Raw genomic sequence first — 57,415 nt, forward strand, 5'->3', positions numbered from 1 at the left:
CCAGCATTGCCTGCGCAATGATAAAGCCATAACCCAGAGCCGTCGGCGCAACCCAGTTGGTAAACAACAGTAAAATACTGTCGATTGCCCAGAGCGCATTGCCTGAAATAATCGCCCAGATAATCGGTCGTTGCAGGTGCTGCCGGGTTGCCAGATAGATGAGTAAGGCGGCAAAGGGCAACAAACTCAGCCCGGCATAACGCAACAATCCAACCGGCACGCCGAGTAATTGATTTAACGAATCGGCAAACAGCAGCATCACCAGTCCGGTTGTCCCGCTGATTGCCGCGTCAGCAAATAAAACTTTCCTTAAAAAATTCGATTGATTTGCAATAGCCATAATCATTCTCTCCTTTCGCTTTTGGTTTTTAAGATTTAGCAGGCGCTGGCAGTTGATCGAAAAATCCGGTGATGGATTGCAACCGGCCATCTTCCGCCAGCACGCCAAAATCCGTTCCTTTGACAATCGGTTCAGCGCCCTCTGCACCTAAAGCCCAGGTAAACCGCAATTGATTATGATGAGTATCCACTTCGCTGGTTCGATTGAATCGGTGCCCCGGAAATTTTTCCTGAACCCCTTGCACCATTGTCTGAATGCCCGCATGCCCTTCACCATTTAAGACCGGGTCAACATAACTGGCGTTTTCATCCCAAATTCGCGCGATGAGGTCATCGCGACGCGCGGCATCCGGCTCATTCCACATGGCGATATAGCCATCAATTAATTCGGTTAAATTATTCATTACACCCTCCGTTTCTTTTTTGACGCTCGGTAAATTTCATCACCTTGCGGTGACGGTGAGCATAGTGACAGGTTTGAGAATTTGAAATCAATTACCTCAGAGGTAAGATTTCAGCTTTCCCGCGTTCGGTTTTCAATTTTTACCGACCATCAGGCAATTTGCTTGGCGATGATTCGATTTGGTCAGTTTTTTCGCGTTATTGGATAGGCGGCTGCTTAGTGGAGCGACCGTTGAGAAGTTTTCAAGACCTAAAATTATAGGACATCAAATAGATATTCTATGTCAGAAAGGATGCTGCTATGACAATGAAACCTGTCCTGCATAGTTTTGCCTATTGTCTCGATTTCCTGCGTGAGCAGGTCGCCGACCTTAACCCGGCTGATATGATTGCCCAACCCAATAACCTACCCAATCACCCGGCATGGGTCATCGGTCATCTCACCTATGCCTGTCAACTGTTGGGCAGCGCCATCGGGCTAACTGAATGGTTGCCGACTGATTGGGGCAAGCGTTTCGGTACGGGCAGTGTGCCGATGGCTGATGCCCGCCTTTATGAAACGAAAGACGAAGCTTTGGCAATCCTTGGTGAAGCCCAGGAAAGAATCCATCACGCAGTCGAGCAAATGGAGGATTCGCAATTGGATGAAGTCTTCCCCGTGGAATCGTATCGCGATGTATTTCCAACTATCCGTCACGCGATAACCCAGGTGCTGGTCGGACACGCCGCCAATCACGTTGGACAACTCACCATCTGGCGTCGGGCGATGGGCTTGCCGGCAATGAAGCGACCATTTGAATAACCGCCCGGCAAGTGGGTGGCTTTTTTGATTTTGCATCGCTTTTAACGGATTTGCGTCTATAGAAAACGAGGTAAGTTTTTTCAATGCTTGCCCTGCACAGTAGTGCAGGGCTTTTTTTATTTTTGCATCGTTTTTTATCCGGTTTACGTCTGGTGGATAACGAGCGGGCTAATCGGTTGTATCGAGTCAGACTCAAATCACACAAAAACACGATTGGAAAGGAACCTCACCCATGAGAAAAGTTATCTCTATTTATGTCATCTTCGCCGTTCTTTGCTCACCGGCTCTTGTCTTAGATAGTAAGAAAACCGGGTATGTTGGCGGCACAATCGCCGGACTCAAGGAAGGCACCGAGGGAAAGAGTTCAGCCCTTGATGAAAACAATTTTGTTTTTGAACACAAAAACGGCAAATTGCTGATTCCTTACAAAGACGTTGAAGAGTTGGAATATGGACAGAAAGCCGGGCGGCGCGTGGCTGTTGCTATCCTGGTTTCACCGTTGGCGATCTTTTCAAAGAAACGAAAACACTATCTAACGATTAGCTACAAGAATGAAGCCGGGAAAGGGCAGGCAGCGGTTTTTGAACTCGGTAAAGATGTGATTCGCACCATGCTTTCAAGTTTAGAGGCGCGAACCGGCAAACAGATTCAGTATCAGGATGAAGAAGCCAAAAAGAGCGCGAAAGGCAATTAAGTTATGAGAATACTGCTGACTTTAATCTGCCTGTCGATGGTGTCCTTTACTGTAGATGATAAGAAGCAGTCAAAGCTATATGAGAAGAAAAGCGACAAGGAGCGGATTTATAGAGTCGATTTTGAACCACTTTGGGCGGCTGCTATTGAAGCCGCAAAAAAACACTTCACGCTTGACCAAATCCGCAAAGAGGAAAGGCTATTCACTTTTAACAGTGGGGCGGGATTCACAACCCCTGGTTTCAATGTCAATGTGGCATTTTCAAAAGACGATGAAGGCGGAATTAGAAAGAAAAGCAAACCATGAATACAAAGTTTTTTTTCTGCCCTGCTTGTGGGAAACAACCTAAACCCGGCTCGGATTAAGTCAATCAGCAGTAACCTGTACTGAGAAACAGGTTGCTCCGAATTATTCAGGAGAGGTTCTTCGGGCAAAGGTCAAAGGCTTATAACTGTTTATGCGCGTATCGCAGGATGCGCTCTGTGGTTTCCCAACTGACACAGGCGTCGGTGATGCTGACACCGTATTGCAGATTCGTAGCCGTTGCCGGTTGATTCCCTGCCCGCAAATAACTTTCAATCATGAGTCCGGTCAATGCCAGATTCCCGGCGGCGCGTTGAGCGATCACGCTACGCGCCACCGCTTCCTGCTGTTCGTGTTGTTTGTTGGCGTTGGCGTGACTGCAATCCACCATCAGCGATGGGTTGAGCTTGTTTTTTTTCAAAGCGGCAACGGCATCGGCGATGCTTTTAGCGTCGTAATTGGTGCGCGCCCGTCCGCCTCTGAGCACTACATGCCCGAATTGATTGCCTTTGGTACGAACCACACCGGTGATACCGCTCTGGTCAATGCCTAAGAAACTATGCGGCGTTTGGGCTGCATGCATGGCATCAATCGCCACTTGCAGGCTGCCGTCGGTTGCATTTTTGAACCCAACCGGCATTGATAGACCGCTTGCCATCTCTCGATGGGTTTGTGATTCGGTGGTGCGCGCGCCAATCGCCACCCAACTGATCAAATCACTGATATATTGCGGAACAATCGGATCGAGAAATTCCGTCGCCGCAGGAACCCCCATTTGCGTGATGTCAAGTAGCAGTCGCCGCGCTTTTTTGAGTCCCGCCTCGATATCGTAAGTGCCATCGAGATGCGGGTCATTAATCAATCCTTTCCAACCAATGGTTGTGCGCGGCTTTTCAAAATAGACGCGCATGACCAGGTAGAGTTTATCGCTCAATTCATTGCGCAGTTTCGCCAGTCTTTCGGCATACTCCAAAGCGCCGCGCTCGTCGTGAATCGAACAGGGTCCGACGACAACCAGCAGGCGCGTGTCCTCATGGCGTAAAATCTGTTGAATGGTGGCGCGGCTTTCGACAACCGTGCGAATGGATGCTTTGGTAATCGGCAACTCCGCTTTTAAGGCTTTGGGAGTGATGAGCCGAACGATTTCGATAACATTGAGGTCTTGAATTGGGAACATAAAAATCTTTCTTATTTTAAAAGCCTGAATTCTAACACAGGCGGCGCTGACTCGGACATTGAGATGGCAGTCTGGAGAGGTAAAGTTGGAAATCGCTATCTGGTTGATGTTTATTGTTACTGGGGTAAGAAAAGTCCGTCGGAGATGAAGCACGAGGTCAGCTTTCGTAACCGGCGCTGGATAATCATGAATATCCACTATTACGAGAATGAAAAAGGCAAGCTTGTGGTCGGGTGATAGGCGAATCTCTGGTTGTGGCTTATATCTGGCTCAACAGGAGGCGTCAGAGAAGCCAAAAAAAGGGTAGGGATAAGAATCTGCTATCCAGTCTCTTATCCCCGGGCAATCAATCAATGGGTTTCGCTTAGTCTATGCCGTCGCTAGAAACTTTGACATACCCCGTGTAGTAGGTTCCGCCTGTGCGGGTATCTATGACTTCCATCGTAACCGGAAATTGTTTCCCTGATATTGCCTGTTGGTCGTCAACCTGGATGTAGACAACGGCGCGTAACTGCAACCGTCCGGTGACTGGCTCACCCGATGCCGGCAGATTCTCACGGATGAAATCAACCGTGCGAAACTGACCGGATGATACCTCGACTTCCCGGCTGCCTGCGATAGCAGCGCCTTGCGCATCATAGAGCTTCACCTGAGCGCGGACGGGTTGGATGTTACTTTCCGAGGCGCTCTGATTGGCAATGCTAAAGCGCAGCGTTTGTCCGGGTATGATCCCCACATAAGTTGTTCCATCAAAGACTCTGACGTTTTGAGCTTCTGCCTTCCAGGTAGAACCGCCGACCACCATTGCGATAACGGCAATCGCTATCAGAAGGTGTTTCCTGATTGGATTTCTTATTTTCATTCTTACTCCTTGCATAAAAAATTTGTCAAAAGTGAGCGTCACTGTCACGCCCGATTGTTTAGGCGATAGTTAGCGGCGAAAACTATCATCGGGGATTATTTTTTTCAGGAAGTAACTTTCTGATATTGCGGGGAGCGATAAAACGCCTGCTAATCGGTGTGAACCTGTACGAGGTCACAATCAGTGGAGGGGTTATCTATGCCAACGGTGTGTCACGCCAAGCCAATCGGCAACCTGCCAGGAACGTTCGTCTAAAATAACCTGCTTTCCGATGATAGTTTTTGTCACCGACTTACGCCTGAACAGATGAGCGCGAATGAGGCGCTCAAATGATAATCAAATATTAGGGAAAGGGAGATGACTATTGTGAACAAGCAAAATCGGAGTGAAGCAAAAAACCCACAGATGAATATTGAAGATTTAACCGTCAACCCGGAAGCCGCCGCCGAGGTGAAAGGTGGAGACCACAAACAGTGGATTAATGTGGAGAGCGTAAGTACGCCTATCCTGCGGCGCAGCTAAAAAGGGTAAAGCCAGGTCATGACCTGGGGCGCAAGATTCAAGGCGCTCAAAGTTTAGACTTAATTTTTTAAGGGAGGAAGATTAAATATGAGTAAAGAAAATACCAACCCACCTGAGAACCAATCGTCCATTGTTATTGAAGATTTGACGCTGAATGAAACTGTGACTGAAACCGTCAAAGGCGGAGATGCCACCATACGAGTCCATTATGATACCGGTTATGGGAATCGCATGACGATTCGAGGATGAGGAGAATGAACCGATGAACCAACCGGAAAATCAAGAAGGGATGAACCGGACAATCGAGGTCGAGGAATTGCCTATCGAAGAGCTAGTGAAACTTGTAGTTAAAGGCGGCAACGGTAGCGTTCAAAAGTTAGGCAGCCGGAGGCTTCTACTCCAGGGCGATGGCACCCACTCATAAAATGAATATTTTAGAAAGGCGGTGAAAAAAACCTGAATAAACAAGAAAACCATAACCCAACGCTTATTGAAGACCTGCCGGTTGACCAATCACAACAAAATGAAGTTAAGGGCGGATGCACCCAAAACGCTAACGGCGGAATATGGAAGACAACCAATTTCATAACGAGAGATACTACCGGATGAACTATTGGCAAATTGTGACCGGTTTGTGACCCAGAAAAGCGATAAGGAAATATTACCTTTGAGGTAATGGAGATGGCTCAAGGTTTATGATAAGTTTCCGGTAATGGCAATGCTACAGACGCAACCGGTGGGCAATCTTTTGCGTGAATGGCGCAAGCGTCGGCGACTCAGTCAACTCGACCTCGCCTGTGAAGCCGATATTTCAACCCGTCATTTGAGTTTTGTCGAAACCGGCCGCTCACAACCGAGCCGCGATATGGTTCTGCACCTCGCCGAACGACTCGATATTCCCTTGCGGGAACGTAATATTTTATTAATCGCAGCAGGTTACGCGCCGGTGTTTTCGGAACGTTCACTGGAAGACCCATTGCTTCATCCGGCGCGCAAAATCATCGATATGGCGCTTGCCGTACACGAACCTTTCCCGGCGCTTGCCATTGACCGCCACTGGACACTCCTGGCTGCCAATCGCGCCATCAAACCGTTTATGAAGGCGAGCGATAAGGCTTTGCTCACCCCGCCCATCAACGTTTTGCGCCTCAGTTTGCACCCTTCAGGGCTTGCCTCGCGCATCGCCAATTTTAGCGAATGGCGCACCCACATTCTCACACGATTGCGCCATCAGATTGATGTGAGCAGTGACCTCGTACTGGTAGATTTATTACATGAACTTTCCGGTTATCCGATAGCGAATTCTGCCGTCGTTGAAAACCTGTCGCTAACGCATGACATTTCGGGAATCGCCATCCCGCTGCAATTCATCACCGATGACGGCGTGCTCTCTTTTCTCAGTACCACCACGGTTTTCGGAACGCCGGTTGAAATTACGCTTTCGGAAATCGCCATCGAATCCTTTTTTCCTGCTGATACCCGAACCGCCGACATCTGTCGCCAATTAGCCGCGCATCAAGATTAGCAAAACTCATTGCCAGGGTTATGATTTTTAATCATCGCCCAATTGGGCTTTAGGTAGGTTGCGTTTGACAATTTACGGCGTCAATCGGTAGATTGAGGGTTACATTAATTCATTCATCAAGGCTTCATAGTAAGCATTGCCTTATTTGACTGGTGTATGCCCGAGGGATAGTCTTTTAATTTAGAAAACCGGGATGAAAAGCTTTAATTAACCGTTGAATTTTTCATAAAAGCTGGCAATCAAACGAAAGGATTTGAGATGGCAACTGAATCAACCGTAAGCGATAGCATTATCACCACAACTGTGAGTGCAGTCGCTAACTGGGGGCGTAAATATTCGCTCTTCCCCATGCCTTTTGGTACAGCCTGTTGCGCGATTGAATATATGTCCGTGGTGTCGTCGCATTATGATGTGGCGCGGTTTGGCGCAGAGGTGGTGCGCTTTTCGCCGAGACAAGCGGATTTATTGATGGTGATGGGCACGATTACCGACAAAATGGGTCCGGTGCTCAAGAAAATCTATGACCAGATGCCCGAACCGAAATGGGTGATTTCGATGGGCGCGTGCGCTACATCAGGCGGCTTCTATCGCGCTTATCATGTCATGCAGGGCATTGATGAAATTATTCCCGTGGATGTTTACATTCCCGGTTGCCCGCCCACTCCCGAAGCCCTGCTCCAAGCCATCGTGATGATTCAAAACATCGTTCAGAAAGAGAAAGAGTTTGGCGTTGACCACAATGCTCGCGCCGAATTGCGCGAAAAGATGCGCAAGGAAGTTACCGTCAGTTCGCCGAAACCTTTGCTGCTTGCCGAACAACAGGCGCGTGAAGCCCTGCGCCTGGTACAAATCACCCGCGAACCTGCGGCTTTGAAAAATCCGATTATTGAAGCCGTCGAAGGCAAATTTAAAGACCAGATACTCGATGTCAATGATTTTCGCGGCGATTTAGCCATCACCCTTCGCCCTGAAAAAATTGTCGAAGTCGCGCGGACATTAAAAGAAGACCCGACCACCAAACTTGATTTGCTGAGCACGGTTTGCGGTGTGGATTATCTGGGCTATCCTGAAAAAAGCCCTGATGAACGCTTCAATGTCGTCTATCACCTCTATTCGATTGACCACGGGCATCGCCTGCGATTGAAAGTGCCGCTTGCCGAAAACCACCCCGAAGTCGATTCGATTTCCTCAGTTTACAAAACCGCGAACTGGCACGAACGCGAAACCTACGATATGTTCGGCATACGCTTTCGCAATCACCCGGATTTGCGAAGGATTTATTGTCACGAAGAGTTCATCGGTCACCCCTTGAGAAAAGACCATGAACCGGGCGCGCGCACCCTGCTTTCCCGCGATTATAAATTGCCGATTGAATATCTGAGCGAATGGGGCGACGACGAAAAGCACGACCGCATCAGTGGCGAACCCAATATCGTCAATATCGGACCGTCGCATCCGGCGACCCACGGAACGCTTCGCATCGTCGCCCGGCTCGATGGCGAAAAGATTGTCGATGCCGATGCGGAAATCGGCTACCTGCATCGCTGTTTCGAGAAGATGTCGGAAACCCATCAATGGAATCAGGTCATTCCCTACACCGACCGTCTGAATTATTGCTCATCATTTTTAAATAACGTCGGTTACGTTCTGGCGGTTGAAAAGCTCCTGGGCATCGAAGTTCCCAAACGTGTGCAATATATTCGCGTCATTTTAGGCGAACTGTCGCGCATCATGGATCACATGGTCTGCGTCGGCACCAATTTGGTTGACCTCGGCGCGATTACCAATTTCTGGTACGCCTTTGAACCCCGCGAGGAGATTTATGATTTGCTGGAAATGACCGCGGGGGTTCGCATGATGGTGAGCTATGTGCGGGTCGGCGGGCTAGCGGCAGAATTGCCGAAAGATTTCGTGCCGCGTTGTCGCGAAGTGCTCAAACGCATTCCGAAATACATTGATGATATTCATAAACTCAATACCTATAGTCGCCTGTTCAAACAGCGTTCAGTCGGCATAACCGCCATCAGCAAGGAAGAGGCGATTGACTGGGGATTCACGGGTCCCTGTCTACGCGCCGCCGGTGTGCCCTATGACATTCGGCAAAATCACCCGTATTCCAGCTATGATGATTTCGATTTCGAGGTGCCCGTAGGCAACAACGGCGATATGTATGATCGTTACCTTGTGCGCATGGAAGAGATGAAACAGAGCCTTCGCATTATCGAGCAGGCTTTAGAGAATTTACCCGAAGGACCCTTTCAAGTGGATGACCGGCGCATCACGCTGCCGCCGAAAAAAGGAGTGTACACCAATATCGAAGACCTGATGAATCACTTCAAACTGGTGATGCATGGCATTCAACCGCCGCCGGGCGAAGTTTATGGATATACTGAGGCAGGCAACGGCGAACTCGGATTTTATGTGGTCTCGGATGGTTCGATGCGACCCTGGCGTCTGGCTGCGCGTGGCCCATGTTTTCCGCTGTTTTCGGCATTTCCGCATTTGATTAAAGGCGGGTTGCTCGCCGATGCGGTGGCGGCGCTTGGCAGTATCAACATCATCGCCGGAGAGTTGGATAAATAGGAAAGGCAAAAGGCAAAAGGCAAAAATATCAAAGTCACTGCCTGAAAACTTTTGCTCAAAATTAAAATTGCAAAAGCAAGTGCGATTGGTTGGAAGTTGAACGCATCAGCGACTTGTTTTTTTAAGAGTTGAATAAATGAGCGAAATACAATTTAGTGAAGATGCCAAACAACGCTACGAACAGATAGTCAAGCGTTACCCGGAAAAACGCGCGGCTTTAATTCCGGTGCTGATTCTCGCGCAAAAAGAGTTCGGCTGGATTTCCGATGCCGTCGCTGAATATGTCGGCTCCTTGATGGGTTACCCGCCATCAGATGTGTTAAGTGTGGCATCATTTTACACCATGCTGCATAAAAAGCCGGTCGGGAAATTCCACCTGGATGTTTGCCGAACCGTGAGTTGCTGGCTGATGGGCGTCTATCCTTGCGTTGATGAACTCAAAAAAATCATCGGCGTTGAGTCCGAAGAAATTACCGAGGACGGCATGTTCAGTTGGGCATTTACCGAATGCCTGGGGTCTTGCGGCACCGCTCCGGCGATGCAGGTGGGTGATCGTTATTTTGAAAACCTCACGCCTGAGCGCATGGGCGAAATCATCGAACAGTTGAAAACCGAAGCCGCCAACGGCAAGAAATAAACGGGTCGAATTTCACAATGAATCAACAAATTTTACCGGCAAATATCAATAAGCCTGAACAAAACCGGCTTGAAAAATATAAAGAGCGCGGCGGTTTGCGGAGTTAGCTGTAAAAAGGAGTGTTGGCGATGTCTTCAGTCGTTACCGATTTAACCCCTGAAGTCCTTGATTGCACCAAAGAGATGGAATGGTTGAAAGCCCATCGTGCTGAATATGCCGGTCAATGGGTTGCTCTGGATGGCGAACACTTGATCGCTCATGGAACGAATTCACAAGCAGTGCGCGAGGCGGCTCGTCGATCAGGAATTCGCTTGCCACTTATTGTGCAAGTCGAGAGCGATGATTTGCCCTTCGGAGGCTGGTAACCATGTCCCATGCGCTGGTTTTCGATTTGCTCTATGAATACGATACAACGACAACCGGCATTACCATTCCGGTTGTCCTCAGTTTCGCGCAAGAGCAAAATAAAACGCTTGCCAATCTCGACACCGGCGCTACCTTTTGCATTTTTAAAAGGGATGAGGGCGAAGCTTTAGGACTGGATATTGAAAAAGGGTATCGGCAAATTATTCGCACGGCTACGGAACCTTTTGTTGCTTACGGGCATTATGTTTCCTTGTTCGCTTTGAACTTGCAACTGGATGTGATGGTTTATTTCGCTGCCCGATACGGGTTGCCGAGAAATGTTTTAGGCAGACGAGGATGGTTAGACCAAATCCGTTTGGGTCTGATTGAATATGAAGGAAAGCTTTATGTCGGCAAGTACGACTAATCGCTACGCCTCTTATTCTGAAAATTGCATAGATAAACATGAATCAACAAATTTTACTGGCAAATATCGATAAGCCTGAACAAAACCGGCTTGAAAAATATAAAGAGCGCGGCGGCTACAGGGCTTTGGAAAAAGCCCTGCAAATGGAACCGCTGGCAATTCAGGAAGAGGTCAAAACCAGCGGGCTTCGCGGACGCGGCGGCGCGGGATTTCCTACGGGAATGAAATGGAGTTTCGTGCCGCGCAATACCGGCAAACCAATCTATCTGCTCTGCAACGCCGACGAAAGCGAACCCGGCACCTTTAAAGACCGCGAGTTGATGATTAAAGACCCGCACCTGTTGATTGAAGGGATGGCGATTGCCTGTTTGGCACTGAGTTGCAATCTCTCTTACATCTACATTCGCGGCGAATATGAATTCGTCGGCAAAGTGGTTCAGGAAGCCCTGGATGAAGCCTACGCCGCAGGCATTCTCGGTCCATCGGTAATGGGCAAAGATGTCGCGCTTGACCTTTATATTCACTATGGACAGGGCGCGTACATCTGCGGCGAAGAGACTTCGTTGATTGAATCTTTGGAAGGTTATCGCGGCTACCCCCGCATCAAGCCGCCATTCCCTGCGGTGAGCGGATTTTTAGCATCGCCAACCGTCGTCAATAACGTCGAGACGCTTGCCGCGCTTCCCTGGATTCTCAACAACGGCGGCGCGACTTATGCGGCGATGGGAACCGAAAAGAGTAAGGGCACGAAACTCTTTTCCGTATCCGGTCACATCAATAAGCCCGGCGTTTATGAAGTCGAACTCGGCTATCCGTTGATGGATTTTATTAATAACGAATGCGGCGGCGTCAGAACCGGACATACACTCAAAGCCGTCATTCCCGGCGGTTCATCGGTTCCGGTCTTACGCGCCGAAGAATGCGAAGGCGTGCTACTCGATTATGAATCGTTGATGAAAGCCGGAACCATGTTGGGGTCAGGCGGCATGATTGTTTTCGATGAAACCGTGAGTATGCCGCGCGCCCTATCGGTGATTGCCGATTTTTATGCGCACGAATCCTGCGGGCAATGCACGCCTTGTCGCGAAGGAACCGGCTGGGCATCAAAAATTCTTCGCAAAATCGTGCGCGGCGAAGGCAAAAAAGCGGACATCAATCTGTTACTAAAAATCACCGATATGATGGAAGGCAAAACCATCTGTCCGCTGGCTGACGCCGATGTGATGCCGATTCGCAGTTTCTTAACCAAGTTTCGCGGCGAATTTGAAGCGATGTGTGCTGATTGAAGGCAAATGAGACAAATCAAAATTCTTATTGAAAAGCATGCAGACGGATATGTAGCGTACTCGCTCGGGCTCAAAGGCATAGTCGTCGGCGAAGGCGACACTTATGAAGAGGCGCTCGCGGATGTTCAGTCAGCGATTCGCTTTCATATTGAATGTTTTGGCGCGGATGCAAGAGAGCCGCGCTGCTGGAATGAAACTTTGGGTGTTAATTAAGCTTTATGGCAAGAATTATTAGAACACCACAAGAGAAGAAGGCGCTGAGTTATGAAAAAGATTGCCGTAATGCATATGGTGAAAACGATAAGGGTTCTCGAAGATCAATTCGACGAAACAAACAAGCGGTCAACCGCTCTAATCGACACACCGTAAATCAAAAAGTGTCGCAGATAGTTGATGCGCCATTATTAGAGGTGCGGGAAGAACTTCAAGATGCCGCACGAAGCAAGCAATTGAAGGTATGGAAAAAATACCCGGATCAACCGCTTGGTGATTATGTACACAACAGAATGGCTAGACGCATCAAGCTTGGTATGGAAAACGAAAAAACTGAAATTAAAATTAGAAAGTAAGAAACTCCAAATTTTTTATTGGATTGATTAACGATGCCAAAGATAACTATTAATGAACAGGAAATTGACGCGAAAGACGGTCAAACGATTATTCAAGCCGCCCACGAACACGGCATAGACATCCCGCATTACTGCTACCATCAGGATTTGCCGATTGACGGCAATTGCCGCATGTGTCTCGTCGAAGTGGAAAAAATGCCCAAGCTCACGCCGTCATGCGCCACCGTTTGTTCGGAAGGCATGAAGGTCACGACCAACAACGAGCGCGTGAAGATGGCGGTGCGCGGCGTTTTGGAATTTTTGCTCATCAATCATCCGGTAGATTGCCCGGTGTGTGATCAGGCGGGCGAGTGTCGCTTGCAGGATTACTATATGGTTTATGGTCTGCACACCAGCGAAATCCCTATGGATATGAAAGTCCATAAACTCAAAGCGGTGGATTTAGGTCAGATGGTCATGCTTGACCAGGAACGCTGCATTTTGTGTTCACGCTGCATACGCTTTTTTGAACATGTGACCGGAACCGGCGAATTGCAATTTTTCGGACGCGGCGACCATACTGTCATTGGCACGCTTGATAACCGCCGGCTTGATAACCCCTATTCGGGCAATGTGGTTGACCTCTGTCCGGTGGGCGCGCTCACCTCGCATGACTTTCGCTTCAAATGCCGCGTCTGGTTTTTGCATAGCACGGACTCTGTGTGTAACGGCTGTTCGACCGGTTGCAACATCCGTATTGACCATCGCGATGGCACCATTTTCCGCACCCTTCCCCGCCGCAATGCTGAGGTCAACAAAAGTTGGCTTTGTGATGAAGGGCGTTTGAGTTTCCATAATCTAAGCGATGGTGAACGCATCGTCCGTCCGAAAATCAAAGGCGAAGACGGTATGCAAGCGCCCGCGCGTTGGGAAGAAGCACTCAGAGCTATCGATATAAATTTGAAGGATTGTAAAGCGGCATTCGGCGCCAATGCGGTTATCGGTTTCGCATCGCCTTCGGCAACCAACGAAGCGTTGTATCTATTCAAAAAATATCTTGGCGAACAGATTGGCACGACCCATTTTGAATTCCGTCTGGATTCGGAAGATAAAAAAGTCACCGAAAAAGAGGACGACATTTTGCGCCACCTCGATAAGCATTCCAATTCGATGGGCGCATTAAAACTCGGACTTGCGAATGAGAGTTTTGGCGGTATTAAAGGGGCGATTGACGCGGCAAAATCCGGTAAGCTTAAAGCCGGGGTGATTGTTTATTTCAAACCGCTGGTTCGTCGCGATAGTGATGTCATCGAAGAAGCGCAGCTTGCCGAATTCATCAAGGCGCTCGCCTATTCGGTGGTCTTCACCACTCACCAGACCGACTGGCTGGCAAACGCCAATGTCGTATTACCGGTCGCGGCGTGGTCGGAAGAGGAAGGAACCTACACCAATTTTCAAGGTCGCGTACAATATGCCGGTAAAGCGATTCGTCCGCAAGGCGATGCCATCGCCTTATGGGAAGCACTTGCAGAGTTATTAAATGTTTCAGGCGACACGCGGGTGTGGATGTCGCCGGATGAAATTTTTACCGCAATCACCGAAACCATTCCGGCATTTGCGGGTATCAATTACCAAGAGATGCGCTGGAATGGCGCGGAAACAAAATAGGATTCAGGATTCAGGATTCAGGGGAAAAGCCCTTCTGAATCCTGAATCCTGAATCCTGAACCCTGAATCCTATGAAAAAAGCTGCAAAAATCATCAAGGTTACGGATTTGGCGGAAAAGGAGTCCTCGTTTGCCAAAGAGGTTCTCGCGCCGCTATCGGGTATGAAACTAACCATCACACGCATGGCAGAAAATCTCACAGGCAAAATTGCGCCAACGATTAATTATCCCGAAGAACGCCGTTCCTATTCAGACCGTTATCGCGGTGCCCATATTTTGACGGCGCGCGAAGACGGGACGCCGCGTTGCGTTGCCTGTTATATGTGCGCGACCGCATGTCCTGCCGATTGCATTTACATCGAAGCCAAAGAGCATCCCAATCCTTTGATTGAAAAGCAGGCGGCGCGTTTTGAAATCGATATGTTGCGTTGTGTATTTTGCGGTTTCTGCGTGGATGCCTGTCCCGAAGAGGCGATTATTATGAGCCGTGAATCGGAAATTTCGGCGTTCACACGCGGCGAAACACTTTGGGATTTGACCAAGTTGATGAAACGACCTGAGCTGCCGGAATTTGGTCTCGGGTATCGCCCGAATGAAAAGCTTGTGGAAAGCCAACTGGCATTTGAACCGAAGGCGAAAAAACCGAAAACCATGGCGGGGCGCGTGACCTTGAAAGAAGATGTTGAGATGATTCCCAACATCACCTTCAATGCCAGCGAACCCCAATGATTTTCGCTGGCATTTTCCTGCTCCATCAGTTATACACTAGCCCGATAAATTCATCGGGAGGAAGACAATGCTGGAAATCATTTTACTGATTGTCTTAACCAGAAAGATCGGCGAAATCTGCGAGAGCAAAGGGCGCAAGGCAACGGGCTATAAAATCCTAACCGTCGTTTTATGGTTTGGTGGAGAAATTGTGGGCGCCATCATCGGCGCAATTTTAGCGGGTGGCGAAGGCGTCATGGTTTATGTTATGGCGCTAATCGGTGCAGCCATCGGCGCAAGTATCGCATTCCTGTTGGCAAAAAATGCCGCTGCGATTGCGAGTCCCGACGTGCCGCCTTATGGTTGATTGCCGCTGATGCGTTGCGACCTGACAATTGGCGTCGGGTGGTCAGGCGAAACCCCAAACCACAGACATTTTGCTATTGACTCTTTCAGTCAAATCAGAGAAATTTCCTTTGGATAAATTCAATAGCAATTCTTCTTTGCTGTTTATATCAAAAACAAGGAGGCGAGATTTTTAGATGACTTATGTTATTGCAGAACCCTGTGTAGGAACCAAAGATACGGCTTGCGTTGATGTTTGCCCTGTTGATTGCATTCATCCGCGCAAAGATGAAGAGACTTATGAAGCGGCAGAACTTCTGTACATCAATCCGGCTGAATGCATTGATTGCGGCGCGTGCGAACCGGCCTGCCCGGTGCAAGCCATCTTCACCGAAGACGACGTTCCTGAGCAGTGGCGGCATTACATTCAAATCAATGCCGATTACTACGCATAGTAATGATAAGGAGTAAAAAGTTTGGCGTTTGTAATCTGTGAACCGTGCATCGGCGCAAAAGAACTGTTTTGTGTTGATGTTTGTCCCGTTGATTGTATTCAGGGAGGCGCAACTGAAGAACAGATGTACATTGACCCGACAACCTGTACAGATTGTGCCGCCTGTGAACCGGCTTGTCCGGTTTCAGCGATTTTCTATGAAGCCGATGTCCCGGGAAAATGGGCGTCCTTCATAAAAAAGAATGCTGACTTTTTCAAAAAATAAAGCCGAGCGCCAATTCGGTTAAATAAAAAAGCCATCACCTGAGCAATCACGTGATGGCTTTTTTATTACGATGATTTTTTCGATTAACGACAGTTCTTCATATTGTGGATGAGGGTTTTTCGCCCTTCTTCAAAACGCACTTCAACTTTATTCGGCAAATAGGTCGCCTCGACCGAACCCAACCCGAATTTGGGATGGCGTATCACATCGCCTATGGCAAAGCCGGTTTCGGTATTATAAGCGCGAACCGGTTTCGCCGGATCAATTGAAAATTCGGTTTCTTTCGATTTTCTTGTGCTGCCGGATTTCGGTGGACGACCAACACGTTTGGTCGGTTCTTTGCCAGCCGGTTCAACCGGTTTGAAATTATGTGTGCTGTTGCACATCGAACAGGTTACTTTGCGAACAATGTCGCCATCCATAGCCGTGACCGTATGGGTGCGTTCCGTTTTACATTTTCCACAATAAGCGTTAATGTCTAATCCAACTCTGGGTTTTCTAAAAAGCATATGTCAAATAATAGCATCTGTAATGCATAACTTCCACTTGCAGCCGAACAATCTTTTTCACTCTTTCCCTTGTCCGAATACTTCGGAAAAAAAGCCTTTCAAACTGCTTCCCAGTCCTGCGGGGACTTCCGCGCCGCGTACCACCAACACTGCACATTCGGCGCGGTTGACGATTTCTCTGGTGATGTTGCCCATAATATAGGTTCTCAGGTTGCCGCCCGTTGGCGATGAACCGGTAACCACCAAATCATAGTCGCCGCGTTTAATCTCTTTCAGGACTTCGCTAATTACTAATCCGTGACGCAACCGCACATCGCTTTCCACACCGATGCCGTTGAGCATCTCTTTTTCTTTTCTGAGGTTCTGCCCCAGATTCAGATTGGAATGCAGGAGCAGATTAATGTCTTCTTCCATTTTAATTAAATCGGAATAGACTTCGGGCGGCTCAGACATTACATGGAAAAGGGTAATCGTCGCTCCCGCGCTGCGCGCAATTTCACCGGAAAAATGCACCGCATTTTCAATATATTTTTCTCCGCCGCTACATAAAAGAATTCGCTTCAATTGGGTTTGTTTACCAATAACGACAAGCACCGGCGGTTCAACCGCCTTGATGATTTTGTAGGCTTTTGCAGACATCAGAAAAGCCCCACGGGTTCCCTTCCGCACCGCGCCAATCACCACCAGGTCGTATTTAGTTTCTTCCGTTCGGTGGATGATTTCTTCAATCGGTTCGCCGGCTTTGATAATCAGTTCGGCGTTGACCTCTTGCGCCTTGAGGTTATGCAACCCTTCGCGTAATGCTTCAAAAACGGTGTCCTCTTCGCTGGGTTTTTCAGTGATGCCTAAAAGTGTGGTTTCTGCGCGACAGGCGCGAGCAATCAAACCGCCAAATTGAATTGCATTATTTGCCTGCTCAGACCCATCGCTACATATCAAAATTTTCATTTAAGTGATTCAAAATTGCGTAAATTAGTTAATCGACCTGCTAATCATCATCAAGGCACTCAAGATCAATCATAAACGAAGCGGTAGGATGATTAAAGCCATTGCTTCGGTCTTAGGAAAAGAATTTTCATTTGCAAACCAACAACCTTCAATCGTTCAAGCATCGGATGATTGGCGAGGGCACCATCTTGTCGCACGCAACGATGACAGATTAGAATAAAACTTGAAAAATAACAGGAGTTAATTTATGCGTTTAAAACTTGTGAGCCTGGTAATCACTATCACCTTCCTTTTCTCTTTAACATTCGCCCAGCAGAACAAATCCACCCCGCAAGCTCCGCAACTTTCTATTGATGAAATCATTCAGCGGTTTGCGGCTTCGGAAACGGAAAATAAAATTGCCCGGAATAATTACACCTTTACGCAGGACTATGATTTGATGACCATCGGTGAAGCCGGGTCAATTACCGGTCGCTACCGTCGGGTTTCCGATATTGTGTTTGACAATAAAAGCAATCGCATCGAAAAAATCACGTATTTCCCGCAATCTACGCTGACTGAAATCAACGTAACTCAAGCAGATATTCAAGACATTGGTGGCGCGCAATCCTTCAGTTTAACGACTGAGGATTTGCCGAAATATCGCATTACTTTTATTGCCAAAGAAAAGCTTGATGAGTTGAACACCTATGTTTTCAACGTCAAACCGAAAGAGTTCCGCAAGGGTGAACGTTATTTCGACGGCAAAATCTGGGTTGATGATATTGATTTACAAATCGTCAAAGTTGCCGGTCAGGCGGTTCCTGAAGATGAAAACAATCAATATCCGCACTTTGAAACCTATCGTGAAAACGTCGATGAAAAATACTGGTTTCCGACCTATGTTTATGCTGATGACACGCTGGAATTCAAACGCTTTTCGGTTCATGTGAGAATGGTTGTGAAATTCACCAACTATAAAAAATTCTCCGGTACGATTCGCGTCCTGGATGACGGGGGTGAAATCCATAATGAAGAAGCAACCGACCCGGCTAAAGATAAAAAGCCTGAAACCACTTCTACCACCACAAAGGATGAAGTGAAAAAAGTTGATGAGAAGAAGGCTGATGAAAAAAAGCCCGACCCGAAAAAACCTGAGGCAACACCGAAAAAACCGTAAATCTATCAGGGCGCTCAAAAAGCCTTTTATGAATTTCACTTCTTGAATTTTGCTTTATACAATATCGGGCGACCACCAGGTCGCCCATTTTTATTTTGGAAAAGTTGAATGAGTGGAAATCAATCCGGCGAAGTATCGAACTTAAACCAACCAGACAACGGTTCATTTCCCGGCAAAATCCGGCGCTTTTTGCCGTGGCTGATCTTCATTCTTTCGTTGCCGCTGTATCTTTTCACGCTGGCGCCAACCGTCACGCTGGTTGACAGCGGCGAATTGATTCTCGCTGCCAAAACCCTCGGCATCGCGCATCCGCCGGGCTTTCCGCTTTACGCTCTACTCGCGCACTTTTTCACCTATCTGCCCGTCGGTAACCTCGCGGTTCGCGTCCATTTCCTGTCCGCCTTATGTGCAGCAACGGCTGCCGCATTAATGAGTCTGCTGGTTTATATCACGCTCAACACTCCGGCAGAGAAACCCGGTTCCAAAAATAAAAATAAATCGGCAAAAAAACCGAAAGCCGCGACACGTTCAACCAAAACCGAAACGCCGGATTCGTCAACCGGGGTTATCGCATCGGCAATCATCGCATCACTGATGTTCGCATTTTCAAGAACCCTGTGGGCATACGCAACCCTTGCAGAAGTCTACACGCTGAATGCCTGTTTAAGTGTGCTGATTATCTTTTTAATGATGCGCTGGCGACGTGAGGTAATCGAAACCCGAAACCGCAAACAACCCCTCACCGGAAAAGATAAATCGCTCTATTTTGCAGCATTCATCTTTGGCATGGCTTTGGGTGTGCATCACGTAACCATCGCTTTGCTTTTACCGGCGCTCGCTCTATTGGTTTTTAAAACCGCAGGCTTCGCTTTTTTTAAGAGCAAGCGGTTGCTCATTGCCGCACTGATCTCGGTTGCGGGACTCAGCATTTACCTTTATCTACCGCTCGCCGCCTCGCGTTCGCCGCTGATGAACTGGGGCGACCCGCGAACCTTTGAAACTTTCTGGTGGCACATCACCGGCAGGCAATATCAGGTCTTTTTCGATTTCTCACCCGCGCGGGTTTCCGAATTTTTCAAACTGTTATGGCGCGAGTTTAATCCGAACGGGTTGCCGCTGGGTGTTGGCTTGGGGCTTAGCGGATTGCTTGCGCTTTTTCGTCGCGACCGGACGCTCTTTTATTTTCTCTTACTCATCATCTCCGCCGATGTGATTTACTGCCTCGGTTATGAGATTGATGAAGACAAGGACGCTTACTACCTGCCCGCGTTTATCGCTTTTACGATTGCCATTGGTTTCGGAGTGCGCTGGTTATTTGAATTTCTGCATTCGCTTTCCGCTTTGCGAATACTTACGCCGCTTCGCCTATCCGTCGCGCTGTTGCTCATTCCACTCGTTACCCTCGCGGGCAATTTCGCTTACAACAATCGTTCGCAATATTTTATTGCTTCGGATTATGTTGATAATGCGCTGCAAACCATTGAGCCAAACGGCTTGCTGCTGACCGAAGACTGGCAACTTTATTCGCCGATGTTATACGCGCTGGAGATTGAAAAACGGCGACCGGATGTTATCTCAATAGACATCAATCAACTGCGACGCTCGTGGTACTTCGATTATTTAAATCAAGTCTATCCCGATTTGATGAACCCTTCGCGCAATGAAGTGAATGAATTTTTGGAAGACCTGCGAAGTTGGGAACGCGACCCTGACCGCTATGCCAAAAACCCGGAATTGACCAGGCGCATCAATGAAAGGTTTTACGCCATGATTCTCGCATTCGTCAGTCGTCACCTCGCCAAGGCTCCGGTTTATGTCACTCTGGAGATTGGCGCTAATCAAGGCGGGGTGAACGCCGAATTGACCAAAGCCTTGAATGAAAAATACAAACTCATTCCGCAAGGACTGTTATTTCGCGTCAATCAGGAGTTGACGCTCCCGGAAAAAGCCCTTTCTCAACTTCAGACTCGTGGGCTTAATGACGGCAGCTTAAAATTTGAAAATGATGATGTCGTAAAAAAGAAAGTGTTTCCGGTGTATGTCGCGATGTTCATTAACAACAGTCGGTACTGGGCTTTCCAAAACCGTCACGACCAAGCCATTGAATGGCTCAAAAAGGCATTGGAACTTGAACCCGACAATCAATTCGCCAAAAACCTTCTCGCCGCCAGTCAAAGCGCCTTGCAAAAACCCACGCAACAGTAAACCAGCGTACAACCCGCAAACCGCATGCTGGTTGATTGGTGATAATCGTTGCATTAAAAATTATCGCAGGCGACATATGCATCAATCACTGCCTGTTCGCCTTCTTTACCGGGTTTGGAATTGCCATGTTCCATTCCCAGCACGCCTGTGAAACCTTTTGAATGAAGATGGCGAAAGATGTTGCGGTAATTAACTTCGCCTGTGGTCGGTTCTTTGCGACCGGGATTATCGCCGACCTGAAAATAAGCCACCTCATCCCACGCCTTGTTGATATTCGGAATGATATTGCCTTCGGTGATTTGCTGGTGATACATATCGAAAAGAATTTTGCACGACGAGCTGCCCACGGCTTTGCAAATCAAATAGGCTTGCGGAATTTTGGTTAAGAATAATCCCGGATGGTCGCGCCAGGGGTTTAAGGGTTCGAGCACCATCACCAATCCCGCCGGTTCGCAAATTTCCGCGCAACGTTTTAAATTATCAATCACAATCGCGGTTTGATAATCCCACTCCATTCCTAAATCAAATCTCCCCGGCACCACTGTACACCATTTGGCATTGACCCGTTTGGCGACCTCGACGGAATCGCGTACATCCTGCAAAAATTTTTCCCGCACTTCCGGTTTATTCGATGCAAAGGTCACATTGTTAAAATCAGCCGTTGCGACAAACACGCCCATAGTCATTCCGAGTCTCGCCATCTCTTTGCCGATGCGCTCCTGCAATTCGACCGAGCGACCTTTCATGCCGTTATCTTCCATCGCCGTAAAACCCTGGTCAGCCATGAATTTCAACTCATCAATCGGGTCTTGCCCTGCATGGTTTTTAAACATCCCGAAATGCGGCGCATATTTCAGCTTAAATTTGCGTTTGGCTTGCGCGGACGGGCGGGCGTCAATCCGTTTGTTGTTTAACAACAGGGCTGCGCCTGAAACGGATGCGATGGATAAAAAATCTCGTCGGTTCATTCAATTCATCTCCTCTACCTGGTTCTGATTTTCAGGAAAAACTTTCATCAGGATTCGCTCAATCAACCATAAATTGAAAGCGATAATTAACAGCGTGCCCAACCAGTATTGCCAGTAAACATTGAAAAATTTTTCGCCGCCGACATACACACCTTCAACATACAGATTCTGCGACATATTGATATTCAATTTTTCAGGCGTAAACCAACGACAATACTGCTGCAACAGGATAAACCCCGAAAAAGCGTGGAGCCAAATATTACCCGTGACGCGAACTTTTGCAAGCGCGATGAAACCGATGATTAGCCCGCCGATGTGCGTGAAAGCCGAAGTTATATCGGTGGTTCCGGCTTGAATGAGCCACCAGACCCAGAGCGGCAAGCCACAAACCAACCAGTACAACGAAGCGCGAATCACGGTTGGCAGAAAAAATAAGATACCAATTGCCAGCGTCAGATTTGAGAAATGGCAGACCCAGAAAATATCCTGCGCTGCGCCCTTTTGTTTTAGTTCAAATAATCGGGCAATAAAAAAGGCGAAGGGTAAAAGCCCCAATATTTGAAACCGGTCAAGAAATTTATGCGCCAACTTTTCTATCAATACTGATTTGTTTTTTTCTTTCAACTTTTTTTCATCATGCGAATCGCCAGCGGAGCCAAAATTACACCCATCACGGCTCCGGTTACAGCTGGAATCGCTTGCCCCAACCACCACCGTTGAATCAACGTTACAAGAATGGCTGCTATCACCGCTACCACCATAAACAGCAGAATTTCTTTAATCGTAATTTTTGATTTTTGAGATTTTCCCATCACTCCCTCGCTAGCCACTGACGTACAGCGACCAGATAGCCGAAAAATAAAATGACCATTAGCAGGTCAATCACAACAACAAACCCCGCCTGATGACTGAGGAATTGCCTGCCATAGACGAGAACCAGCGCAATAAAAATCAATTTGCCGATGCCTGCGACAATCAAAATCAGCGAGCGAACCGGCGGGTTGTACGCGCCATAGATGAGCATCGCGCCAACCAGCGTAATCAACACTCCCCAGTTTCGCACAATGATTTCCGCAAGCGCCCCTTCCAGCGATTCTCCGAAAGTTGAACGCAAAGCTGCCTGCGGCGCGATTGCCGTGTAAAGCATGGCGCAAGTCAGCACCCCACACACCAGCATGACCCATTTCATACGAGCGACAAGCCAATTCATGGTTTCCTCCTGTAAAGCGTTTGCGAATCAGTCTGTTTACTGCTTAGCGGTTGTGGCAATCTTAATTTGCGTTGATTTGCTCGATTAAGTTTTTCTCATTGTGAGGTAATGGTGAAGCGAATCAAAATATCGTCGGCAAATTCGGCTTGCACGATCACCTCATCAGTTGAATAGGTGCGTGAACTGATTTTTACGCCTGCTTCCGTACGGTTGAGAACTTTGGTTGGTGAACCGAGTATGCGTTCAACGTCCCGTCTGGTCATCCCTTTACGAATGCGCACAATGGCTTGATTATCGGCAATCACTTCGCGGCTAGTGGTATTTTGATTTCGCCCGCCGGTCGCCATCGCGCCGAATGATTGCGGCGGAAATTCGACGAACTGTTGCAAGGCTTCAATGATTGATTCGGGCGTCAGCGGCGCTACGGAATTTTTCTCATAACGAATAGTGAATCGCGAACCGGCAACGAGTCTTTCCTGCGCGATACGCGCGCGTTTGAGTTCGGCGGTCTGCTCGGCGCGCGCCTGATTACGCGCATCTTCGCGACGACGGTCGGCTTTTAAATCTTCAAGCTCTTCTTTGAGCCGTTTTTTTCGTTGGGGGTCGGTTTCGGTTTTCAACTCTTTTTCGATATTTTTTTCGCGCTCGGTTTTATTCGCCGATGGCACATAAGTCGAAACATACCCGCTTTGTGAATATCCGCCACCATCAAGTTGAAATTCGATGCGATTGTCTTTGACTTTGATTCGGGTGATGGTTGCCGAATCGCCTTCGCGCAGGGATTTGCCGTAATAGCCGAGGCGTTGCGCGTATTTGCTGGAATCAAGCGATGGATTTCTTTCAGGATAAACATCCACGCCATCATCGGTCGCGGGCATATCCATTTTGACCACGACTTTTTTGCCTTCAAAAAAGCTGCGCAGTTGCTGTTCGCTTTGCGCAAAAGCTGGCGAGCCAATTATCAATGTGAGTAAAATCGTAATATAAAAGTTTTTCATCTTTACAACCGCCAATGGTCGGGAATCCTTATAGGTATTGTTTATTCTGCCTTGCTCTGCTGCTCAGGGGTATTGCCAGCTTCCAGTAATTCAGTGGTTTTTTCAGTAACTGAGGAGAGCAAAATTTGTTGTGGCTCCGAAGACAACTTATTCGTGGTCTCTGCAACCACCTGAGTTATCGCTTGCAACTTTCTTTGTTCGATTATCTTTCTTCGTAAGGAAGCCGAGTAAACCGATAACGAAATTGCCAGCATACCGCCAACCAACATCATCAACGCCAACGAAACCGGTAAAATTGCGTCTTTCTCATACAACGATGCGTAACCCAATGCCCCAAGCATAATAAGCGTAATCAACACACCAAAACTGATTCCCGCTACTTTTGCCCAGCCCTCAATTTTGCGCTGCTTATCAAAAAGAGAGGTATCCAGTTCGGGAAGTTGTTCGGTAAGTACCTGTGAGATTTTCTCCAAATTTAATCCGCAATATCTACAGAAATTTTGCTTATCTGTTGCTTTCGTTCCGCAATTCGGGCAATGCATATAAACCGCCTCTCCCATTTACCGAATCATCGCCAATACAGCCCGACGATAAGCATGGCAAAAATCAAAATGGTAAAAGCCCAGAATAAGGCTTGCTGTAAAAGAATGCGGCTTGATAAATGCCGCGCCTTATCTTTTTTCAGTTTGCGATGCCTGGCAGCAAGCGCCGATTGCGCCATCCACACGCCGAATAAAACCAGACCGATGCCGCCAATTCTCAGCGGCCACAAAAAAAACACCCATTGCGATTCGACTAAAAATAGAAGCGGCAAGCCGATACCCAAACAGGTCGCCGCAAGAATCGCCGAACCCGAAAAACCTTCGTCATCATTTTCAGTTTTAAATGCATCACCGCGCAGCGAGTCGTTCACCTCAAAGGCAAAGGACGAACCGTAAACCACGCTGTTTGATTGTCGGCTTTTATCATAAGCGAGTCGCGTTTCATTATCGCTCAACAAATCGCGGGCTTCATTCAAAACTTTCATCGCCTCTTCGCTGCCGCCCGCATCCGGGTGATGTTTGCGCGCCTGTGTGCGATAAGCCTTTTCTATCTCTTCCGAAGTCGCGGTTTCGTCAATGCCGAGGATGTCATAATAATCTTTTTCGCTATCGAAATTCTGCATAGGCGCGCTCCCGCGCGGCGAATTATAACCGCCACTCTTTAATTCAAAAAGCAAAATGCGTTTGTCGGATTCTTCGTGTTATAGTCAACATTTATGACAGTCATACCCAAGCATGCAGCAGTTATCGTTTTACTCAAAGACCGTCACGACCCCAAAGTGTTCTGGGTCAAACGCAGTGAAATGTTGAGGTTTATGCCCGGATTTCATGCCTTTCCCGGCGGGCAGGTCGATGCCGACGACCTCGAAATTCGCATCGCCAATTGCGATGATCAAGAAGCCGCGTTGATGCGCGTCGCTGCGGTGCGCGAATTTTTTGAAGAGGCAGGCGTCCTGCTGGCGCGCGGCGTAGAAAGCCTTTCGGGCGAACAACTCCGGGCGAAGCGTCTGGCGCTGCATGAAAAAACCAAAACCTTTAAAGAGATTCTCGAAGAAGATGAATTGGAAATCGACGGCGCAAGCTTGATTGACGCAGGGCGCTGGGTAACACCGCCGATGGCACCGCGCCGGTTCGACACCTGTTTTTTCTACACCTGGCTCGAAGACCAACAGGAACCTGAAATCATCGTTGGCGAACTCGCCGAAGGCGAATGGATTCGCCCCCATGAAGCACACGCCATGTGGAAACGCGGCGAAGTGATGTTTGCTTCCCCGATGCTCCATATCATCACTACGCTTGCTGAGCACGGTCACCAACCGGAAACCCTGAATTCGGCTCTGGTAGCCGTTCCTGAGGCACGGCGCGAAACCATACGGCGCATCGAATTCAAACCGGGAATGTTTCTGTTTCCGGTAAAAACCCCGACCATCCCGCCCGCCACGCATACCAATTGTTACATCGTCGGCGGCAATGAGTTGGTGGTCATCGACCCCGCTTCACCCTACGAAGAAGAACAACGCGAACTCGATATTTTAATCGACCAGTTGCTGAGCGAAGGTCGCACCGTACGCGAAATTATCCTGACTCACCATCACCCGGATCACGTCGGTGGCGTTTTGCATTTGAGTCGGCGGTTGAATGTGCCGGTTGCCGCGCACCACCTGACAGCCGAGAGATTGCCGGGACAAATTGAAATTTCGCGCTTCATCGAAGATAACGAGTTGATCGAAATCGAAGGCGATCCGGGCTGGCGGCTGCGCGCTTTGCATACGCCCGGTCACACACGCGGGCATCTCTGTTTTTACGAAGAGAATCTCGGCTATGTCATCACAGGCGATTTGGTGGTCGGCATCGGCACTGTCGTGATTGACCCGCCCGAAGGCAATATGAAGCAATATTTCGATTCCCTGCGGCGCTTGCTTGAACTCCCGAAACTGACTTCGCTTTATGGCGCACACGGTCCGGCAATTGCCAATGCGCGAAATAAAATCGAAGAGTACATCGCGCATCGCACCATGCGCGAAAATAAAATCCTCGAAGCGATGCAAACCGGCGCGGCGACACTGGATGAAATCGTGCCGCTCGCTTATACCGATGTGAAGCCCGAAATGCACCCGCTGGCGCGGCGTTCAACCATCGCCCATCTGGAAAAGCTTGAAGAGGAAGAACGGGTATGGCGTTCTGAGGGTGCAAAATATGTGTTAGCATCAGGACGATAGGAGTTTAAATTATGTCCGTTGAAGTAACGTTGAACTTGCCGGAAAATTTAATTAAGCATGCTAAACGATTTGGCAAAGTCACCAACCAGAATGTCGAAGATGTCCTGGTGGATACCTTGGAAATAATGTGGCCGATGCTCGAAGATATGCCTGATACTGCCTTATACCCGCCTGTATCGTCATTATCGAATGAAGAGGTGCTTAATTTAGCGGATGCTAAGATGAACGAGAAACAGAACGCTCGTTTATCTGAATTACAGTCCAAAGGCAAAACGATTGGTTTAAGTGCTGATGAAAAATATGAATTGGCGGCGCTGCTGCGGATTTACCAGATTGGGCAATTGCGTAAATCCGAAGCTATGGTCGAAGCAGTGAATCGCGGATTAAGAAAGCCTTTGTCAGAATGACCTATATCTCCGAAGCCTCGCGCCAATTTGTATGAACCCGCGCCGGCAATCGTTGTGAATATTGTTTAAGCCATCAAGACTTTGTGATGGGCAGGTTTGAAATTGACCACATCATACCGCTTGCGAAAGGCGGCACAAACGCTGAGGACAATCTTTGCTTATCCTGTGAACTTTGTAATCAAACCAAGTGGATCAATACCGAAGGAATCGACCCGGAGAGTAAACGGCGAGTTTCACTATTCAATCCAAGAAAAGATAAATGGCACAAACATTTTTCCTGGAGTGAAGACGGTTCCGAAATTATCGGTTTAACTGCGAAGGGACGGGCGACAGTAGAAACGCTCTGTCTGAATAATACCCTTGCAGTGACGGTTCGTCGCAATTGGATGAAGGTTGGTTGGCATCCTCCTGATGTTTGAGATGTACAAGGCATGGGCTAGCGAGGCGCTCAACCATCGCCCATCTGGAAAAGCTTGAAGCAGAAGAGCGCGTTCAACGAATCAAGCATCAGTATGTGATGCTTTGATCAAATCTAAAATTGAACTTTTCCTTTCTCGGCGTGTTTATTGATTGAATTCATAGTGAAAGGCAATTTATCGAGCGCGATGATAAGAACTGTTTTATGTTTGGCGCAATTGTTTACTTTATTTTTGAGCCTGCTATTTCCGGCTTTTTCAATCAAAGCCCAATCCCTTCAACCCTCAACTCCACGTCGAGAAATCGCTATCACCATTGATGATTTGCCGGGCGTCCTGGTGCCACCGGTCGATGAGCGCAAAGCCTTGCAACGCTTACAAAAAATGAATAAACAAATGCTTGATGCAATGGTCGCGCATCGCATTCAGGCAACCGGTTTTGTCAATGAACAGAGGTTGCACAAAACCGGCGAGGTTGATGCGCGAATCGACATCCTTCGCAGTTGGCTGGGCAGTGGAATGACGCTTGGCAATCACACCTTCGCACATCTGGATTTCAACAAAATGTCGGAACCGGAATTTGAAGATGAAGTGATTCGCGGCGAAGTCATCACCCGACAATTAATCAAAGAACGCGGGCAACACAATTTTTATATTCGTTTTCCGTTTAATCACGATGGCAATACGAAGGATAAAAAAGATGCGATGAATGCCTTTTTAAAAGCCCGCGGGTATACGCCTGCGCCGTTTACCATTGAACATTCGGATTATCTGTTTAACGAAGTTTATGCGAGAGCAAAACAGAGAGGTGATGAGCAACTCGCTAAGCAGATTCGCGCGGATTATTTGAGTTTCCTGGATACGGCGTTCGCTTACATTGAAAAGCGGTCGCGCGAAGTTCTCGGTTATGAACCCAAGCAGATTTTTCTGATTCACGTCAATCAAATCAATGCCGAATGTTTACCGGAAATGCTTGCGCGCATAAAAAAGCGCGGCTATTCATTTATTTCACTCGATGAAGCGATGAAAGATAAAGCTTACGCAATCGCAGATCAATACACGGGCGGCGCAGGTATTTCGTGGATTCATCGCTGGAGCCACAGTCTTGGGCAAGGCATCAACAATCGCGACGAACCCGACCCGCCAACAGCTATCCTAAAAATGTATCAAACAAAATGATTGATTGACTGTGCAAGCCATGTTAAAACACCTTCACGCAAATTAATTTTTCGGAATGTGTGTGAATCAGGCTTCCTGCGTTCCGAACCGGTTGCCGTGTCTTTTTGCGTAAACCATTCGCATCCAATTAAAACTTTACCTGCATTACCGGAGAAGACTATGAATTTTAAACTGCTCACTCCCTTCATGATCAGCCTGCTCATCTTAATGTTTGTAACCTTTTCGAGTGTTGTCCCGGCAAAAGAAAAACCCAAGCCCGCCGCCAGCAAGTCGGAAAAGCCAAAAGGAAAGGGAAAAGATTCACAAAAAGATAAATCAGATACGATGACCGCCGAAGAATTTGAAGCGTCGTTAAAATACGAAAACGGCGTTATCAAATTGGGTGACGGTATCGCCACGCTCAAGGTTCCTGCACAATACCGCTTCTTAAACGGCGAACAATCGGAAAAAGTCCTGGTTGATGCCTGGGGCAATCCTCCCGGCGCGCGGACTTTAGGAATGTTATTTCCATCAAATGTCAGCCCGCTTGATGAAAACAGTTGGGGCGTGGTCATCACCTTTCACGAAGAGGGCTATATCAAAGACGATGATGCAGCAGACCTGGATTACAAAGAATTAATGCAGGAGATGAAAGAAGACACCCAAACCGGCAACGCCGAGCGCAAGAAAATGGGTTATGAATCGGTCGAACTGATCGGCTGGGCAGCCTCTCCGCATTACGATAAATCCACGCATAAACTTTACTGGGCAAAAGAACTGAAATTTGGCGAGGTGCCGGAAAATACGCTCAACTATGATGTGCGCATTCTTGGTCGTAAAGGTTACCTGTCCTTTAATGCGGTGGCTTCGATGAATCAACTTCCGGCTATCGAAGACAGTATGCAGGATATTTTAGGTTTAGTTGAATTTAACGAAGGCCATCGTTATACAGATTTCAATTCAGGGTATGACAAAGTGGCGGCATATGGCATCGGCGGTTTAATTGCCGGTAAAGTTTTAGCGAAAGTTGGCTTTTTTAAATTGATTTTGGGCTTTCTGGTCGCGGGGAAAAAATTCCTTATCTTCATTATCATTGCGCTCGGCGCTTTGCTGAAAAAATTGTTCACTAAAATCACCGGCACCAAAGAAGAGACGCCCGAAGCGCCCACCGGTTTGAATATTTAACGGCAAACCGGGCTAAAATAATTCGCGGTCAACGTGTAAGATTATGCCGCTTGAATAAAATCATCATTCCCGACAATTCCTTGGTGGTCTTGTGCGGCATCGCAGGGTGCGGCAAATCGACGTTTGCCGCAAAACATTTCCTGCCGACGCAAATCGTCTCTTCGGATGGCTGTCGGGCAATGCTCAGTGATGATGAAAGCAATCAAAAAGTCACCGGGCACGCCTTCGAGTTATGGCGATTTATTATCAGGAAGCGGTTGTTTTTAAACAGGCTCTCGGTTGCCGATGCCACCAATCTTGAGCGCGGCGATAGAGTGTGGCTAACGAAAACCGCTGCTTATCATAACTTCTACACGACGGCAGTGATTTTCGATATTCCGTTTGCGGTTTGTATCGAGCGCAACGCTTCGCGTCATCGCGTGGTGCCCGAAGAGGCGTTAGCGCGGCAGTACAGTATGTTGCAAGAAACTTTGCGTAGCATCAAAGACGAAGCCTTCGATTTTGTTTTTGTCATCAATGAAAAATCACAATCGCTTGTTGAGGTAGAGGTTGCTCAATCAGGTATTAAAAAGAGTGCGGAACAAACGGAAATAACGGAACAGACGGAATCTATTTAGGGTTTGCCAACCAAATATGTTGTAGCTCGCTGACCTGTTGTTTTATTTGCTTATGATTGCGGCAGAAAAGACAAGCGACTATTCATTCACCATTTGCCTGAGTTTTCCGGTTTTTCAGTTTGTTCCGGCTGTTCCGTATTCTCTTTCAAAAACGCCCAACAGCTATTAATCGCCAACCGCTGGAACGGCTTCACCGAATTGTGTCGATGAACGAATGCGCTTTCGCCATTTCATTAATGAATCCACCAGCACAATCACCACACAGGTCATCATGATTGCCGTGAGCGTGACATTGGTATAACCGCGCGCGGCGGTTTCCGGTTTCAAGGTATCTTTCATGAAGTTATCGAAAATCGAACGCCATCCGGCAAACAGGGTGGTCGTCGCCACAAAAATCAACGGCGTAATCGTCACCCACGCATATTTCGCGCGTCCCGAATTGATGATGACGGTCGTACCCACACAAAGCGCAATCGCCGCCAGCAATTGATTAGCGATGCCAAACATCGGCCAGATGGTTGAAACCGAACCGGTGCGAATGAAGTAGACCCAACCGGCGACGACTAAAAGACTCGTGATAATTGCGCCCGGCAACCAATCGGGTTTTTCAATCGGCTTATAAATTCTTCCGAAAAATTCGCCGAGCATAAACCTCGCCACCCGTGTCCCCGTATCAATCGTCGTCAAAATAAACAATGCTTCAAACATAATCGCGAAGTGATACCAGTATTTCATCAACCCCTTGAATCCGGGTATTGCTTCAAAAATTCGCGCAATGCCAATCGCCAACGTCACCGCGCCGCCGGTTCGTCCGCGCAAATTCTTTTCGCCGGTTTCCTGTGTCAGGCGTTCGAGTTCCTTTTCGCGCAAATCAAATCCTTCGCTGCTGTGCGTGTCAACGAATAACATATAAGCGGCTTTCGCTTCGTCATTTTTCTGGTCGATGTTGATGGAAAAATAATCGCCGGGAAGCAGCGACGAGGCAGCAATCAAGGCGACGACGCCAACCACGCCTTCCATTAACATCGAGCCATACCCAATCATTCGCGCATCGGTCTCTTTGCTAATCATCTTCGGCGTGGTGCCTGAACTGACCAGCGAATGAAACCCGGAAATCGCGCCGCAGGCAATCGTGATAAACACAAACGGATAAATTTTGCCGGGAATAATCGGACCGCCGCCTTCAATGAATTTGGTGACCGGCGGCATATTCAACGTCGGCGCGACAATTATCACACCTAAAATTAAAAACGCCACCGTGCCGATTTTCATGTAAGAACTCAGATAATCACGCGGGCAGAGCAACATCCATACAGGCAACACAGAAGCAATGAATCCGTAGGCTGCCATCAAATAGGTAATCGTGGTTTCCGATAGCGTGAAGGTTGCAGCGAGCGACGATTCGGCAATCCGACCACCGAGAATCACCGCGATGAAAAGCCCGATGACGCCGATGATGGTGCCTTCGGTGATTTTGCCTTTACGGAACTTGTACATATACAGTCCCATAAACAGCGCAAGCGGAATGGTGAAGCCAACCGTAAAGGTTCCCCAGGGACTTTCGCCGAGGGCTTTCACGACGACGAGTCCTAACCCGGCGAGCGCGATTACCACGATAAACAAAATCGCCAGTCCGGTAACGAATCCTGAAACCGGACCGAGTTCGGTGCGGGCGATTTCGGCAAGCGATTTGCCTTTGCGACGAACCGAAGCAGCGAGAATGATGAAATCATGCACGGCTCCGCCAATGGTTACGCCGATGACCAGCCACAACAGTCCCGGAAGAAATCCGAACTGCGCGGCAAGCACGGGACCGACGAGCGGACCCGCGCCGGAAATCGCCGCAAAGTGGTGACCGAACAAAACCCACTTGTTGGTCGGGTAATAATTCTGCCCATCATACAACGTATGCGCAGGCGTTTCGCGTGAATCATCCAACGCCATAACCTTGGCTGCAATAAAGGCGCTGTAATAACGGTATGCAATGGCTAAGAAACACAACACCCCAATCATGATGGGTAACGCGCTCATAAATTTCCTCCGCTAGGGTTTTGAGAGAACTTCCAGTTGGAGGTTTGAGTATAGGCGGTCACAGGTCGCTTGCCAAATGTTTCGCTTCTATTTCGACAGCTTCGCAGCGCGTTGCTTTTTAAGTTCTGCATAAAAATTCTTTTCAGAATTAGCGATGAAATTTTTCAACCCTTGCGGGTCAATAAACGGATTGCCACCCAGATGATTCGCCGTTCGTTCAAGCTTTCGCTTTAACTTAAAAAACGAGGCGTGCTGTGCCAGGAAAACATCACACGACAAAGTCTTCAACACCTGAAACGTGCGCTGATAATCACTGATGATATTCGGGTAATTCGGCGTATCAATCAAACTGTAACCGGGCACGCTGGCGCTGCCGGTGAACACAACATTATAAGAGCGATTGCCTTCACTCGCTTTCATCGTCCAGGTCGTACAACCTTTGGTATGACCGGGGGTGTGGTATGCGGTTAAGGTGATGCCGCCCAGTGTAACGGTATCTTTATCGTTTAACCTGCGGTCGGCAGTCACAGGTTTGAAGGTCAATTTATCTCCAAAATAGAAATCGCCCTTCCCGCCGCTTTGCAACAGCTCGGCGTCTTCTGCCATCGCCATAAATTTGGCTCCTGTAGCCGCTTTCAAGTCAGCCAGCCCGCCACAATGGTCATAATGGGCGTGACCGTTCAGCAGAATTTTTATGTCTTCGAGTTTGAATCCGAGTTCAGCGATATTTTTTTTGATTTGCGGCACGGTTTGCGCAAACCCGCTATCAATCAAGATATGTCCGCTAGATGTGGTGATTAAAAACGAAGTGACATCCGAAGCTCCGACGTAATAAACATTACCGATAATCTTGAACGGCTTGACGGGTTGATTCCACGACTGTTCGGTCTCACTGAGCGGCATCAGATAGTCGTCTTGATTTTGGACGATTGGTTGAAACGCATAAGCCGAGACCGACGGCATTTCCCCAGTTTGGCTTAATTGAAAACTGCAAATCGAAAATAGAAAGGTCAACACTCCGAAACAAATTTTCTTAAACATAACACCTCTTTCATTGATTGGATTGATGCGGGCAAAGATGCGTGGACGGATGAACGGGTTGGATAAAAATTTTATTTACGAAGTAAATCTGCCGCCGCGACGAATGGAAATCTCATTACGATAATCATCGCTTTCAATCAGTATCTGTCGGCACATCTCTTTCAGGCGCGAACGCAAGCGCACGCCGACTCTTTCGGTCAGGGTCTCATCATACGAAGAGCCAATCGCCATATCGAGATAATTGGAGGTAAAGATGGTGACTTTTTTATCGAGGTAACGTTTATTGATGATATGGGTCATGGTTTCCTGCACCCACTCGGTCGGTTTGCTGGCTCCGAGTTCATCAAGTACCAGGACTTCGGTTTCAAATATCGGCGAGAGGATTTGTAATTCGGAAGTTTTGGTATTCGGGTTATAGCTGTCTTGAATCTCTTTTAACAAATCACGGAAATCATAAAACATTCCGGGAATGCCTTTCATAATCAGCGATTTTAAAACCGAGACGGCAAGATGCGTTTTACCAACGCCGCAACTGCCTAAAAACAGTAAACCGACATCGACATTCGGATAATCTTCGACAAACCGACGGCAAGCCATCAACGCGCGAGTCAGCGAAGGAATATGGGTGCTGTAATTATCGAATGTTGAAGTGAAAAACCGTTGAGGAATGCGCGCTTGGGAGAGCAGGACTTCGGCGCGTGCAGCTTTTTTGCAGGGACAGGGACGAACCCCTTTTCCCTCGACAAGCTCCCAACCGGTTCCCCCACATTTCGGACAGGGAGAGAATTCAAATTCTGCTAAGCCAGCCGACATTCACTGAATCCCCAAAATTATTTGATGTGAGATGCTAATCCTGCCACCTAAATCGTCGGCGATTATATGTAACCGAAATGTAAATTGCAATCATAAAGATGGATGATTGAGTCAAATGATTGAATTGGATTGAGATAAAATTTTATTCGTAACGTAAACATTCTATCGGGTCTAACCGCGAGGCTTTTCTGGCGGGCAAAACCCCGAAAATCAGCCCCACCAAAACCGAAACCACCATCCCGGCAACCACCGCCCAGAGCGGAATCGAAGCGGGCAAGGTAGGAAAAATGACGATGATAATTTGACTGACGATAACCGCTAAAACCACACCGACAATGCCGCCGAAAAAGGTGAGGGTCATGGCTTCGAGTAAAAATTGCCAGACGATATCGCCGCGTCTTGCGCCGATGGCTTTACGCACACCGATTTCTGCGGTTCGTTCGGTGACGCTTACGAGCATAATGTTCATCACGCCGATGCCGCCCACCAGCAACCCGACGCTTGAAATGGCGATGGCAATCAAGCCGACAACTTGCGTGATATTGTCGAATTGCTGAATGATGCGATCAGCCGTATTCAAATCGAAATTATTCGGGTCGTTATATTTGACGCCGCGCTGTTTTCTCAGAATGCCTTCGACCTGATCGAGCGCCGTATAAATTTGCCCGCTTTTGGCGCGAATCATCAGAAATAAAAACTCGCTGCGCGGCGATAGCTTTTGCGCGGTTCGCAAAGGGATGTAAATCGCCCCGTCTTCTTCGCTCTCGCCAAACATCCCGCTCTTGCGTTTTTCCAACACGCCAATGATTTCAAATTCGCTTCCCGCCATCATCACCTTTTCGCCGGTGATGCGGCTGCGGTTGGGAAACAAGGCTTCTGCCGCGTCCACACCAATCACCATGACTTCGCGACGATGTTGGTCGTCGATTTCATTGATGAACCGCCCTTCACTGAGGCTGATATTTGACGTGGTCGCGAAATTAGGAGAGACCCCCGAAAGACGCCCCTGTTTAAAGGTTGTGCCTTTGTAGTTGAGGGTGCGATCAATTTGCCAGATGAATAACTCGGCAGAAACATCCTCAACCGCATCGGCTTGTTCGAGGATGGCTTGCGCATCTTCCAGTTTCAAAGGTTTGCGCGCCCATTCGCTGCGGTCACGTGGCCCCGCCTGAATGCCTGTCGATAAATGAAAGGCGTAAATATTATTCGTCCCGTATTCTTCGATGTATTTCACGATGCTTGAACGCATCCCGGTGAGTAGCGACGCCACCACAATCACCACCACCACGCCAATAACCACGCCCAGCACCGTAAGAAAACTGCGGAATTTATTGGCGCGGATGTTATCAATCGCCATCAATATGGTGTCTTTGGGGATAATCGAAGTGATGCTCAGTCTTGATGATTCCTGTACGGCATTGGCGTATAAAGTTTCTCTCGGTGTGAATGAATTGCTTGCCACGTTTGCCTCTTAATTTTTGGTCAATGCTTTGATGGGGTCTAACTTTGCCGCTTTGAAAGCCGGGTAAATTCCGGCAATCAATCCGATGATGGTTGAAACCCCCAATGACAACGCGATATAGAACACGGTAATCGTCATGGTCATCGGAGTAGTTGAACTGATGAGTGATGAAATCCCGGATGCCAGGAGTAATCCCAACACCCCGCCAAACGAGGTGAGCAGCGAGGATTCAATCATAAACTGCGTCAGGATTTGATTGCGGGTTGCACCCAGAGCTTTGCGAAGTCCGATTTCAAAGGTGCGCTCGGTAACGCTCACCAGCATAATGTTCATTACGACAATGCCGCCCACCAGCAGTGAAATCATGGTAATCGGCGTAATCACAATGGCGATTGCGCCGGTGAATTGATCGGCAGTTTCAGTAAATTGCTCGACATTCACCAATCCGAAATCATCATCTTCGTTGCCTTTTAACTTATGATAATTTCTCAGGGCAACGCGCGCCTGTTCGATGGTCTTTTCAAACGATTCGCGATTTTCGGCTTTGCCGTGGAGTTGTAAACTTTGCCGCCTGCCGAATAGTCTGCCAAAAGTGGTAATCGGAATATAGAGGTGATTATCGAGCGATTGTCCGAACATCGAACCGCGTTTTTCTTCGACGCCGACAACCGTCAAGGGAATGTCGCGAACTTTCAGTTCCTTACCAATCGGGTCGGTGCCCTCAAAAAATTTATCCTTCAAATCATAACCAATCACCACAACGTAAGAGGCGTGGTCAATTTCGTGGGGAACGAGAAAGCGTCCCTCGACGACGGTTTTGTCTTCGATTTCACCCATGTTCGCCGTGACCCCGGCGACCTGCGTGCCGAACAATTCCTGACCGTTGATTTTCAAATCGACGCGATCATTGACTTGCGCGCCAACCGCCGCGCAAAACGTGCATTGCTGTTGTAGCCACTCAAAATCTTCAAAGGTGAGTCGCTTGTTGCGCTTGTCCATGCGTTCCCACTCGTCATCACTCACTCTGCCATGCGTCACCATGCGGGCAATCATAAAATGGTTCGCGCCGAGCACTTTTGATACTTTATCGAGCACATAGGTTTTGAGTCCGCTGATTGCCGCGCCGACGACCACCACAGATGCCACTCCGATAATAATGCCGATGAGGGTTAAAAAGGCTCTGAGTTTATGAGCAAAGATTGATTGCAGGGCGATTTTCGTCGCATCTGTGTAAAAAGAGTAAAAACTCTTCATTGACTGCTTCCCTTAATTTCTGGATTTAGTTATAGACACCTCGCTGTACGGCAAGCGCCGGAAGAATGTTTAATTATTTTTTGTAATCAAGAAATCCACTTAACGCGACAGGCGTTTGAGTGACCGTTTGAGTACCGCCTGAATCGTCATCTCGCCATCTTCGCGCATCGCTGATGACACGGCTTTTTCAGCCAGTGGTTTCGGGTAGCCAAGCGCAATCAAAGCGGCAACCGTATCTTCCTGAATCGTCAAATCGGCAACCGTCGATTCGGGCATTGCGGCAAGCTCTTCTTCGGCAAGCGTGATTTTGCCGAGCTTATCACGCAATTCAACCACCACTCGTTCGGCAGTTTTACGACCGACACCGGGAATCGTGGTCAGTCGTCCGAGGTCATTTTTTTGAATCGCAGTGATGAGTTCCGGCGCTTGCATTCCTGAAAGCATGGTGATGGCGACTTTGGGACCGATGCCGCTCACACTCACCAATTTCAGAAAAAGTTCCTTATCGCGAGCCGTGGCAAATCCGTAAAGCAACAACGCATCTTCGCGAACGTGTGTATGAATTTTTAAAGTGACTTCCGAACCGATTTCTCCGAGAACATAAAAGGTGGTAATCGGAATGGTGACTTCATAGCCCACGCCCCCGACATCGATGATGGCATTGTTGGGCTGTTTCGAGGCGAGTTTTCCGGTCAGTTGTGCGATCAATTGCTATTTTCCTCCTGCTGCTTTTTGCCTGAGTTTACGCAAGCCTTTGATGGACTGTCAACGAAGTCATTGGGCATACTTTCAGGTGTGACAGGCGATTAACGTGTGCTAGAATTCCCCTTGATTCTAATCATAAAAATCACGACTGCCAGAACATATGAATAGGTTATCCGTAGGAGGAACATTTACCTTGTTTGAATCTTTGCGAACCTTTCTTCCGTCCGTTTTTCGTCGCAGCTTGGCAATTACCAGTTGGTTATTGGTTTTTACTTTGATGCCGCACTTCGCTTGGGTCGCGGCTCAGGAAGAAAAGAAACCGGTTGAACAAGAAAAAAAGCAGCCCGAAGATAAGAAAAAGCTGCAAGAGGAATTGAAGAAAGACACGACGAAAATCGCGTCTCCGAAAGAGGTCGAAAAAACCGGAAAGAAAGAGAAAGAGGCTGCCCCGCAAATCACGCCGGCAGAAGCCGTCGCCGAGTTTGTGATTATCGCTTATGGAACGCGCCCTGCGCTCAAAGCCGCGCGCGCCAACATTCAGGAAGAGGGCACCATTCGCCTGGCAACCGACCAGGGCGACATCACCGGCACATATCTGCTGCGGCAAACTATGCGCGAAAAATCCACTGATGATTTATTACGGGTTGATTTGGATTTGACCACTCCCGATTCGGCGCAACGCCAGGGCGCGGCAAGTTCGGTTAAATATGTCATCGCTTATAATGGCGCGTCGGTCTGGTCAGCACAAAATGCTCAATACATCAATCCGCGCCCCGAAGCCGAAGCCGCATTCAAAGCCCAACTCACACATGAATTCGCTGCATTGCTGCGGTATAAAGAGGATGGTTCAACACTGGAATTGAAAAAACCGGAAACCGTCGTCGGGGTTGAATGCAATGTGCTGGAAATGACTTCCAAGGATGGCTCAAAAACCACTTATTGGATAAGCGCCAAAACCTATCGCGTGGTTCACGCCGAATACACGGTTGCCTTAACCGAGGGACAACCGCCCGTGAAATACCGCATTTCATATTTTTATACGCCATTCAGAGTCGTACAAAATACCCTGGTTCCATCGCGGCGCGTGATGTATCAGGATGGCAAATTCGTTCAGGAAATCACCATCAATCAATTGAATTATTCGGTTAAACTTGACCCGGAAATTTTTTCTCACCTCCCTTAAAATACACCAATGCCGCAACGCTTTAACCATTCTGGTTTCGGTTAACGCATTGCGGCATCTGTTTACTTCGAGAAATAGTCTTCGATACTCAACCCGACATTTTCCTGAAAGCGTTCGGCAAGCGACGGAATATCATCCACCCGCTCATCAAGCGTAATTCTTTCCACGCGCCACATCGGGAAGAAGAGTTGCGTGAGTCCGATGTTTCGTTCACCCCGCGCCAGCATTCGCGTCCAATCATCAAAGGTGTTCAAATCAATGCCGCGCATATACACGCCCGCTTGATTGATTTCCTGAACCAATCCCCAGAGCTTTTCTCTCGGTGAATGGAGATAGATAATCACCGGCGCGTTTTGCCCGATGCCGACTTTTGCAGTTTCAGATTCTTCGCTCATAGGTTTTAAAACTCACCCTACAACTGACGCTCACAAACCACTGCTCAACGCAAAAATTTTCGTTGAGCAGTTTTTGACCGCCCATGCAAATTCATACCTACCGTTCAACAATCATCGCGATGCCTTGACCGCCGCCGATACATAGCGCCGCCAGCCCGCGTTTCGCGTCGCGTCGTTGCATCTCATAAAGCAAGGTTACAAGAATTCGCGCGCCGCTTGCGCCAATCGGATGACCGAGCGCAATCGCGCCGCCATTGACATTCACCTTCGCCGAATCGAGTCCAAGTTCGCTGACCACCGCGAGGCTTTGCGCCGCAAACGCTTCGTTGAGTTCAAACAAATCAATATCGCTCAAATTGAGATTGGCTTTTTCCAACGCCCGACGAATGGCGGGAACCGGACCCATGCCCATAATTCTCGGCTCAACCCCTGCCGAAGCATACGCGACAATGCGCGCTATCGGCGCAACCCCGGATTGCGCGGCTTGCCTGTCACTTGCAACCACCAACGCTGCTGCCCCGTCATTGATGCCCGAAGCATTGCCAGCGGTCACTGACCCGCCATCGCGTTTGAATGCCGGTTTGAGTTTGGCTAACGATTCCGCCGTGGTTGCGGCGCGCGGGCGTTCATCGGTTTGAAAGGCGACGGGGTCGCCTTTCTTTTGCGCCAGCATCACCGGGACGATTTCATCTTTGAATTTGCCATCGCCAATTGCCGCAAGGGCGCGCTGTTGACTTTCCGCAGAGAACGCATCCTGCGCTTCGCGGCTCACGCCAAATTGTTCAACGATATTTTCTGCGGTAATCCCCATGTGACAATGTTCCATCGCGCAGGTCAAACCTTCGGCAACCATATAATCGATGAGTTCGCCATTGCCCATGCGATAGCCCCAACGCGCATTTGCCAGCAAATAAGGCGCGCGACTCATGGATTCCATGCCACCGGCAACGATTAAATCGGCATCACCGGCATTGATGGCTTGCGCCGCAAGCGCGACGGCTTTGAGTCCCGACCCGCAAACTTTGTTGACCGCAAATGCCGGAACCGTTGCTGAAAGCCCAGCGGCAAGCGCCGCCTGACGCGCCGAGTTCATGCCGTTACCGGCTTGCAACACATTTCCCAGAATCACTTCCTGAACCTGACCACGTTCAATTCCCGCGCGTTCAATCGCGGCATTAATGACAAGACGTCCCAGTTCAGTAACCGGAACATCTTTTAACGACCCGCCAAATCCACCGATGGCGGTTCGCGCTGCACCAAGTATCACTGCTTTTGACATATCAACCCCATGATTTAAAAATATGATTACTTCCGATTTGGTTTGGTAACTTCAAACTCTTTGGTAACGGCTTCGCTCCATCGTCCGTCAGCTTTATTTTGAATAGCAACCTGAACCAATCCGGGAATGATTTCATCCGGCAATCGAACAATGAACATCTCGTTCAAACTGACAGAATAATCTGCAAACTTCAGAGTGAATTCTTTTCCTCCCTGAATAAAGCGTATGCGGAGATTGTTCGGGTCAAAATCGAGTCCAAATGCAGTTATTGTGACATAACGAGCATTCGGGTTGTATTCAGGGAAATCACGCCCCGCATCAATCGCCATTTGTCGCATCATGCGTAACGGCGATAAATCCTGATTAGTCGCTTCGTTCACTTTTTTAAGCGTGGGCGGCACCACTTCATTAACGATTTCCAGAGGAATGCTGTCACTCAAACCAGCCTGTTCTCCACGCGCCGGATTAAAAACTCTCAAGGTGACATTGCCGATCAATTCCTTTCCTATTCTTATGACTAAAAAAACCGGTAGCGATACATCCTGACCTGGCATAAACTCCGCCGAATTTCTTTCAGGCTTCAACACGATACGTTGAGAATTTTGCTCAAGGATGATTCGAGTTTCCATAGGGTTTGGAACCAATCTTTTAATATCATTAACAAACACCATTACCGATTGACCGACCCCGATTCGGGATTGACTCAAGGACATGATGACCGGCTTTAAGACTTCGGCTTTGGTAAAATCAGCAACCTCTATTTTTACCGAATCCGGTTCGCTGACAAAACCATGCGCACGTAATCGCACTTCCATTTCGGCTTCACCCGGAAGCAAATCAAGCGGCGTGGTTACGGTTACGATATATCGTGGCGCTCCAAAATTCATCTGTCTATCATCTATAAATTTCGGATCATTGCGTTCAACTCTGGCAAATACTTCACGTTTGATTGCGCTTTGTTTGAAAGTGACCAGAACGGCTGAATCAGGGGTTTCAGGATCAACGAGTGGCGTAAGGTTAATTTCTTCTTCCTGCCCTCGTTCAAAAATCGGTTTTGGAGGCGTTTTGCCGGGCAATTTGTTGGTCGGAAGGTTCTGAGGAATTTCAACTGTTTTCACAGCAAACCAAATCTTCGGAGTTAATGGTTTATTGACCACTTTAAATTGAAATTCATCGCTGCGTTTATCACGATAAATCACCACCGCCGTCGCCTCACCTTCTCTGAGACCTTGCGGCACGGTGAATAAAACTCCCTGAAAAGTTGCCAATTCGGCAGGAAGAGTTTCCTTATTCGGCTCAGAAGTTTTCTCAGCCGATGAATTCCTCTGTTGCAGAACTTTCATATTGAGCATCGTCGCAGCCGCAGAGCGAACCTTTGCTTGATAACTTACGCCTTCTTGCGTGACGACCACTTGAAAACGTTCGCTGGGAATCAAGGTCATCGGATTACTACTGATGCCATCAACATAGAGTTGCAGTAACTGACCGGGAAAAGCTTCCGCTGAGGTCACCTTTTTAACAATGCGAATTTCGCTTTTTTGAGCCAACGTAACTGACGAAAGAAATACGACAACTGGAAGAACAAGCAGAACTTTGTTTTTCACTCCTATACCTCCGCGAAGAAAATTAGGAAGCCTAAAATTTGACTAGCATTTTTGTGGAAAGATGATTTACCGGTCAAGGTGCATATAACATAATGACTCCAAACACATCGAATTATTTGGAGGTTACCCGCACGTTATCGAATAACTGATGACTTTGCGAATAACAGAAAAGCCCGATTTTTCCTTGCTTATATGACTGGTCACGCACTTCGCATAAAAGTTTGCCATCTTTGAAGGCGCGAATGATATCGCCGGTGGCTTCTACTTCAATAAAAATTTCTTTGCCCCGGTCGTAGCCTTTTTTATCTGACCAAAGCTCAGTGTAATCCGCGCCTTCGCGCTTGTCTAATCGCATCAAGGGACCGCCGCTCAGGGTATCATCGAGAAAAAACAATCGATAAAAATGGCTCTCATCTTTAAAGCGAACGACCACACCGAAGCCGTCATCATCTTCGGGCTTTGCCGTTACTGCCAAGCGATAGTCTGTCCAATCGGTGTCGCCCGCAACTATAAATGTGCCGTACCAGCGACCGAGAAAATCGCCGCGCTTGCCCCAGATGTTGCTGCGCTGGTGCAACCAGCCATCTTTTTCGACCCGCCAATTCGCGGGAATTTCGACCGTATCGGGGTCTTCGATGACTTGCCAATTGTCTAAATTGTTATCGTAAAATCGCTCATCAAGCAGCGGGCTTGAACAGGAGGATAGCAGGAGTAAAAAAATAACCAACAATGACAGGAGGGCGATTCGCATAGAACGTTAAACCCATCAGTCTGCGGCAAGCGACATGGCAGCGGGTTTTAAGGCGCGCAACCGTTCGACTTCGGTGATGCCTGATGGGTAGGCTTGATAGAGCGCAAAGGATTCAACATTGATGCAGGAGAGCGGGCTGTTTTCAAAGCCGCTGGTGTCAATGCCCACACAACTGCCGTGAATATAAATGCCAAATTTTCGTCGCCCGTCTTTTGGCAGGTAATGCGTCGGCGTGTGACCGAAAAAACAGAGTTTGCCGTGATAGTTCCTGAAAAAATCCATGTCGCGCGTCCATATCAAGACATCGGAATCAATCATCGACGGATGCTCGCCCGGCACCAGTCCCGCATGAACATAAATCGCCTGCTCGTCTTCATGATAAAACGGCAGGCTGTTACAGAAATCAATATGTTCCTGAGGAATTTTGATGTCCGAAATGTCTTCGATTTCCGATAAATTGATGCCATACGAAGCCAGGGTAATCTGTCCGCCATTTTCGGGAATCAACCATTGCAATTCGCCGTATTCCAGGCAATCGAGCATCATCTGTTCATGGTTTCCGCGTAAAACCACAACCTGGGGATTGGCTTCACAAAGTTCGATCACGCGACCGACAACGCCCGGCGAACTTATTCCCCGGTCAATCAAATCGCCGAGAAAAATAATTTTATCTTTTTTTAAATCCCAGGGGACATCGCGGATGAGTTGATCAAGTAAATCCAGTCTTCCGTGTATATCGCCAATCACAAATGTTGCCATCTCACTCCACCTTGAACCATCACTCACGAAACAGTAAATCACTGTTTCCAGTGCTAATCAAACCCTGAACCATTTAGGGGGCTTCAAGCAAGAAATCGTTAGCTGCTTGAAAAGCTTTCTGCAATTGCGAGAGGTCTTTGGTTTCGACACTTTTCTGAATCGCTTGCAGTTCGATTATAACCTCTGCAAGTGCAGAAGCAATATAATCCGTGTTCGCTTCAACGATGTCTTCCCATACAGACCAACTGCTTTGCGCCAGTCTCGACATATCGGCAAAGCCTCTTCCGGCAATGGTGAGTGCGGCTTTCCCTTGCGATTTTTCAACCGCCAGCGCCACAGCAATCGACAGCAACTGCGGCGCATGCGAAATGCGCGCGACCATTTCATCATGCTGTTCAGCCGTTAAAAGTATCGAACGACCGCCGATTGTTTGAACCACCCGTTTGATGTTTTCTAAGGCTTCTTTTGATGGCGGGCGCTGGTTATCGGCAACCATCACATAAGGCGCATGTTTAAATAAATCCGCACTGGCAAATTCGACGCCTACGCGGTGCGAACCCGCCATCGGATGCCCGCCAATAAATTGCACCCCGTCAGGCAAACACTCATTGGCGATTTTGCAAATGTCGCGTTTGGCGCTTCCGGCATCCGTCACCAAAGTTCCGGGTTTAATCAATTGCCCCTTTTCCTTAATAAAATCAATAATCGCGCTGACCGGAGCCGCCAGATAAATCAAGTCGGCATCGCTCACCTCGCCCTTTTCAAAGGCGTCATCAACGCCATCTATTACGTGATGCGTCAGCGCAGGTTCTAAAAATTTTTTATCGCCGCAACCGAAAATCTTTTCCGCCAGTCCCGCTTGTCTCAACGCCAGCGCAAATGAGCCGCCGATCAAGCCTACACCGAAAATCGTGACCTGTTTAAATAAACTCTCAGGTTGAGTTTGAGTCGGCGATTTCACAGCGCGTTTGATTTTTTTTACCGAAGGTCCGCTGATCCTGACGATATCTTTGACGCCCGGTAAAACTTCAAGGGTTTCCACATCCGAGGCTCTGACTTCCCGCGAACCGACCGCCCCCAGAATCGTATAACGCGCGCCGGTGGTGCGATAAATATCGAAACCCAGTTCAATAATTTTTTCCAAAACCTGAGAGACCTGCGCTTCTGTGGCGGTCTCTTCCATAACCACAATCATTACTTTTCCTCTTCCGCTTCGTTTATTGCATTCGCGTTCAATTCCGGCAAATGCGGCTCATCTTTTTCGCGTTCCATGGTGATGCGTTCAAGGGTTCGCGATTCGTCAATGATGCGTTCAAAGAGGCGACGAATGGCGCCGCCATCAAGCGGTCCCGGATTAATGCCGGTGACGTGGCGAATCACTTCAGCTTCGCGGGTCGGTGAATAGACCGGGATTCCCAATTCGTGTTTGATACGTCCGATTTCCAGCGCACATTGCGAGCGCCGGTTCAGGAGTTTGACCAACTCTTCATCAAGTCTATCGATTTCGTCACGCCAATCACTGATGTCCAATTCAACCCTCAATCATTTCGGTAAAATCAAAACTTCGCTTTAAAAATTCCAGCGCATCAGCACGCGCTTATCAAGTGGCAATTGGTTTTCGGCTTCTTCGCGACGAATTGTTTTGAACGGTTCCGTCAATTCATCATCACCAAGAATTCTGAAACCCAGTTTTTCATAAAACGGCGCATTCCACGCGACATCCATAAATGTCGATAAAGTAATCGCCGAAAACCCTGCTGAGTTTGCCCAATCACCAACTGCAAAAATCAACCTTGTTCCCAACCCTTTTCTGCCGTGTTCGGGAACGACATCCAATTCGTGCAGGTAAACTTCATCGTCTAAAATTCGCACCGCCGCAAACCCTACCGGATGATTCTCGCAATCGACAACTACCCATAAAAGATTTTCCTGTTGTCGCGCCTTATAAAACTCAAGCGAATGGGGTTCGCTATCGACCAGATAATCATAAGGCGTCTCGCGAAAAAGTTTTGCCGCCGCACATTCGATTTCCGGCATCCGCATCACTTCATCAAGTTCCGCCAGGCGAATGGTATATTCGGAAATCGCCATCCTACTGCACACCTCTCAGAGAAACCAACCGCTGAGTTAGCTCGCCAACTTTTTCAATCAACGATTCATGGTGTCCATATTTTTCGATTTCGGCGACAAGGCGACTGCCGACCACCGCGGCATCGGCGTGTTGCCAGACTTCGGCAACTTGTTCGGGAGTTGAAACGCCAAATCCTACGGCAACCGGCAAATCCGTAAAACGTCGCACACGCCCCACCAGACTTGCCGCCGACTCCGATAAACTCTGTTGCACCCCCGTGACTCCGGTTCGCGATACCGCATAGACAAACCCGGTGCAAACGTCAGCGATTAATTTCAAGCGGGCATCGGTGCTCGTCGGCGCGACCAAAAATATCGTATCAATGTTGGCTTCACGCATCTGTTTGATGTATTCACCGGCTTCTTCGGGCACGAGGTCGGTTATCAACACCCCATCAACTTCGGCTTCACTTAATTCCTTACCCATATTGTCCAGTGATAACAACGGGTTCAAATAGCTGAAGAGCACAATCGGCACATCGCAATGCCGGCGAATGCGTTTGACTAGGTTGAGACAATCGCGCACGCTCACTTGATTCAACAAGGCGCGCTCCGAAGCCCGTTGAATCACCACTCCATCCGCCATCGGGTCGGAAAACGGCACCCCGAGTTCGATAATATCCGCGCCGGTTTTCGCGAGTTCGAGAATGATTTTTTCTGTCGCTTCGAGATTCGGATCGCCCGCCGTGATATAAGGAATAAACGCCTGGCGTTTCGCTTTTTTCAACGCTGCAAATCTTGTTTTAATTCTGCTCATTTTCTAACGTCTCAATACAACATTTAAAAAATTAAACTGGCAATCTGAAATTAATCCGAATCACCATTCGCACTTGCTTACAATTTTTAATTGCGTCTTTTGCATCAGATTTAGTGGCTGTAATTCCCGGATAGCGATAGGCAACAGCAAATGGATTAAGGTAAATCAAAAATGGTTGCAAGACTACCCAATTTGGCTCCGAAGGTAAAATCAGTTGATGCAAAACCAATAAATCATGGGTTCTTCCAAAAGGAATTCCAGCTTCTTCCAATCCGGCTTTCAGATATTTTTCGGCACATTGTTGAGCATGAAAAACCGCCGCGTCATAGCTTGGATGTTTACGGGCGCGATAGCTCATATTGGCAACGTGCCAATCCTCTTCTGCCTTGTTTATCCATTCAAGCGTGGTCTTTTTCATACATCACCTTTCCACGCTCAAGGATTTCTCGAATAAACCGGTCGCCTATCTGTAATCTCTCGGAAATTTGTTCTGTAGTTCGCACCAGCAAATCCAGAGGCAAGATTCCTACCGTGTTAATGATGTGCGAGAGTAACTCAGACGCCTGGCGAAACGGGCTTCCTTCAAACGGCATCACAATTAACAAATCAACATCCGAATCAAGCGTCGGTTTACCATAAGCAAACGAACCAAACAGGACGATTTTTTCAGGCTTAAATTTGTTGACGATAGCTTGGCAAACCGCTTGAATTTGTTTGCGACGTTGACCCAAACTGATTCCTATTACAGATTCATCAGGTAATTCGGCAGTGCGATAATTTCGGTTCAACTGGCGGCTCATTGGAATCACTCCATTGTCAATCAGTCATTTTGGCTTTTACGTTGTTTGCCGTGCTATTAAGGAATAAACGCCTGGCGTTTCGCTTTTTTCAACGCTGCAAATCTGGCTTCGATTCGTGTCATCGTTTGATTGGAGCGGGAATTTGTTAAAACGCCTTCCACTCCCCTTCTCCCCTTCACCCTTTCTCCCCTTCTTCCAATAGTGGCATCACGGTATTGACATCTTTATCGCCGCGCCCCGAAAGATTGACAACGATGATTTCATCGCGCTTCATCTTAGGCGCGGTCTTAATCACTTCGGCTACGGCGTGGGCGCTTTCCAGCGCCGGAATGATGCCTTCGAGTTTCGCCAGAAGTTGAAACGCCGCTAATGCCTCTTCATCATTTGCCGAAGTATAAGCGATGCGTTCAGCGTCATGCAGGTAAGCGTGTTCGGGCCCGATTGCCGAATAATCCAGTCCTGCGGAAATCGAATGCGTCAGCGCGATTTGTCCCGCCTCATCCTGCAAAATATAACTGCGCGTCCCTTGCAACACGCCGGGTTTTCCGCCGCTGAAACGCGCCGCGTGTTCGCCCAGTTTGATTTCGCGTCCGCCCGCCTCGACGCCGAGCATTCTCACATCTTCATCTTTAATGAATTCGTAAAACAGCCCGATGGCATTGCTGCCGCCACCGACGCAGGCAATCAATAAATCAGGCAATCGCCCTTCGGCTTGCAAAATCTGTTCGCGCGCTTCGCGTCCAATCACCGATTGAAAATCCCTGACCATCATCGGGTAAGGGTGCGGACCCAGGGCTGAACCTAATAAATAATAGGTATCCCCGACATTCGTAACCCAATCGCGCAACGCTTCATTGATGGCGTCTTTCAATGTCCGGCTGCCCGCATCAACGCCGACGACATCCGCACCGAGCAGTCGCATGCGAAAAACATTCAACTCCTGACGGCGCATATCTTCGGTGCCCATATAAACCACACATTGCAGATTCATCAATGCGCACACGGTCGCCGTCGCCACGCCATGTTGTCCCGCGCCGGTTTCGGCAATGATGCGCGGTTTGTTCATGCGCCGCGCCAGTAACGCCTGTCCAATAGCGTTGTTGATTTTATGCGCGCCGGTGTGACAGAGGTCTTCGCGTTTGAGATAAATTTTCGCGCCGCCGAGATAGTTGGTTAAGCGTTCGGCAAACATTAACGGCGTCGCTCTGCCGACAAACTTAGAAAGCAGATTGTTGAATTCCGCCTGAAACCCGGTGTCCTGTTTTGCCGCTTCATAAGCTACGGTCAACGCTTCGAGCGGCTGCATCAAGGTTTCCGGGACAAAGCGCCCGCCGTATTGCCCAAAATGACCGCCTGCATCCGGTAAGTGATAATTATTCATGCTTTATTACTGCGCTTTTTGATTAATTTCGTCAAAATTTCGTTACTTTTTTTTAAGAACAGTGATATAACTCGCCTGCTATTTAACAGCCTGTCATCACCTGCAAAACGAAGGCTGGATTATAGCATAGAAGTCCGAAAGTGGAATTCACAGCAACACGATAAACAGCCGTTTCATTGACAATCTTATTATGTGGGCTTGCAATTTTGCACAATCGTTTTTCTCACCCGACGTTCGGCAAACTTTTTGGTCAAGAACTATCTGTATCTTTTTATGTATCCCTTCGGGAGGCGCATTGCTGGCTAAAGTATACGGCATCGCGTCAATGAAAACCGTAACCCTTTATTTGATGTTGCCCGGCATGGTCGTCTTACTCACCTTCTGGATTTGGGCAATCAAATCAGGACAGTCACAACTAAGCAGAGATTTAATCATCGGCTTTTTAGGTGGGCTTGCCGGAACCATTGCTTACGACCTGGCGCGTGTGCCGTTCACATTTTCGGGGCAACGGATTTTTGCGCCCATCAGCGCCTATGGAATTTGGTTGTTAGATAGCGCCACATCTTCACGCCTGACCGAACTGGTCGGTTGGTCATATCATTTCTCGAACGGCATCACCTTCGGCATCATGTATGCTTTGCTGAGTCCGGGTCGCCATTTTGTTTATGCAATCATCTGGGCAGGTTTACTGGAAACCATCGCCATCCTTTCTCCGTTTGCAACTATTTTTCACCTGTCGGGAAATTATCAGGCAATCGCCATCGCCTACTTAGGACACCTGGCTTACGGGTTGCCTTTGGGTTTGATGATACAAAAGCCGGAAAAAACCTGGAATTTTACCAATCAGTACCGGTATGTTTTGCTGGCGAGCCTTTCAATGGCAACGGCGATGGCGGCGCTTTGGTTGCTGACTGCGCCCTCAATGCGCGAACGCGATGCGCGGGTGCAACCGCAAACCTTTCGCGTCGAGGGCAAGGCGCTAAATCCCGACTGGCTTCGTATAGAAAACCATGAGCAGATAAAAATTGATAATTCGCAAAGCGACGCGATTTCCGTGCGCGTCAAACAGACCAACCAAACGATGCAGGTCGAAAGCGAGCAAGTTGTGCCGATGCGATTTGAGAAGACGGGCATTTATCAAATCTTTATTGAAACCGATGCGATGACGAGAAGCAGTTTTATCATTGTCGAACCGGTTGAAATTAACAAATAGTCCAAAGGAGAAATCCGGTGGCTAATTGTGCGCGTTGTGGCGCTCCACTCAAACCCAATAAAAAGTTCTGCACGAAATGTGGCTTGCCGGTTGCGCCACCCATCGCGCCACAGGAAAAGTTCGTTGATGCTCAACCGACCAGACCGCCTGACCAAACGTCTGCGCCCGGCAATCTGCCACAGGCTTTTTGTATAAAATGCGGCGCGCCTTTAAAAGCCAATACCAGATTTTGTACGCGCTGCGGTGAACCGACATTAATCGTTGCGCCGCCCGGTTATTCTGTGCCCCAGCCATATGCTTCACCAACACCTCAACCTTTCCCTGCACAAAGCCATCTCGGACAGCAACAATTTGGTAAGCAACCCGTCCCGCATATTCAACCGGGCGCGCCCGTTGAGCAACCGGAGTTTAAAATCAAACCTTCGGGCAGGGTTATTCAACGCGAAGGTTTTCCTTTAAGGTTTGTTGCGGCAATCATTGATGGAGTGATTACTACGGTTCTGGTTTTCGCTCTCACTTTGGCGACAGGGCTTTTATGGATTTCCCCGGTCATTATTGGCGCTTATTATTTCATCGAGGTGTTATTTGGCTACACCATAGGCAAACGCCTGCTGGGTTTGATGGTTTTGGGCGCGGAAGGCGCTGACAACTCCACTGCAAACCTTTATCCATCGGCGACCGGCGCGCACTTGCCGCCCTTTGAAGTTACCCATGACGCCTTGAAGCGTCGTTGGCAATTAAAGGTCGGCATTATTTGTCTATGCAATCTGCTGATTACTTTACTTGGGCAACTCCAAGCGCCTGACCCGGTGCGCTGGCTTTTGTTATTACCCGGAATCATTTCGTTTTTTGCCAGCCTTTCGATTTTTGGCGCTGCCAAACAAACCTATTACGATAAATTGTCCAAAACTGCGGTATTCAAGGTTGATTTTCAAAGCGCCCCGCAAACCGCTAGACCGGGCAAAAATTTCATCACCACTTTTTTTGAAAGCCTCAGCCGTTTTATTAAAACCAATTCCGGCATATTCGATAAACACGGACGCTTTTCCGTCGCAGGGCTATTGTTGCTTCCTTTCAGAATTATTAAAGCGCGATTTAAAGCCTTCGTGCGCGGCTTTCTCATCGGCGCGATCATCCATTTTCTGGCGGTCGGTCTAAGCGGCGGTTTCGATGATGTCGCCGCCAATCCGCTGGCGAGTCTGTTGATTCCCACCACCAGTTCAATCTATTTTCCGCTGGCATCGGTTCTATGGATGATTGGCTCGATGGCGTTTTCATACATTCGAGCGAGCCGTTCAAAAACCAAAGCCCCACCGCTTAAATTTGCCGCATCAACCTTGATTCCTCTCTTCATCAGCATCGGCTGGTATCTGTTGCTGGCTAAACTGGGGCTTGCAGATGACGGCGGCTTATCGGAAATTGCCTCAGACCCAACGAATATTATCAATCAAGGCGGAGCAAACTTAGCCGGTCAAAGCGCCGGGCTTGGCGGCGTGCCAACCGGACTGGGCACCGCCATTGGCAACGCCATCCCTCCGGAGGTCAACGAAGAGCCGCCGGGTGACAAGAGCCGAGAGCCTTCTTATTACGCAAGTTCTCAAGCCTCCGATGCTTCATCAATGAGTCCTTCCTGGCAGTCGAGTATCAGTCCTTCCGGGATGGCTTCATCCGAGTCGCTGTCAAGCGGGTCATCCGATTCCTTGAGTTCCGATTCATCAGCTTTAAGCTCGTCGGGGCTTTCATCATCAAGCAGTTTGAGTTCTTCATCAGATAGTTTGTCATCGAGTCTCAGTTCCTCATCAGACAGTTTGTCTTCGAGTCTCAGCTCAACTTCCGACAGCAGCCTTTCATCATCCGATGTGAGCAGTTCGTCATCTGATAGTTCCGTCGTATCATCAGATTCTTCAACCTCTGGTTCGTGGGAGAGTTCGGCATCAAGTTTATCGGAGAGTTCTTCACCGGCAGCGAGCGAAAGTTCAAGTTCCGGTCCCTTGCTCTGGATAATCAGCATGACCGTTATCCCCACTCGTATAGAGAGGGGATATGATGATCCGGTGTGGGGACCGACGGTTTATTACACCTTTGACATCACCATGCCCTACATCAATAACACCGGCGATGATGTATTTTTCTCAGGGGATTCCTATACCGGCGGCAATATGTCCGACCATGAGCAGATCGACCCGAAAACCATTTTCAGTTCAACCGTGCATACCCGTTGGAGCTATTATCTGGGCAAAGGTCAACCGGTGGTTTTCAAGTATCACATCATCGGGCGAGATGGCATACGCAGCAACACCGTCACCTGGTCATGGCGTAGGGGCGATGCGATACCCGCGCCGCCGTCTTCATCAGCAAGCCCATCCGCGGAGCCTTCCAGTTCATCGCTTTCGCCAAGCCCGTCTTCTTCAGAATCGAGTTCTCTATCATCCGAAAGTTCTTCATCTTTGAGTTCAGCTTCGGAAAGTTCTTCATCGGAAAGTTCATCTTCAGAGATACAGTCTTCGAGTTCATCTTCAGAGAGTTCAAGTTCGGAATCATCCGCTTCATCGTCGGAAAGTGCTTCATCCGAAAGTTCATCTTCGGAGAGTTCAGCGTCATACAGTTCATCGGCTGGTTCGAGTTCAGAAAGTTCCAGCCCATCCGCTTCAAGCGAATCTTCATCATCTTCCGCTGCATCATCTGAAAGTCCTATCAGTGAGGATGAGTTGCGCCGCAACATTATCAATGCCATGAATCGGGCGAACCAGACCATCGGTTATGACGGGCACTTAGACCCGAATTTTTGGGACAATCAAGGGTGGGTGAATTGGACATTAAAACCCGGCGTCAAACCCAGTGATGCCATTGAAGCGATTTTCCGCAATGGCTCCGGCAGTAAGATGGAATGCCTTTCGGCAATATCAGCCATTTATTACAAAGCCATTTTAGATACCATCGGTGCGGACAAATTCAATGCTCTTTTCAAGAACGGCATGGAAGTATCAACCCAAAGCCCGGTTTTCAATTTCTTCAACACCAAAGACCCCAGTGCGCCATTGGAACCCGGTGACTGGTGCTATATTAAAGGACACCCGGATTATCACTCGGAAGATTTTAGAAAGGCTTTCGGCAAAGACGTCGGCGCGTGGCAGGGCGAGAATGCCATCTACCTGGGCAATGGAAAATACACCGGGCTGGGTTTACAGGAAATGACCGAGGACGAAATGAAGCAGGAGATGTTAAAAGCCTACAACGATAAAGTTGATATGTATAACCGAACCTCTTATGGACGAGCGCACCCGAAAACCCATGCTTCGATAAATGAAATAACCGGACTTCTGCGGAATAACGTGTTTGAGCCGGCAATCTGAGATTGCAATCTTGAGCTTTGAGTAAAGGAGTAAACATGCCTGACTATCGGGAAGAAGCCACTCAAGCGTTGGAGGTCGAGCGCGTTAGAGCCTTCATAGATAAATATACGGCGGATGCCAATTTCTGGGAATGGTTGAACACCACCGCTGTTCCTTTAGGTCTGTTCTTCGCCATCGGACGAAACCTCACGCCACACGAGGAGATGTATAAATTATCCGGCAGCCGACAATTAATTCTCTGGCAATATCGCGTCGCCTTGGAATGTGACAAAGCTGAAAGAAGAAGTCCCATCATGACCCGGCTGGATGAAATCAGCATACAAACTGCGTTTCGCTCTCCTTCAAACCTGCTCATCGCAGAGGCGGCAACCGAGGTCTTAAATTCAGCCAAATTATCCGGTCTGCCGTTTGAAGCGCAAAAAGCGGTCTTCCTGTATTACCTACTTGCCGCAGCAGATTTCCCGGAACTAAGAGAGACCGTCATTCGCGTCATTACAGAAAGCGTTGATTTCTTTTTAAATCGCGCCTTTCTTTCTGCCGCCGTATCCGCCTATCAAGGCTCGTTGGTGAAGTTGTTGGCGTTGGCATGCCTGCAATCGGCTGACCGAGCCGAAGACATCGCAAAAATTATCGAAATCGCAACGGCACGCAAACGAAATGATTTATCGCCGAAAGATTACGCAACAGAAATTGTCGGCTGGTATGACGAAGTCGAGAAGCGATTGCTTGTGAATACCGATGCGCTGTATCCCGCGCCGCCGTTTATACCATTTTACAAATTAACCGACGTTTGAACAGGTTGGTATCCCATCAACTCAATCCGCTTTGCAGGATGCTCATGGGCAAGATAATTAACATTCATTTCGGACACGGACTCGGCGATTGTACCTATTTCGCGCATCAATTGCCGCTCTATGTCCGACGCGGGTATGACATTCTGCTGTCCTGCAATCCCGACAAAAGACTATTATTCGAGCCTTGCGGCATCAACATCACTCACGAAAGAAACGGTGCGCCGCAGGTCTCCTGGGATGAATCAAGCCCGGTCGGCACACTCACAGCGGGCAATTATTACATCTGCAATAAAGCCGCCAGCAACCTCGGCAAAGCCCCGATGCCGGACATCGGTTCGCCTAAAGATTTATGGCAAGAGTTCTGCGACGTCAAACTCGACATCTTTCCCTTGATTGGCGAAACGGTTTGGCAAGAAGTTAGAAAATTTCTTGCCGCCTTGCCGCGCCCGATTATCCTGCTTCACACCATCGGCAATTCGTTTCAAGAGAGCAAAAGCCTCTCTCCCGATTTAACCCTTGAACTCTATCAAAAACTTTTGGATCGTTTTGACGGAACATTAGTGCTGTTAGATTGGGATAATCGCGTGCCAAGGCTGGCGAGCTTTCGCGTCCGACACCTCACCGATGATTGGAAATGGATTGATGTTCCCACCCTGATTGCGCTTATCGAAGAGGCTGATTTGCTCATCGGCATCGACAGCGGTCCCCTGCATCTGGCGCGTTATACTAAAACGCCCGCTATCGGAATCTTTCCGCACACCTATCATTATCCGGCGCGCATTACCCTGCCGCGCGATAATCAATTAGCCATCGTGCCGCGCAACAGCACCATTGAATGGAATCAAAAAGCGCGCCTCGCTTATAACATCGTTCATTGCGAAGGCGATGCGGTGACTACCGATTTCATTGCCGAAAACGCCATCAAAATGCTTGGCAAACCGCGCTATTTAAGCGAACGCCTTATTGCCGCCGATGTTCAATTGCAGCAATTCGTATCAGACTGGGAACGCGGATATGGTAACGGACTCAGCCGCTATGTTGACCGTCACACAAGCTATGACAAATTGTTGCGATTGCTTAGCGAACGATTCGCCAATCCGTTGATTGTTGAAACCGGTTGCATTCGCGCCGCCGAAGACTGGCGGGGAGCCGGTTACAGCACCTATCTTTTCGGCGCTTATTTGCAACGCGCCGGTGGACAGTTGATTTCCGTTGACATCAATCCTGAGTATTGCGAATTTGCGCGCAAAGCAACCGATGAGATGACCTGCGCGCGCCTTGAATGCGCGGATTCAGTAAGCTTTCTTAAAAATTTCAACCAGCCGATTGATGTGTTGTTACTTGATAGCCTCGACACCGAAAATCCCAATTCTCATCAGCACGCATTGGATGAAACGCAGGCGGCGTTAAGGCATCTGCATCAACAATCCATCATTATTTTCGATGATACGGTTTATCGAAACCGCGAATTTACCGGCAAAGGGGCGCGCGCTGTTCCCTTTCTCTTAGCCAATGGTTGGGAAATCAGTTATTCCGGCTATCAAACGATTTTGCAGAGAAAAGCCATCATTCACTCCACGCAATCTAAACGAAAACTGCTATTGAAAACCCACCTGAGTCCCGGCGACATCATCACTTTAACGGCGGCTGTCCGCGATTTGCATCTGACGCACCCCGATAAATTTATCACCGATGTCAGAACCTCCTGCTCGGCGCTTTGGGAAAATAATCCTTACCTCGCGCCGCTTGACGAAAGCGACCCGGAAGTGGAATTGATTCAATGCGAATACCCGCTCATTCATCAATCCAATCAACTCCCGTATCACTTCATTCATGGATTTCGCTTGTATTTACAGGAACAGCTTGGCGTGAACATTGAACCGCACGCCTTCAAAGGCGATATTCATTTATCGGCATTAGAAAAAAGCTGGATGTCGCAGGTCGAGGAAAGCGCAGGATTAGGCGCGCGTTTCTGGATAATCGTGAGCGGCGGCAAATGGGATTACACAGCGAAATGGTGGGACATTGAGCGCGCTCAACAGGTGGTTGATTATTTTCAAGGTCGTCTGCGCTTTGTTCAATGTGGTGAAGGTGGGCATTTTCATCCCAAGCTGAGAGGCGCGCTTGATTTGGTGGGGAAAACCGATTTGCGACAAATCGTCAGATTGATGTATCACGCCGATGGGGTGATTTGTCCGGTGACCATGTTCATGCACCTTGCGGCAGCGGTTGAAAGCAAACCCGGACGCCCGCCCAATCGCCCCTGCGTGGTGATTGCCGGAGGTCGGGAACCTTCACAATGGGAAGCCTATCCGCACCATCAATATCTGCACACGATGGGCGCGTTGCCCTGTTGCGATAACGGCGGCTGTTGGAAAAGTCGCGTTGAACCGTTAAATGACGGCGACGAAAAAGACCACAGTCTATGTGTAAGACCGGTGACCTTGAATAGCGGGCGCAAACTGCCTGAATGTCTGAACATGATTACCGCCGAAGATGTGATTCGCGCGGTTGAAAATTATTTAATGTACGAGGGCAAGGAAAACTTAAAACCCCAATCGCCTGCCCGTCATGATTTTGAAAAAACCTGGAAAGCTCACAGGTGCCCGAATTGCGCAGCAGCAGTTGATCAAGATGATTTGTTTTGCGGTTTCTGCGGGCACCTGTTGAATGTCGTTGATGCCGACTTCACCGTTCAAAGATTCGGGATGGTGGGTGATTGACCATCGCGGATGATTGAAAAGCCTGACCGCAAAAAGTCATTCATTTTTTTCACAGGAGGCAACTATGCAACCGACTGCGCCTGATGCCAGCCCTTTACAAGCTTTGCTTGGCTCTTTAGCTATCTTCTTCATATTCGGTTTAATTTTTTATCTGTACTTCAGCATCACGCTGATGATTATTGCGCGCAAAAGCCACACGCCGAATGCTGCCTTCGCCTGGTTTCCCGTACTCAATCTGATTTTGATGTGTCAAATCGCCAGGCGTTCAGGCGCATTGGTGTTGTTGATGTTGATTCCGCTGGTCAATATCTTTGCGTTTGCAATTGTCTGGATGTCGATTGCAGAGGTGCGCGGCAAGCCTTCCTGGATAGGAGCCTTAATTCTCTTGCCCGTAGTCAACCTGTTTGTTCCGGCATACCTGGCATCGGGTGAAGCCAGAGACCCGAACGCCCCGACCGCGCCGCCGCGTTGTCCTCATTGCCAAGCGACGCTTGAACCGTCGGAAACTTTTTGCGGTGAGTGCGGCAACCCTGTGCCGATGACTGCTGCGCCTGC

64 protein-coding genes and 2 pseudogenes (2 of these 66 only partly in view) are annotated in these 57,415 nt (G+C 48.5%); 35 read left to right on the top strand and 31 right to left on the bottom strand.

Going from position 1 to position 57,415, the window contains the following annotated elements:
* Both AB1757_21640 and AB1757_21645 read right to left on the bottom strand, forming a co-directional pair.
* On the bottom strand, positions 1–340 hold the 5' portion of the coding sequence (locus tag AB1757_21640) for a hypothetical protein (protein ID MEW6129658.1). Its footprint begins 62 nt before the window's first position; the window shows 340 of its 402 coding nt (coding positions 1–340); the start codon lies at positions 338–340; its stop codon lies off the left edge, out of view.
* Between the two features lie 28 nt (positions 341–368).
* Complete coding sequence (locus tag AB1757_21645) at positions 369–743, bottom strand: nuclear transport factor 2 family protein (protein MEW6129659.1); 375 nt, start codon at positions 741–743, stop codon at positions 369–371.
* Between the two features lie 299 nt (positions 744–1,042).
* Here AB1757_21645 and AB1757_21650 point away from each other — a divergent pair, with 299 nt between their 5' ends.
* From AB1757_21650 to AB1757_21660, 3 genes are all read left to right on the top strand, one after another.
* Positions 1,043–1,543 (top strand): DinB family protein, encoded by a 501-nt coding sequence (locus AB1757_21650; GenBank protein MEW6129660.1) that lies wholly within the window; start codon positions 1,043–1,045, stop codon positions 1,541–1,543.
* Positions 1,544–1,775: 232 nt separating this feature from the next.
* Positions 1,776–2,237 (top strand): hypothetical protein, encoded by a 462-nt coding sequence (locus AB1757_21655; GenBank protein MEW6129661.1) that lies wholly within the window; start codon positions 1,776–1,778, stop codon positions 2,235–2,237.
* Between the two features lie 3 nt (positions 2,238–2,240).
* Entirely contained in the window at positions 2,241–2,543 is a 303-nt protein-coding gene (locus tag AB1757_21660) for a hypothetical protein (GenBank protein ID MEW6129662.1), read from the top strand.
* A 139-nt stretch (positions 2,544–2,682) separates the two neighbouring features.
* Here the strand turns inward: AB1757_21660 and AB1757_21665 are convergent, their stop codons facing one another.
* On the bottom strand, positions 2,683–3,717 hold the full coding sequence (locus AB1757_21665) for a 3-deoxy-7-phosphoheptulonate synthase (protein ID MEW6129663.1): 1,035 nt from the start codon (positions 3,715–3,717) through the stop codon (positions 2,683–2,685).
* Between the two features lie 63 nt (positions 3,718–3,780).
* Here AB1757_21665 and AB1757_21670 point away from each other — a divergent pair, with 63 nt between their 5' ends.
* Complete coding sequence (locus tag AB1757_21670; protein MEW6129664.1) at positions 3,781–3,954, top strand: hypothetical protein; 174 nt, start codon at positions 3,781–3,783, stop codon at positions 3,952–3,954.
* 127 nt (positions 3,955–4,081) lie between these two features.
* Here AB1757_21670 and AB1757_21675 read toward each other — a convergent pair whose 3' ends face one another.
* Positions 4,082–4,579 carry a hypothetical protein gene (locus AB1757_21675; protein MEW6129665.1) on the bottom strand — a complete coding sequence of 166 codons (498 nt, stop codon included), beginning with the start codon at positions 4,577–4,579 and terminating at the stop codon, positions 4,082–4,084.
* Positions 4,580–4,945: 366 nt separating this feature from the next.
* Here AB1757_21675 and AB1757_21680 point away from each other — a divergent pair, with 366 nt between their 5' ends.
* The 16 genes and pseudogenes from AB1757_21680 (at position 4,946) to AB1757_21755 (ending at position 15,891) form a co-directional block, all read left to right on the top strand.
* Positions 4,946–5,101 carry a hypothetical protein gene (locus AB1757_21680; protein ID MEW6129666.1) on the top strand — a complete coding sequence of 52 codons (156 nt, stop codon included), beginning with the start codon at positions 4,946–4,948 and terminating at the stop codon, positions 5,099–5,101.
* Between the two features lie 87 nt (positions 5,102–5,188).
* Positions 5,189–5,350: a hypothetical protein gene (locus AB1757_21685; protein ID MEW6129667.1), complete on the top strand. Its 162-nt coding sequence runs from the start codon at positions 5,189–5,191 to the stop codon at positions 5,348–5,350.
* A 13-nt stretch (positions 5,351–5,363) separates the two neighbouring features.
* A complete protein-coding gene (locus tag AB1757_21690) occupies positions 5,364–5,525 on the top strand; it encodes a hypothetical protein (GenBank protein MEW6129668.1) in 162 nt (53 codons plus the stop codon).
* A gap of 294 nt (positions 5,526–5,819) precedes the next feature.
* Positions 5,820–6,626: a helix-turn-helix transcriptional regulator gene (locus AB1757_21695; protein MEW6129669.1), complete on the top strand. Its 807-nt coding sequence runs from the start codon at positions 5,820–5,822 to the stop codon at positions 6,624–6,626.
* Positions 6,627–6,884: 258 nt separating this feature from the next.
* Positions 6,885–9,209 carry an NADH dehydrogenase (quinone) subunit D gene (gene nuoD, locus AB1757_21700; GenBank protein ID MEW6129670.1) on the top strand — a complete coding sequence of 775 codons (2,325 nt, stop codon included), beginning with the start codon at positions 6,885–6,887 and terminating at the stop codon, positions 9,207–9,209.
* Between the two features lie 136 nt (positions 9,210–9,345).
* Complete coding sequence (locus AB1757_21705) at positions 9,346–9,846, top strand: NAD(P)H-dependent oxidoreductase subunit E (GenBank protein ID MEW6129671.1); 501 nt, start codon at positions 9,346–9,348, stop codon at positions 9,844–9,846.
* A gap of 128 nt (positions 9,847–9,974) precedes the next feature.
* Positions 9,975–10,211, top strand: coding sequence for a DUF5678 domain-containing protein (locus AB1757_21710; GenBank protein ID MEW6129672.1), 237 nt, complete (start codon positions 9,975–9,977; stop codon positions 10,209–10,211).
* 2 nt (positions 10,212–10,213) lie between these two features.
* Positions 10,214–10,618: a hypothetical protein gene (locus tag AB1757_21715; GenBank protein MEW6129673.1), complete on the top strand. Its 405-nt coding sequence runs from the start codon at positions 10,214–10,216 to the stop codon at positions 10,616–10,618.
* A gap of 38 nt (positions 10,619–10,656) precedes the next feature.
* Positions 10,657–11,904, top strand: coding sequence for an NADH-quinone oxidoreductase subunit NuoF (gene nuoF, locus AB1757_21720; protein MEW6129674.1), 1,248 nt, complete (start codon positions 10,657–10,659; stop codon positions 11,902–11,904).
* 6 nt (positions 11,905–11,910) lie between these two features.
* Complete coding sequence (locus AB1757_21725) at positions 11,911–12,117, top strand: type II toxin-antitoxin system HicB family antitoxin (protein ID MEW6129675.1); 207 nt, start codon at positions 11,911–11,913, stop codon at positions 12,115–12,117.
* Positions 12,118–12,122: 5 nt separating this feature from the next.
* Positions 12,123–12,473: a hypothetical protein gene (locus tag AB1757_21730; GenBank protein ID MEW6129676.1), complete on the top strand. Its 351-nt coding sequence runs from the start codon at positions 12,123–12,125 to the stop codon at positions 12,471–12,473.
* Between the two features lie 33 nt (positions 12,474–12,506).
* Positions 12,507–14,120, top strand: a complete 1,614-nt coding sequence (locus AB1757_21735) for a molybdopterin-dependent oxidoreductase (GenBank protein ID MEW6129677.1) — start codon at positions 12,507–12,509, stop codon at positions 14,118–14,120.
* 71 nt (positions 14,121–14,191) lie between these two features.
* Positions 14,192–14,848, top strand: coding sequence for an NADH-quinone oxidoreductase subunit I (locus tag AB1757_21740; protein ID MEW6129678.1), 657 nt, complete (start codon positions 14,192–14,194; stop codon positions 14,846–14,848).
* A gap of 67 nt (positions 14,849–14,915) precedes the next feature.
* Positions 14,916–15,194: a hypothetical protein gene (locus AB1757_21745; GenBank protein ID MEW6129679.1), complete on the top strand. Its 279-nt coding sequence runs from the start codon at positions 14,916–14,918 to the stop codon at positions 15,192–15,194.
* Between the two features lie 175 nt (positions 15,195–15,369).
* Positions 15,370–15,624, top strand: a pseudogene (locus tag AB1757_21750) (ferredoxin family protein).
* Between the two features lie 24 nt (positions 15,625–15,648).
* Positions 15,649–15,891 carry a ferredoxin family protein gene (locus AB1757_21755; GenBank protein MEW6129680.1) on the top strand — a complete coding sequence of 81 codons (243 nt, stop codon included), beginning with the start codon at positions 15,649–15,651 and terminating at the stop codon, positions 15,889–15,891.
* An 83-nt stretch (positions 15,892–15,974) separates the two neighbouring features.
* On the opposite strand, the gene AB1757_21760 is transcribed toward AB1757_21755, so the two are convergent.
* Positions 15,975–16,400 carry a hypothetical protein gene (locus AB1757_21760; GenBank protein ID MEW6129681.1) on the bottom strand — a complete coding sequence of 142 codons (426 nt, stop codon included), beginning with the start codon at positions 16,398–16,400 and terminating at the stop codon, positions 15,975–15,977.
* Between the two features lie 57 nt (positions 16,401–16,457).
* On the bottom strand, positions 16,458–17,348 hold the full coding sequence (locus AB1757_21765) for a universal stress protein (GenBank protein ID MEW6129682.1): 891 nt from the start codon (positions 17,346–17,348) through the stop codon (positions 16,458–16,460).
* Between the two features lie 247 nt (positions 17,349–17,595).
* Here AB1757_21765 and AB1757_21770 point away from each other — a divergent pair, with 247 nt between their 5' ends.
* Both AB1757_21770 and AB1757_21775 read left to right on the top strand, forming a co-directional pair.
* Positions 17,596–18,507, top strand: coding sequence for a hypothetical protein (locus AB1757_21770; GenBank protein MEW6129683.1), 912 nt, complete (start codon positions 17,596–17,598; stop codon positions 18,505–18,507).
* Between the two features lie 108 nt (positions 18,508–18,615).
* Positions 18,616–20,712, top strand: coding sequence for a DUF2723 domain-containing protein (locus AB1757_21775; protein MEW6129684.1), 2,097 nt, complete (start codon positions 18,616–18,618; stop codon positions 20,710–20,712).
* 53 nt (positions 20,713–20,765) lie between these two features.
* Here the strand turns inward: AB1757_21775 and AB1757_21780 are convergent, their stop codons facing one another.
* The 7 genes from AB1757_21780 to AB1757_21810 all read right to left on the bottom strand — a co-directional run bounded on the left by AB1757_21780 (position 20,766) and on the right by AB1757_21810 (position 25,053).
* Positions 20,766–21,680 carry a TIM barrel protein gene (locus tag AB1757_21780; protein MEW6129685.1) on the bottom strand — a complete coding sequence of 305 codons (915 nt, stop codon included), beginning with the start codon at positions 21,678–21,680 and terminating at the stop codon, positions 20,766–20,768.
* Positions 21,681–22,304: a hypothetical protein gene (locus AB1757_21785; GenBank protein MEW6129686.1), complete on the bottom strand. Its 624-nt coding sequence runs from the start codon at positions 22,302–22,304 to the stop codon at positions 21,681–21,683.
* The gene (locus AB1757_21790) at positions 22,301–22,492 is read right to left on the bottom strand and encodes a hypothetical protein (protein MEW6129687.1); all 192 of its coding nucleotides are present in this window, start codon (positions 22,490–22,492) and stop codon (positions 22,301–22,303) included. The genes AB1757_21785 and AB1757_21790 overlap by 4 nt, the downstream gene beginning before the upstream one ends.
* On the bottom strand, positions 22,492–22,890 hold the full coding sequence (locus tag AB1757_21795; protein MEW6129688.1) for a hypothetical protein: 399 nt from the start codon (positions 22,888–22,890) through the stop codon (positions 22,492–22,494). The genes AB1757_21790 and AB1757_21795 overlap by 1 nt, the downstream gene beginning before the upstream one ends.
* A gap of 95 nt (positions 22,891–22,985) precedes the next feature.
* Positions 22,986–23,888, bottom strand: a complete 903-nt coding sequence (locus tag AB1757_21800; GenBank protein ID MEW6129689.1) for a hypothetical protein — start codon at positions 23,886–23,888, stop codon at positions 22,986–22,988.
* 41 nt (positions 23,889–23,929) lie between these two features.
* Positions 23,930–24,430: a zinc ribbon domain-containing protein gene (locus tag AB1757_21805; protein MEW6129690.1), complete on the bottom strand. Its 501-nt coding sequence runs from the start codon at positions 24,428–24,430 to the stop codon at positions 23,930–23,932.
* A gap of 26 nt (positions 24,431–24,456) precedes the next feature.
* Positions 24,457–25,053, bottom strand: a complete 597-nt coding sequence (locus AB1757_21810; protein MEW6129691.1) for a J domain-containing protein — start codon at positions 25,051–25,053, stop codon at positions 24,457–24,459.
* A 93-nt stretch (positions 25,054–25,146) separates the two neighbouring features.
* Between AB1757_21810 and AB1757_21815 the strand changes: the two genes are divergently transcribed.
* The 7 genes and pseudogenes from AB1757_21815 (at position 25,147) to AB1757_21845 (ending at position 30,432) form a co-directional block, all read left to right on the top strand.
* Positions 25,147–26,649: an MBL fold metallo-hydrolase gene (locus tag AB1757_21815; GenBank protein ID MEW6129692.1), complete on the top strand. Its 1,503-nt coding sequence runs from the start codon at positions 25,147–25,149 to the stop codon at positions 26,647–26,649.
* Positions 26,650–26,660: 11 nt separating this feature from the next.
* The gene (locus tag AB1757_21820; GenBank protein MEW6129693.1) at positions 26,661–27,056 is read left to right on the top strand and encodes a hypothetical protein; all 396 of its coding nucleotides are present in this window, start codon (positions 26,661–26,663) and stop codon (positions 27,054–27,056) included.
* Positions 27,057–27,121: 65 nt separating this feature from the next.
* Positions 27,122–27,475, top strand: a pseudogene (locus tag AB1757_21825) (HNH endonuclease).
* Complete coding sequence (locus AB1757_21830) at positions 27,472–27,582, top strand: hypothetical protein (GenBank protein ID MEW6129694.1); 111 nt, start codon at positions 27,472–27,474, stop codon at positions 27,580–27,582. The pseudogene AB1757_21825 and the gene AB1757_21830 overlap by 4 nt, the downstream one beginning before the upstream one ends.
* Positions 27,583–27,661: 79 nt before the next feature.
* Positions 27,662–28,651 (top strand): polysaccharide deacetylase family protein, encoded by a 990-nt coding sequence (locus AB1757_21835; GenBank protein ID MEW6129695.1) that lies wholly within the window; start codon positions 27,662–27,664, stop codon positions 28,649–28,651.
* A gap of 159 nt (positions 28,652–28,810) precedes the next feature.
* Positions 28,811–29,815, top strand: coding sequence for a DUF2167 domain-containing protein (locus AB1757_21840; protein MEW6129696.1), 1,005 nt, complete (start codon positions 28,811–28,813; stop codon positions 29,813–29,815).
* A gap of 50 nt (positions 29,816–29,865) precedes the next feature.
* Positions 29,866–30,432 (top strand): AAA family ATPase, encoded by a 567-nt coding sequence (locus AB1757_21845; GenBank protein MEW6129697.1) that lies wholly within the window; start codon positions 29,866–29,868, stop codon positions 30,430–30,432.
* 165 nt (positions 30,433–30,597) lie between these two features.
* Here AB1757_21845 and AB1757_21850 read toward each other — a convergent pair whose 3' ends face one another.
* The 6 genes from AB1757_21850 to ruvA form a co-directional block, all read right to left on the bottom strand.
* On the bottom strand, positions 30,598–32,463 hold the full coding sequence (locus AB1757_21850) for a carbon starvation CstA family protein (protein ID MEW6129698.1): 1,866 nt from the start codon (positions 32,461–32,463) through the stop codon (positions 30,598–30,600).
* A gap of 87 nt (positions 32,464–32,550) precedes the next feature.
* Positions 32,551–33,504, bottom strand: coding sequence for a subclass B3 metallo-beta-lactamase (gene bla / locus AB1757_21855; GenBank protein ID MEW6129699.1), 954 nt, complete (start codon positions 33,502–33,504; stop codon positions 32,551–32,553).
* Between the two features lie 75 nt (positions 33,505–33,579).
* Positions 33,580–34,317, bottom strand: a complete 738-nt coding sequence (locus tag AB1757_21860) for an ATP-binding protein (GenBank protein ID MEW6129700.1) — start codon at positions 34,315–34,317, stop codon at positions 33,580–33,582.
* Positions 34,318–34,459: 142 nt separating this feature from the next.
* The gene (locus AB1757_21865) at positions 34,460–35,779 is read right to left on the bottom strand and encodes an ABC transporter permease (GenBank protein ID MEW6129701.1); all 1,320 of its coding nucleotides are present in this window, start codon (positions 35,777–35,779) and stop codon (positions 34,460–34,462) included.
* 9 nt (positions 35,780–35,788) lie between these two features.
* Positions 35,789–37,033, bottom strand: a complete 1,245-nt coding sequence (locus AB1757_21870) for an ABC transporter permease (protein MEW6129702.1) — start codon at positions 37,031–37,033, stop codon at positions 35,789–35,791.
* Positions 37,034–37,132: 99 nt separating this feature from the next.
* On the bottom strand, positions 37,133–37,741 hold the full coding sequence (gene ruvA / locus AB1757_21875) for a Holliday junction branch migration protein RuvA (protein MEW6129703.1): 609 nt from the start codon (positions 37,739–37,741) through the stop codon (positions 37,133–37,135).
* Positions 37,742–37,931: 190 nt separating this feature from the next.
* Here ruvA and AB1757_21880 point away from each other — a divergent pair, with 190 nt between their 5' ends.
* Complete coding sequence (locus AB1757_21880; GenBank protein ID MEW6129704.1) at positions 37,932–38,921, top strand: hypothetical protein; 990 nt, start codon at positions 37,932–37,934, stop codon at positions 38,919–38,921.
* A gap of 62 nt (positions 38,922–38,983) precedes the next feature.
* Here AB1757_21880 and AB1757_21885 read toward each other — a convergent pair whose 3' ends face one another.
* The 12 genes from AB1757_21885 to trpB form a co-directional block, all read right to left on the bottom strand.
* Positions 38,984–39,316: a hypothetical protein gene (locus AB1757_21885; protein ID MEW6129705.1), complete on the bottom strand. Its 333-nt coding sequence runs from the start codon at positions 39,314–39,316 to the stop codon at positions 38,984–38,986.
* Between the two features lie 97 nt (positions 39,317–39,413).
* Positions 39,414–40,595, bottom strand: a complete 1,182-nt coding sequence (locus AB1757_21890; protein MEW6129706.1) for an acetyl-CoA C-acetyltransferase — start codon at positions 40,593–40,595, stop codon at positions 39,414–39,416.
* A 26-nt stretch (positions 40,596–40,621) separates the two neighbouring features.
* Complete coding sequence (locus tag AB1757_21895; GenBank protein MEW6129707.1) at positions 40,622–42,199, bottom strand: hypothetical protein; 1,578 nt, start codon at positions 42,197–42,199, stop codon at positions 40,622–40,624.
* A gap of 112 nt (positions 42,200–42,311) precedes the next feature.
* Positions 42,312–42,950 (bottom strand): hypothetical protein, encoded by a 639-nt coding sequence (locus AB1757_21900; protein MEW6129708.1) that lies wholly within the window; start codon positions 42,948–42,950, stop codon positions 42,312–42,314.
* Between the two features lie 15 nt (positions 42,951–42,965).
* A complete protein-coding gene (locus AB1757_21905; GenBank protein ID MEW6129709.1) occupies positions 42,966–43,709 on the bottom strand; it encodes a metallophosphoesterase in 744 nt (247 codons plus the stop codon).
* A gap of 73 nt (positions 43,710–43,782) precedes the next feature.
* Entirely contained in the window at positions 43,783–44,904 is a 1,122-nt protein-coding gene (locus AB1757_21910) for a prephenate dehydrogenase/arogenate dehydrogenase family protein (GenBank protein MEW6129710.1), read from the bottom strand.
* Positions 44,904–45,239, bottom strand: coding sequence for a chorismate mutase (gene pheA, locus AB1757_21915; GenBank protein ID MEW6129711.1), 336 nt, complete (start codon positions 45,237–45,239; stop codon positions 44,904–44,906). Before pheA ends, AB1757_21910 begins: the two co-directional genes overlap by 1 nt.
* 39 nt (positions 45,240–45,278) lie before the next feature.
* Positions 45,279–45,800: a GNAT family N-acetyltransferase gene (locus AB1757_21920; GenBank protein MEW6129712.1), complete on the bottom strand. Its 522-nt coding sequence runs from the start codon at positions 45,798–45,800 to the stop codon at positions 45,279–45,281.
* Between the two features lies 1 nt (position 45,801).
* The gene (gene trpA / locus AB1757_21925) at positions 45,802–46,596 is read right to left on the bottom strand and encodes a tryptophan synthase subunit alpha (protein ID MEW6129713.1); all 795 of its coding nucleotides are present in this window, start codon (positions 46,594–46,596) and stop codon (positions 45,802–45,804) included.
* Between the two features lie 31 nt (positions 46,597–46,627).
* Complete coding sequence (locus AB1757_21930) at positions 46,628–47,014, bottom strand: HEPN domain-containing protein (protein MEW6129714.1); 387 nt, start codon at positions 47,012–47,014, stop codon at positions 46,628–46,630.
* On the bottom strand, positions 46,995–47,396 hold the full coding sequence (locus AB1757_21935) for a nucleotidyltransferase domain-containing protein (GenBank protein ID MEW6129715.1): 402 nt from the start codon (positions 47,394–47,396) through the stop codon (positions 46,995–46,997). The genes AB1757_21930 and AB1757_21935 overlap by 20 nt, the downstream gene beginning before the upstream one ends.
* A gap of 175 nt (positions 47,397–47,571) precedes the next feature.
* On the bottom strand, positions 47,572–48,777 hold the full coding sequence (gene trpB, locus AB1757_21940) for a tryptophan synthase subunit beta (protein ID MEW6129716.1): 1,206 nt from the start codon (positions 48,775–48,777) through the stop codon (positions 47,572–47,574).
* Positions 48,778–49,072: 295 nt separating this feature from the next.
* On the opposite strand from trpB, the gene AB1757_21945 reads away from it, so the two are divergent.
* From AB1757_21945 to AB1757_21965, 5 genes are all read left to right on the top strand, one after another.
* A complete protein-coding gene (locus tag AB1757_21945; protein MEW6129717.1) occupies positions 49,073–49,990 on the top strand; it encodes a hypothetical protein in 918 nt (305 codons plus the stop codon).
* A 17-nt stretch (positions 49,991–50,007) separates the two neighbouring features.
* Positions 50,008–53,343: a zinc ribbon domain-containing protein gene (locus AB1757_21950; protein ID MEW6129718.1), complete on the top strand. Its 3,336-nt coding sequence runs from the start codon at positions 50,008–50,010 to the stop codon at positions 53,341–53,343.
* A 35-nt stretch (positions 53,344–53,378) separates the two neighbouring features.
* Entirely contained in the window at positions 53,379–54,137 is a 759-nt protein-coding gene (locus tag AB1757_21955; GenBank protein MEW6129719.1) for a hypothetical protein, read from the top strand.
* 44 nt (positions 54,138–54,181) lie between these two features.
* Positions 54,182–56,860: a glycosyltransferase family 9 protein gene (locus tag AB1757_21960; protein ID MEW6129720.1), complete on the top strand. Its 2,679-nt coding sequence runs from the start codon at positions 54,182–54,184 to the stop codon at positions 56,858–56,860.
* A gap of 64 nt (positions 56,861–56,924) precedes the next feature.
* Positions 56,925–57,415, top strand: the 5' end (the start) of a protein-coding gene (locus AB1757_21965) for a DUF5684 domain-containing protein (GenBank protein ID MEW6129721.1). The gene runs 1,177 nt beyond the window's last position; the window shows 491 of its 1,668 coding nt (coding positions 1–491); its start codon is at positions 56,925–56,927; the stop codon falls past the right edge of the window.

Source organism: Acidobacteriota bacterium (assembly GCA_040754075.1).
In the GTDB taxonomy this organism is placed as follows: domain Bacteria; phylum Acidobacteriota; class Blastocatellia; order UBA7656; family UBA7656; genus JBFMDH01.

Bases quoted from the DNA above. Each gene is read 5' to 3' on its own strand.
- AB1757_21645 (MEW6129659.1), bottom strand. From the start codon at position 743: ATGAATAATTTAACCGAATTAATTGATGGCTATATCGCCATGTGGAAT.
- AB1757_21650 (MEW6129660.1), top strand. From the start codon at position 1,043: ATGACAATGAAACCTGTCCTGCATAGTTTTGCCTATTGTCTCGATTTC.
- AB1757_21655 (MEW6129661.1), top strand. From the start codon at position 1,776: ATGAGAAAAGTTATCTCTATTTATGTCATCTTCGCCGTTCTTTGCTCA.
- AB1757_21660 (MEW6129662.1), top strand. From the start codon at position 2,241: ATGAGAATACTGCTGACTTTAATCTGCCTGTCGATGGTGTCCTTTACT.
- AB1757_21665 (MEW6129663.1), bottom strand. From the start codon at position 3,717: ATGTTCCCAATTCAAGACCTCAATGTTATCGAAATCGTTCGGCTCATC.
- AB1757_21670 (MEW6129664.1), top strand. From the start codon at position 3,781: ATGGCAGTCTGGAGAGGTAAAGTTGGAAATCGCTATCTGGTTGATGTT.
- AB1757_21675 (MEW6129665.1), bottom strand. From the start codon at position 4,579: ATGAAAATAAGAAATCCAATCAGGAAACACCTTCTGATAGCGATTGCC.
- AB1757_21685 (MEW6129667.1), top strand. From the start codon at position 5,189: ATGAGTAAAGAAAATACCAACCCACCTGAGAACCAATCGTCCATTGTT.
- AB1757_21690 (MEW6129668.1), top strand. From the start codon at position 5,364: ATGAACCAACCGGAAAATCAAGAAGGGATGAACCGGACAATCGAGGTC.
- AB1757_21695 (MEW6129669.1), top strand. From the start codon at position 5,820: ATGCTACAGACGCAACCGGTGGGCAATCTTTTGCGTGAATGGCGCAAG.
- nuoD (MEW6129670.1), top strand. From the start codon at position 6,885: ATGGCAACTGAATCAACCGTAAGCGATAGCATTATCACCACAACTGTG.
- AB1757_21705 (MEW6129671.1), top strand. From the start codon at position 9,346: ATGAGCGAAATACAATTTAGTGAAGATGCCAAACAACGCTACGAACAG.
- AB1757_21710 (MEW6129672.1), top strand. From the start codon at position 9,975: ATGTCTTCAGTCGTTACCGATTTAACCCCTGAAGTCCTTGATTGCACC.
- AB1757_21715 (MEW6129673.1), top strand. From the start codon at position 10,214: ATGTCCCATGCGCTGGTTTTCGATTTGCTCTATGAATACGATACAACG.
- nuoF (MEW6129674.1), top strand. From the start codon at position 10,657: ATGAATCAACAAATTTTACTGGCAAATATCGATAAGCCTGAACAAAAC.
- AB1757_21725 (MEW6129675.1), top strand. From the start codon at position 11,911: ATGAGACAAATCAAAATTCTTATTGAAAAGCATGCAGACGGATATGTA.
- AB1757_21730 (MEW6129676.1), top strand. From the start codon at position 12,123: ATGGCAAGAATTATTAGAACACCACAAGAGAAGAAGGCGCTGAGTTAT.
- AB1757_21735 (MEW6129677.1), top strand. From the start codon at position 12,507: ATGCCAAAGATAACTATTAATGAACAGGAAATTGACGCGAAAGACGGT.
- AB1757_21740 (MEW6129678.1), top strand. From the start codon at position 14,192: ATGAAAAAAGCTGCAAAAATCATCAAGGTTACGGATTTGGCGGAAAAG.
- AB1757_21745 (MEW6129679.1), top strand. From the start codon at position 14,916: ATGCTGGAAATCATTTTACTGATTGTCTTAACCAGAAAGATCGGCGAA.
- AB1757_21760 (MEW6129681.1), bottom strand. From the start codon at position 16,400: ATGCTTTTTAGAAAACCCAGAGTTGGATTAGACATTAACGCTTATTGT.
- AB1757_21765 (MEW6129682.1), bottom strand. From the start codon at position 17,348: ATGAAAATTTTGATATGTAGCGATGGGTCTGAGCAGGCAAATAATGCA.
- AB1757_21770 (MEW6129683.1), top strand. From the start codon at position 17,596: ATGCGTTTAAAACTTGTGAGCCTGGTAATCACTATCACCTTCCTTTTC.
- AB1757_21775 (MEW6129684.1), top strand. From the start codon at position 18,616: ATGAGTGGAAATCAATCCGGCGAAGTATCGAACTTAAACCAACCAGAC.
- AB1757_21780 (MEW6129685.1), bottom strand. From the start codon at position 21,680: ATGAACCGACGAGATTTTTTATCCATCGCATCCGTTTCAGGCGCAGCC.
- AB1757_21790 (MEW6129687.1), bottom strand. From the start codon at position 22,492: ATGGGAAAATCTCAAAAATCAAAAATTACGATTAAAGAAATTCTGCTG.
- AB1757_21795 (MEW6129688.1), bottom strand. From the start codon at position 22,890: ATGAATTGGCTTGTCGCTCGTATGAAATGGGTCATGCTGGTGTGTGGG.
- AB1757_21800 (MEW6129689.1), bottom strand. From the start codon at position 23,888: ATGAAAAACTTTTATATTACGATTTTACTCACATTGATAATTGGCTCG.
- AB1757_21805 (MEW6129690.1), bottom strand. From the start codon at position 24,430: ATGCATTGCCCGAATTGCGGAACGAAAGCAACAGATAAGCAAAATTTC.
- AB1757_21810 (MEW6129691.1), bottom strand. From the start codon at position 25,053: ATGCAGAATTTCGATAGCGAAAAAGATTATTATGACATCCTCGGCATT.
- AB1757_21815 (MEW6129692.1), top strand. From the start codon at position 25,147: ATGACAGTCATACCCAAGCATGCAGCAGTTATCGTTTTACTCAAAGAC.
- AB1757_21820 (MEW6129693.1), top strand. From the start codon at position 26,661: ATGTCCGTTGAAGTAACGTTGAACTTGCCGGAAAATTTAATTAAGCAT.
- AB1757_21835 (MEW6129695.1), top strand. From the start codon at position 27,662: ATGATAAGAACTGTTTTATGTTTGGCGCAATTGTTTACTTTATTTTTG.
- AB1757_21840 (MEW6129696.1), top strand. From the start codon at position 28,811: ATGAATTTTAAACTGCTCACTCCCTTCATGATCAGCCTGCTCATCTTA.
- AB1757_21850 (MEW6129698.1), bottom strand. From the start codon at position 32,463: ATGAGCGCGTTACCCATCATGATTGGGGTGTTGTGTTTCTTAGCCATT.
- bla (MEW6129699.1), bottom strand. From the start codon at position 33,504: ATGTTTAAGAAAATTTGTTTCGGAGTGTTGACCTTTCTATTTTCGATT.
- AB1757_21860 (MEW6129700.1), bottom strand. From the start codon at position 34,317: ATGTCGGCTGGCTTAGCAGAATTTGAATTCTCTCCCTGTCCGAAATGT.
- AB1757_21870 (MEW6129702.1), bottom strand. From the start codon at position 37,033: ATGAAGAGTTTTTACTCTTTTTACACAGATGCGACGAAAATCGCCCTG.
- AB1757_21885 (MEW6129705.1), bottom strand. From the start codon at position 39,316: ATGAGCGAAGAATCTGAAACTGCAAAAGTCGGCATCGGGCAAAACGCG.
- AB1757_21890 (MEW6129706.1), bottom strand. From the start codon at position 40,595: ATGTCAAAAGCAGTGATACTTGGTGCAGCGCGAACCGCCATCGGTGGA.
- AB1757_21900 (MEW6129708.1), bottom strand. From the start codon at position 42,950: ATGCGAATCGCCCTCCTGTCATTGTTGGTTATTTTTTTACTCCTGCTA.
- AB1757_21905 (MEW6129709.1), bottom strand. From the start codon at position 43,709: ATGGCAACATTTGTGATTGGCGATATACACGGAAGACTGGATTTACTT.
- AB1757_21910 (MEW6129710.1), bottom strand. From the start codon at position 44,904: ATGATTGTGGTTATGGAAGAGACCGCCACAGAAGCGCAGGTCTCTCAG.
- AB1757_21920 (MEW6129712.1), bottom strand. From the start codon at position 45,800: ATGGCGATTTCCGAATATACCATTCGCCTGGCGGAACTTGATGAAGTG.
- trpA (MEW6129713.1), bottom strand. From the start codon at position 46,596: ATGAGCAGAATTAAAACAAGATTTGCAGCGTTGAAAAAAGCGAAACGC.
- AB1757_21930 (MEW6129714.1), bottom strand. From the start codon at position 47,014: ATGAAAAAGACCACGCTTGAATGGATAAACAAGGCAGAAGAGGATTGG.
- AB1757_21935 (MEW6129715.1), bottom strand. From the start codon at position 47,396: ATGAGCCGCCAGTTGAACCGAAATTATCGCACTGCCGAATTACCTGAT.
- trpB (MEW6129716.1), bottom strand. From the start codon at position 48,777: ATGAATAATTATCACTTACCGGATGCAGGCGGTCATTTTGGGCAATAC.
- AB1757_21955 (MEW6129719.1), top strand. From the start codon at position 53,379: ATGCCTGACTATCGGGAAGAAGCCACTCAAGCGTTGGAGGTCGAGCGC.
- AB1757_21960 (MEW6129720.1), top strand. From the start codon at position 54,182: ATGGGCAAGATAATTAACATTCATTTCGGACACGGACTCGGCGATTGT.